This window comes from Streptomyces sp. NPDC051567 (genome assembly GCF_044454165.1).
In the GTDB taxonomy this organism is placed as follows: Bacteria; Actinomycetota; Actinomycetes; order Streptomycetales; family Streptomycetaceae; genus Streptomyces.
In genome coordinates, this window is record NZ_JBITDK010000018.1 from 1 (window position 1) to 55,975 (window position 55,975).

At 71.5% G+C, this 55,975-nt stretch carries 50 protein-coding genes and 5 pseudogenes (1 of these 55 cut by a window edge); 27 read left to right on the forward strand and 28 right to left on the reverse strand.

The window, feature by feature from the left end; genetic code table 11:
• Positions 1-184: 184 nt before the first annotated feature.
• From ACIA5F_RS20035 to ACIA5F_RS20045, 3 genes are all read right to left on the reverse strand, one after another.
• Complete coding sequence (locus tag ACIA5F_RS20035) at positions 185-976, reverse strand: transposase family protein (protein WP_399354752.1); 792 nt, start codon at positions 974-976, stop codon at positions 185-187.
• A gap of 115 nt (positions 977-1,091) precedes the next feature.
• Positions 1,092-1,547, reverse strand: a complete 456-nt coding sequence (locus ACIA5F_RS20040) for a hypothetical protein (protein WP_399354754.1) — start codon at positions 1,545-1,547, stop codon at positions 1,092-1,094.
• A gap of 80 nt (positions 1,548-1,627) precedes the next feature.
• Complete coding sequence (locus ACIA5F_RS20045; protein ID WP_399354756.1) at positions 1,628-2,164, reverse strand: GNAT family N-acetyltransferase; 537 nt, start codon at positions 2,162-2,164, stop codon at positions 1,628-1,630.
• 229 nt (positions 2,165-2,393) lie between these two features.
• Between ACIA5F_RS20045 and ACIA5F_RS20050 the strand changes: the two genes are divergently transcribed.
• Together ACIA5F_RS20050 and ACIA5F_RS20055 are read left to right on the forward strand one after the other, a co-directional pair.
• Complete coding sequence (locus ACIA5F_RS20050) at positions 2,394-2,825, forward strand: hypothetical protein (RefSeq protein WP_399354758.1); 432 nt, start codon at positions 2,394-2,396, stop codon at positions 2,823-2,825.
• A 193-nt stretch (positions 2,826-3,018) separates the two neighbouring features.
• Positions 3,019-3,417 (forward strand): hypothetical protein, encoded by a 399-nt coding sequence (locus ACIA5F_RS20055; RefSeq protein WP_399354760.1) that lies wholly within the window; start codon positions 3,019-3,021, stop codon positions 3,415-3,417.
• A gap of 464 nt (positions 3,418-3,881) precedes the next feature.
• Here ACIA5F_RS20055 and ACIA5F_RS20060 read toward each other — a convergent pair whose 3' ends face one another.
• From ACIA5F_RS20060 to ACIA5F_RS20070, 3 genes are all read right to left on the reverse strand, one after another.
• Positions 3,882-4,094 (reverse strand): hypothetical protein, encoded by a 213-nt coding sequence (locus tag ACIA5F_RS20060; protein ID WP_399354762.1) that lies wholly within the window; start codon positions 4,092-4,094, stop codon positions 3,882-3,884.
• Positions 4,095-4,161: 67 nt separating this feature from the next.
• On the reverse strand, positions 4,162-5,076 hold the full coding sequence (locus tag ACIA5F_RS20065; RefSeq protein ID WP_399354764.1) for an alpha/beta hydrolase: 915 nt from the start codon (positions 5,074-5,076) through the stop codon (positions 4,162-4,164).
• A 64-nt stretch (positions 5,077-5,140) separates the two neighbouring features.
• On the reverse strand, positions 5,141-5,680 hold the full coding sequence (locus tag ACIA5F_RS20070; protein WP_399354766.1) for a YbhB/YbcL family Raf kinase inhibitor-like protein: 540 nt from the start codon (positions 5,678-5,680) through the stop codon (positions 5,141-5,143).
• A gap of 457 nt (positions 5,681-6,137) precedes the next feature.
• Here ACIA5F_RS20070 and ACIA5F_RS20075 point away from each other — a divergent pair, with 457 nt between their 5' ends.
• Complete coding sequence (locus tag ACIA5F_RS20075) at positions 6,138-7,073, forward strand: alpha/beta hydrolase (protein WP_399354768.1); 936 nt, start codon at positions 6,138-6,140, stop codon at positions 7,071-7,073.
• A gap of 87 nt (positions 7,074-7,160) precedes the next feature.
• Here ACIA5F_RS20075 and ACIA5F_RS20080 read toward each other — a convergent pair whose 3' ends face one another.
• The 3 genes from ACIA5F_RS20080 to ACIA5F_RS20090 all read right to left on the reverse strand — a co-directional run bounded on the left by ACIA5F_RS20080 (position 7,161) and on the right by ACIA5F_RS20090 (position 9,666).
• Positions 7,161-7,391 carry a hypothetical protein gene (locus ACIA5F_RS20080; protein ID WP_399354770.1) on the reverse strand — a complete coding sequence of 77 codons (231 nt, stop codon included), beginning with the start codon at positions 7,389-7,391 and terminating at the stop codon, positions 7,161-7,163.
• A 313-nt stretch (positions 7,392-7,704) separates the two neighbouring features.
• Positions 7,705-8,565, reverse strand: coding sequence for a hypothetical protein (locus tag ACIA5F_RS20085; protein WP_399354771.1), 861 nt, complete (start codon positions 8,563-8,565; stop codon positions 7,705-7,707).
• A gap of 861 nt (positions 8,566-9,426) precedes the next feature.
• Positions 9,427-9,666, reverse strand: a complete 240-nt coding sequence (locus ACIA5F_RS20090; RefSeq protein ID WP_399354773.1) for a hypothetical protein — start codon at positions 9,664-9,666, stop codon at positions 9,427-9,429.
• Here ACIA5F_RS20090 and ACIA5F_RS20095 point away from each other — a divergent pair.
• A pseudogene (locus tag ACIA5F_RS20095) lies at positions 9,595-9,753 on the forward strand (hypothetical protein); the annotation flags it as partial. The gene ACIA5F_RS20090 and the pseudogene ACIA5F_RS20095 sit on opposite strands and share 72 nt — an antisense overlap.
• A pseudogene (locus tag ACIA5F_RS20100) lies at positions 9,732-9,965 on the forward strand (tetratricopeptide repeat protein); the annotation flags it as partial. The pseudogenes ACIA5F_RS20095 and ACIA5F_RS20100, both read left to right, overlap by 22 nt.
• A 297-nt stretch (positions 9,966-10,262) precedes the next feature.
• On the opposite strand, the gene ACIA5F_RS20105 reads toward ACIA5F_RS20100, so the two are convergent.
• Both ACIA5F_RS20105 and ACIA5F_RS20110 read right to left on the reverse strand, forming a co-directional pair.
• Complete coding sequence (locus tag ACIA5F_RS20105; RefSeq protein WP_399354775.1) at positions 10,263-10,703, reverse strand: hypothetical protein; 441 nt, start codon at positions 10,701-10,703, stop codon at positions 10,263-10,265.
• A gap of 460 nt (positions 10,704-11,163) precedes the next feature.
• Positions 11,164-11,574, reverse strand: a complete 411-nt coding sequence (locus ACIA5F_RS20110) for a YdeI family protein (RefSeq protein ID WP_399354777.1) — start codon at positions 11,572-11,574, stop codon at positions 11,164-11,166.
• Positions 11,575-11,597: 23 nt separating this feature from the next.
• On the opposite strand from ACIA5F_RS20110, the gene ACIA5F_RS20115 reads away from it, so the two are divergent.
• The gene (locus tag ACIA5F_RS20115; RefSeq protein ID WP_399354779.1) at positions 11,598-12,119 is read left to right on the forward strand and encodes a hypothetical protein; all 522 of its coding nucleotides are present in this window, start codon (positions 11,598-11,600) and stop codon (positions 12,117-12,119) included.
• Here ACIA5F_RS20115 and ACIA5F_RS20120 read toward each other — a convergent pair.
• Entirely contained in the window at positions 12,058-12,435 is a 378-nt protein-coding gene (locus tag ACIA5F_RS20120; protein ID WP_399354781.1) for a hypothetical protein, read from the reverse strand. The two genes, ACIA5F_RS20115 and ACIA5F_RS20120, sit on opposite strands and share 62 nt — an antisense overlap.
• 23 nt (positions 12,436-12,458) lie before the next feature.
• On the reverse strand, positions 12,459-13,049 hold the full coding sequence (locus ACIA5F_RS20125) for a hypothetical protein (protein WP_399354783.1): 591 nt from the start codon (positions 13,047-13,049) through the stop codon (positions 12,459-12,461).
• A 275-nt stretch (positions 13,050-13,324) separates the two neighbouring features.
• Here ACIA5F_RS20125 and ACIA5F_RS20130 point away from each other — a divergent pair, with 275 nt between their 5' ends.
• Both ACIA5F_RS20130 and ACIA5F_RS20135 read left to right on the forward strand, forming a co-directional pair.
• Entirely contained in the window at positions 13,325-13,891 is a 567-nt protein-coding gene (locus ACIA5F_RS20130; RefSeq protein WP_399354785.1) for a hypothetical protein, read from the forward strand.
• Between the two features lie 163 nt (positions 13,892-14,054).
• Positions 14,055-15,449 carry a hypothetical protein gene (locus ACIA5F_RS20135; protein ID WP_399354787.1) on the forward strand — a complete coding sequence of 465 codons (1,395 nt, stop codon included), beginning with the start codon at positions 14,055-14,057 and terminating at the stop codon, positions 15,447-15,449.
• A gap of 126 nt (positions 15,450-15,575) precedes the next feature.
• Here the strand turns inward: ACIA5F_RS20135 and ACIA5F_RS20140 are convergent, their stop codons facing one another.
• Positions 15,576-16,721 (reverse strand): hypothetical protein, encoded by a 1,146-nt coding sequence (locus tag ACIA5F_RS20140; RefSeq protein WP_399354789.1) that lies wholly within the window; start codon positions 16,719-16,721, stop codon positions 15,576-15,578.
• Positions 16,722-17,017: 296 nt separating this feature from the next.
• Here ACIA5F_RS20140 and ACIA5F_RS20145 point away from each other — a divergent pair, with 296 nt between their 5' ends.
• The 3 genes and pseudogenes from ACIA5F_RS20145 to ACIA5F_RS20155 all read left to right on the forward strand — a co-directional run.
• The gene (locus ACIA5F_RS20145; RefSeq protein ID WP_399354791.1) at positions 17,018-17,350 is read left to right on the forward strand and encodes a hypothetical protein; all 333 of its coding nucleotides are present in this window, start codon (positions 17,018-17,020) and stop codon (positions 17,348-17,350) included.
• A gap of 242 nt (positions 17,351-17,592) precedes the next feature.
• Positions 17,593-17,700, forward strand: a pseudogene (locus tag ACIA5F_RS20150) (hypothetical protein); the annotation flags it as partial.
• Between the two features lie 201 nt (positions 17,701-17,901).
• Positions 17,902-18,162, forward strand: a pseudogene (locus ACIA5F_RS20155) (transposase); the annotation flags it as partial.
• Positions 18,163-18,852: 690 nt separating this feature from the next.
• Here ACIA5F_RS20155 and ACIA5F_RS20160 read toward each other — a convergent pair.
• The gene (locus ACIA5F_RS20160) at positions 18,853-18,987 is read right to left on the reverse strand and encodes a hypothetical protein (RefSeq protein ID WP_399354793.1); all 135 of its coding nucleotides are present in this window, start codon (positions 18,985-18,987) and stop codon (positions 18,853-18,855) included.
• A 45-nt stretch (positions 18,988-19,032) separates the two neighbouring features.
• Between ACIA5F_RS20160 and ACIA5F_RS20165 the strand changes: the two genes are divergently transcribed.
• The 3 genes from ACIA5F_RS20165 (at position 19,033) to ACIA5F_RS20175 (ending at position 22,603) form a co-directional block, all read left to right on the forward strand.
• Complete coding sequence (locus tag ACIA5F_RS20165; RefSeq protein WP_399354795.1) at positions 19,033-19,920, forward strand: TIGR03619 family F420-dependent LLM class oxidoreductase; 888 nt, start codon at positions 19,033-19,035, stop codon at positions 19,918-19,920.
• 632 nt (positions 19,921-20,552) lie between these two features.
• Entirely contained in the window at positions 20,553-21,704 is a 1,152-nt protein-coding gene (locus ACIA5F_RS20170) for a Clp protease N-terminal domain-containing protein (protein ID WP_399354797.1), read from the forward strand.
• 263 nt (positions 21,705-21,967) lie between these two features.
• On the forward strand, positions 21,968-22,603 hold the full coding sequence (locus ACIA5F_RS20175; RefSeq protein ID WP_399354799.1) for a chorismate mutase: 636 nt from the start codon (positions 21,968-21,970) through the stop codon (positions 22,601-22,603).
• On the opposite strand, the gene ACIA5F_RS20180 is transcribed toward ACIA5F_RS20175, so the two are convergent.
• Positions 22,577-23,488, reverse strand: a complete 912-nt coding sequence (locus ACIA5F_RS20180) for an alpha/beta fold hydrolase (protein ID WP_399354801.1) — start codon at positions 23,486-23,488, stop codon at positions 22,577-22,579. The two genes, ACIA5F_RS20175 and ACIA5F_RS20180, sit on opposite strands and share 27 nt — an antisense overlap.
• Before the next feature lie 276 nt (positions 23,489-23,764).
• On the opposite strand from ACIA5F_RS20180, the gene ACIA5F_RS20185 reads away from it, so the two are divergent.
• Positions 23,765-24,796 carry a hypothetical protein gene (locus ACIA5F_RS20185; RefSeq protein ID WP_399354803.1) on the forward strand — a complete coding sequence of 344 codons (1,032 nt, stop codon included), beginning with the start codon at positions 23,765-23,767 and terminating at the stop codon, positions 24,794-24,796.
• Here the strand turns inward: ACIA5F_RS20185 and ACIA5F_RS20190 are convergent.
• The 3 genes from ACIA5F_RS20190 to ACIA5F_RS20200 form a co-directional block, all read right to left on the reverse strand.
• A complete protein-coding gene (locus ACIA5F_RS20190) occupies positions 24,785-24,988 on the reverse strand; it encodes a hypothetical protein (protein WP_399354804.1) in 204 nt (67 codons plus the stop codon). The two genes, ACIA5F_RS20185 and ACIA5F_RS20190, sit on opposite strands and share 12 nt — an antisense overlap.
• Positions 24,989-25,460: 472 nt before the next feature.
• The gene (locus ACIA5F_RS20195; protein ID WP_399354806.1) at positions 25,461-28,256 is read right to left on the reverse strand and encodes a M48 family metalloprotease; all 2,796 of its coding nucleotides are present in this window, start codon (positions 28,254-28,256) and stop codon (positions 25,461-25,463) included.
• Positions 28,253-28,711 carry a hypothetical protein gene (locus tag ACIA5F_RS20200; RefSeq protein ID WP_399354808.1) on the reverse strand — a complete coding sequence of 153 codons (459 nt, stop codon included), beginning with the start codon at positions 28,709-28,711 and terminating at the stop codon, positions 28,253-28,255. Before ACIA5F_RS20200 ends, ACIA5F_RS20195 begins: the two co-directional genes overlap by 4 nt.
• A 602-nt stretch (positions 28,712-29,313) precedes the next feature.
• Between ACIA5F_RS20200 and ACIA5F_RS20205 the strand changes: the two genes are divergently transcribed.
• The 9 genes and pseudogenes from ACIA5F_RS20205 to ACIA5F_RS20245 all read left to right on the forward strand — a co-directional run bounded on the left by ACIA5F_RS20205 (position 29,314) and on the right by ACIA5F_RS20245 (position 36,855).
• The gene (locus tag ACIA5F_RS20205; protein WP_399354810.1) at positions 29,314-29,586 is read left to right on the forward strand and encodes a hypothetical protein; all 273 of its coding nucleotides are present in this window, start codon (positions 29,314-29,316) and stop codon (positions 29,584-29,586) included.
• A gap of 24 nt (positions 29,587-29,610) precedes the next feature.
• Positions 29,611-29,955: pseudogene (locus tag ACIA5F_RS20210) on the forward strand (hypothetical protein); the annotation flags it as partial.
• Positions 29,956-30,225: 270 nt separating this feature from the next.
• On the forward strand, positions 30,226-31,398 hold the full coding sequence (locus ACIA5F_RS20215; protein WP_399354989.1) for an ABC transporter substrate-binding protein: 1,173 nt from the start codon (positions 30,226-30,228) through the stop codon (positions 31,396-31,398).
• Positions 31,399-31,532: 134 nt separating this feature from the next.
• Entirely contained in the window at positions 31,533-32,726 is a 1,194-nt protein-coding gene (locus ACIA5F_RS20220; protein ID WP_399354812.1) for a sensor histidine kinase, read from the forward strand.
• Positions 32,723-33,406 (forward strand): response regulator, encoded by a 684-nt coding sequence (locus ACIA5F_RS20225; RefSeq protein WP_399354814.1) that lies wholly within the window; start codon positions 32,723-32,725, stop codon positions 33,404-33,406. Before ACIA5F_RS20220 ends, ACIA5F_RS20225 begins: the two co-directional genes overlap by 4 nt.
• Positions 33,407-33,840: 434 nt before the next feature.
• The gene (locus ACIA5F_RS20230) at positions 33,841-34,287 is read left to right on the forward strand and encodes an SRPBCC family protein (RefSeq protein ID WP_399354815.1); all 447 of its coding nucleotides are present in this window, start codon (positions 33,841-33,843) and stop codon (positions 34,285-34,287) included.
• Positions 34,288-34,452: 165 nt separating this feature from the next.
• The gene (locus ACIA5F_RS20235) at positions 34,453-34,803 is read left to right on the forward strand and encodes a YciI family protein (RefSeq protein WP_399354817.1); all 351 of its coding nucleotides are present in this window, start codon (positions 34,453-34,455) and stop codon (positions 34,801-34,803) included.
• A 4-nt stretch (positions 34,804-34,807) separates the two neighbouring features.
• Positions 34,808-36,073, forward strand: coding sequence for an RNA polymerase sigma factor (locus tag ACIA5F_RS20240; RefSeq protein WP_399354819.1), 1,266 nt, complete (start codon positions 34,808-34,810; stop codon positions 36,071-36,073).
• A 521-nt stretch (positions 36,074-36,594) separates the two neighbouring features.
• Entirely contained in the window at positions 36,595-36,855 is a 261-nt protein-coding gene (locus tag ACIA5F_RS20245) for a hypothetical protein (protein WP_399354821.1), read from the forward strand.
• A 66-nt stretch (positions 36,856-36,921) separates the two neighbouring features.
• On the opposite strand, the gene fabG is transcribed toward ACIA5F_RS20245, so the two are convergent.
• Positions 36,922-37,713 (reverse strand): 3-oxoacyl-ACP reductase FabG, encoded by a 792-nt coding sequence (gene fabG, locus ACIA5F_RS20250; RefSeq protein ID WP_399354823.1) that lies wholly within the window; start codon positions 37,711-37,713, stop codon positions 36,922-36,924.
• 395 nt (positions 37,714-38,108) lie between these two features.
• Here fabG and ACIA5F_RS20255 point away from each other — a divergent pair, with 395 nt between their 5' ends.
• From ACIA5F_RS20255 to ACIA5F_RS20265, 3 genes are all read left to right on the forward strand, one after another.
• The gene (locus tag ACIA5F_RS20255; protein ID WP_399354825.1) at positions 38,109-38,561 is read left to right on the forward strand and encodes a GNAT family N-acetyltransferase; all 453 of its coding nucleotides are present in this window, start codon (positions 38,109-38,111) and stop codon (positions 38,559-38,561) included.
• A gap of 99 nt (positions 38,562-38,660) precedes the next feature.
• Positions 38,661-39,437: an SDR family NAD(P)-dependent oxidoreductase gene (locus ACIA5F_RS20260; RefSeq protein WP_399354827.1), complete on the forward strand. Its 777-nt coding sequence runs from the start codon at positions 38,661-38,663 to the stop codon at positions 39,435-39,437.
• Between the two features lie 112 nt (positions 39,438-39,549).
• A complete protein-coding gene (locus tag ACIA5F_RS20265) occupies positions 39,550-40,053 on the forward strand; it encodes an FBP domain-containing protein (RefSeq protein ID WP_399354829.1) in 504 nt (167 codons plus the stop codon).
• Here ACIA5F_RS20265 and ACIA5F_RS20270 read toward each other — a convergent pair.
• The 8 genes from ACIA5F_RS20270 to ACIA5F_RS20305 form a co-directional block, all read right to left on the reverse strand.
• Entirely contained in the window at positions 40,040-40,198 is a 159-nt protein-coding gene (locus tag ACIA5F_RS20270) for a hypothetical protein (RefSeq protein ID WP_399354831.1), read from the reverse strand. The two genes, ACIA5F_RS20265 and ACIA5F_RS20270, sit on opposite strands and share 14 nt — an antisense overlap.
• A 167-nt stretch (positions 40,199-40,365) precedes the next feature.
• Complete coding sequence (locus ACIA5F_RS20275; RefSeq protein WP_399354833.1) at positions 40,366-40,587, reverse strand: hypothetical protein; 222 nt, start codon at positions 40,585-40,587, stop codon at positions 40,366-40,368.
• Between the two features lie 170 nt (positions 40,588-40,757).
• Positions 40,758-41,246, reverse strand: a complete 489-nt coding sequence (locus ACIA5F_RS20280; RefSeq protein ID WP_399354835.1) for a peroxiredoxin — start codon at positions 41,244-41,246, stop codon at positions 40,758-40,760.
• Positions 41,247-41,306: 60 nt separating this feature from the next.
• A complete protein-coding gene (locus tag ACIA5F_RS20285) occupies positions 41,307-42,362 on the reverse strand; it encodes an MDR family NADP-dependent oxidoreductase (protein WP_399354837.1) in 1,056 nt (351 codons plus the stop codon).
• A gap of 17 nt (positions 42,363-42,379) precedes the next feature.
• Positions 42,380-44,029 (reverse strand): phytoene desaturase family protein, encoded by a 1,650-nt coding sequence (locus tag ACIA5F_RS20290; RefSeq protein WP_399354991.1) that lies wholly within the window; start codon positions 44,027-44,029, stop codon positions 42,380-42,382.
• Between the two features lie 44 nt (positions 44,030-44,073).
• Positions 44,074-45,789, reverse strand: a complete 1,716-nt coding sequence (locus tag ACIA5F_RS20295; RefSeq protein ID WP_399354839.1) for a phytoene desaturase family protein — start codon at positions 45,787-45,789, stop codon at positions 44,074-44,076.
• Positions 45,776-55,120, reverse strand: coding sequence for an amino acid adenylation domain-containing protein (locus ACIA5F_RS20300; protein ID WP_399354840.1), 9,345 nt, complete (start codon positions 55,118-55,120; stop codon positions 45,776-45,778). The genes ACIA5F_RS20295 and ACIA5F_RS20300 overlap by 14 nt, the downstream gene beginning before the upstream one ends.
• Positions 55,121-55,186: 66 nt before the next feature.
• Positions 55,187-55,975 carry the 3' portion of a sterol desaturase family protein gene (locus tag ACIA5F_RS20305; RefSeq protein WP_399354993.1) on the reverse strand. 21 nt of this gene lie beyond the right edge of the window, so only the last 789 of its 810 coding nucleotides appear in the window; its start codon lies off the right edge, out of view; it ends in the stop codon at positions 55,187-55,189.

A 55,975-nucleotide genomic window follows, 5' to 3' on the forward strand; every position in this document is an offset into this window, starting at 1 on the left:
TCGCGGCGGGCTGGCGCCGGCCCGGCCGCGCCGGGGGGGGGGGGGGCCCACCCCCCCCCCCCCCCCGCGGTGCCGTCCCGGTGAGCCTCCGCCAATCTGAAGTTGCAGGTCAAAGGGCTGGTGTGATCGGTCCTCGGGGTGCTCGTGCTGGTCGTGGGCGGGAGGCAGTGGGGAAGATCATCCGTCAGCGGTTGACTTTGAGGTTCGTCAGGACGAGGAGGGCGCGCAGGAGTTGGGTGGCGCGGGCGGGATCGGTACGGAGTTTGGTGAGGATCCGCCAGTTCTTGAGGTGGGCGAAGCCGTGCTCGACCGGTGCCTGTCCGACGGCGAGGACCCGATTGGCGGTCTTCTGGCCCGGGGTGAGCTTGTGGGTACGGCTGGCGTGGAAACCGGTGACGATCACTGGGTCGTGGACGTTGTTGTCCAGGCCGCGGAAGCCGAGGTCAGCCAGCGCTCCGAGGCCGGCGTTGCGCAGGCGGTCCATGATGTGGTCGTGGCGGGCGGCGGTGTTGTCGTGGGTGCGGCCGGGCCGGGCGGCGGATATCCAGATCAGGCGCCCGTTCTCATCGGTCAGGGCGAGGAAGTGCAGGCCGTGGCTGCGGTGCTTGCCGGAGTAGTTGCGCCGGTCGGCCTTGCCGGTGCGGCGCCGGGTGCGGATGAGGGTGCCGTCGATCAGGACCAGCTCCCCGCCCTGCTTGGCGACCTTCTTCAGGGCGCGGTCCAGGCGCGGCGCCTGGGCGGCGAGCAGTCCGATCAGCTCGTCACGCCAGCGGCGGACGGTGGACTCGGACACGCTGTTGCCGCCGGCCATGTCGGCCAGGCGCTGGTCGTGCCGCAGCACGGCCAGAACGATCACCGCGATCTTTCCCGGCGGCATGATCCGCCACCGGGACCGGATCTCCTTCAGATGGCGCCTGAGGAGGCTGGCGAGGTAGCTGACGGTGCGCGTGGACAGTGGCAGACGGCACTGGTACACAAGCGGACAGGTGTCCTCGGCGCGCTCTTTGGTGTTCGTCGCATAATTCCAACGGCCGCCGGGGGCACCGTGGTTACGCCCGTGCCGCACTTAGTCCGAGCGAGGGTGCCCCTGGTCACAGGCGTGTGGTGAACCGGCCGTCGGGGAGTTTTCGCAACCAGCCGCGATCAACGAGTCGGACCAGCTTCCCGCGCAGCGGCTCCAGTTTGGCCCGGATGCTGACGTCGATGCCCAGGGTGTCGCCGACCTGCCGGGCCTTGACCGGCCCGGCGGCCTGCCGCACGACGGCGAGGATGCGCTGATAGTCCGACGGGAGCATGGTCTCCTCCATGTCCGGCGCGCGGTGCGGGATCAGCATCACCGCCTGACCGCCCACCCGCCCTGGCGCCGGGGCAGCCAAGGCGCGCTCGTCGGCGAGCTCCTTGCTCACCCGCCCAAGAACCCGTTCGGCCACGGCGAGCTCGTCCCGCTCTGCCCGCACCTCCGCCAACTCCTTGGCCAGCCGTTCTTCGAGGTCATCCAGTTCCGTGCGCCGCGCGGTGATCCGTTCCAGCAGCTCGGGATCCAGCATGCAAAGGATCGTAGAAGGCCGCCCGGCCCTGGCGAGCAGGAACCGGCGAACCGCTGACTGGCCTATGGCCGAGCGCGAGCTCAATCGGACAGCGCGATCGGGGACCATATGCCGAACCACTGCTCGGCGCCATATGCCTCAAACCGCTCCGCCTCGATGAACCCCAGCTTTGCCGCGAGGCGCATCGAGGAGACGTTGGCGGTCTGGGTGGCGAGTACCACTCGTTCGCCGGGAAAGGTGCCAGCGAACCAGTCGAGTGCCGCTGTGCACGCTTCGGCGGCGTATCCACGTCCCCACACCTGCGGTAGGAACAGGTAGCCGAGCTCGGCCTTTCCGGCGGCCTGGGGAAGATGCCCTGTCTCTCTGTAGAGCGTGATCTGGCCGATCATCGCTCCATCGAGATCGACTATGAAACGGCCGGAGCGCCGACTGGGTGTCCCTGGCATCGCGCGCTCGATCTCGTCACGCGGTTGAGGGCCACCGAGGTAGGTGCTCACCTCTGGCGAGGCCAGCAGTTCGATGACCGCCTCACGGTCCCGGGCCCCGGGCTCACGGAGCACGAGCCTCTCGGTCCTGATCGGGGCAGGCGGCCAGGCGACGGGTCCGGGATCGGTCATGCCACCAGCTAATCAACAGGCTCGGTAGCGATCAAGACTCGCGCACCGATCAACCCACCGGCCCGGACTCCACTCCCATCAACGGTGCCGGCCGGGCCCTATAAGCCACGCCTGCCGGGAAGGAATGCTCCCCCCCCCATCTCGCGGACGCAGTCAGACGGACGATCTTCCCCGCAGACTTCCGCCCGCGACCAGCGCGAGTACCCCGAGCACCGATCACACCAGCCATTTGACCTGCTACTTCAAGTTGGCGGAGGCTCACTACCGTGAGAACAACGGCTTCCGCCTCCCGGGCGAGATGTCCCCCGCCAGTGCGAACGACGCGCAGAAGGAAGCCGATCGCATCGAGCCTGTCCTCAAGCGACCCTGGGAAGCCAGGACGTGGGATCCGAAGAGCGTGCGCACGGCGCTTCTCAAGCTCGGGTACGAGGAGGAACGGACCGGGCCGAAGTGCGAGCGGCTCGGCGGGACGCTCACCGTGCGGGAAAGGGACTCACGCTTTGAGACCGGCCGCTACGTCACGCCCGAGGGCGCCCTGATCGGCCTCCGCGTCCATGACGACGCGTGCGTCACCGCATTCGTGCAGAAGACCAACTACCAGGTGAAGACCAACGGCCTGTTCCCAGGGAACGGCTGCTTCGAACCGCGCTCCGGTCACTGACCGGCCATCAGGAGGACCCGTTGCCGAAGAACCCGTTCGACGTCGTCGGCCGCGACTCGTACAGCGCGACCGCGTCCGCCTTGAACTCCGGCGGGCAGTTCTTCATGACCACGAGATGTCCGTTCTCAGATCCTCAGGATCCAATGTCTCGTGCGTCCAACATCAGGGGTCAAGGCCCCCGAACTGGACACGCATGGAACGGGCCGCGTACACCGCGGCCGGGAGCTCCCCCTTCGAACCGCCCTCGCTCTTCCCTCCCTTGCTGCGACGGATCAGGGCGACCGCCGGCCCCGGCCCGGTCAACGGCACCGCTGCCTGGCACTCGGTCGGCGGCTCCTTCCGGCTGGAGACCACCGACGGTCCGCAGTGCCCCGAACTCATCCGGCTCCTCGGAGACGGGCCCACCGGACTGGGCTGGGAAGTCGATCACAAGACGTGCACGTGCTTGTGCGACCACCCCCACTCCGGCATGGGCTGCAACATCGACTTCCGTGAACCGACCATGGGTCAGTTCGTGTACTACTCCAATGCCAGGTGGGGCCGCACCCTCACTGGCCGTCGCGAAACCGCCGCGAAACCGCCGCGGAGCTGAATCGCCTGGCCTTCGCCTGACACCGCCGTGCCGGGCCCGGCAGCCAGCCTCGGCCCGACTCCGTGTCAGAGCTGCTGCCGCACATTGGCCGCCCGGCGACGTGCAGCGCACCCCAGGCCCGGCCTTGCAGGTAGGGCAGGCGACGTCCGTGGCGTGCCACACAGAGCGTGACCGCGGACGCGGGGGCGGCTCGGTCCGGGGTTTCCGTTCGTTTATGATCAGACGGATCCGTTCATCATGGGGAAGCTGACGCCGGGGCCCGTTGCCGATGCCGTCATCGTTGAGGCAGCCCCCCCGCCTGTCCTCGGCCGACGTCAGGGTTTACACACGCTGCCGGTGGCTGACGGACATCTGTGGCACCTACGGCGATCTCGGCTGGCTGATCGGGGAGATTCCTATGCCGGACGCGGAGACCCGCGAGTCGGTCCGGCGCCTGGTCGAACTCGCGCCGCACGGAAACCGCTTCATCTCGTGTACCACGAGGGGACCCTCGCGCCGAGCGAGCGGTAGTCGCGGGCGACGGTGAGGGTGGCCTTCGTCTCGGGGTGTTCCCTGCCCCGGGCGCTGATCTGCTCCTGGAACAGCCGGTGCACCCGGGAGGCCTCGGGGGCGTCGATCTGGGGCTGGATCTCCTGAATGTGGCTGGAGACGCGGGCGTAGCCGAGGCAGATCACCATCGGCAGGGTGGGCGCCGCGACTTTCTGCGTCGTCGGCCGGGGGTGGCACCTGGTCGGGGCCTGTGGTTCAGGAGAAGTGGCTGTTGAACCAGTCCAGCATTTGGTCGGGTTCCTGGGCGAAGTAGTTGTAGCCGTCGAAGCGGCGGGTGGTGCCCTCGATCCAGAAGAGTTTCTTGTCGCTGGCGCCGATGTTGTCGTAGATGCCCTGGACGTCGGAGGGGCGGGTGGTGGAGTCGTGGTGGACCTGGACCACGAAGGTGGGTGTCCGGACGTCCTTGGCGTAGGCCAGTGGGGAGAGTTCGTCGAGGTCGAAGCTGGTGAGCTTCTTGATCTCCTGTTCGAACATCGCGATGCCGTCGGGGATGTTGTTGGCCTCGACGGCGACTTCGCCGAAGGGCCGCAGGGAGACGGGCTGGAGCGCGATCATGGCGCGGACGCCCTCGAACTCCTCGGGGTGCCTGGACATCGCGACGATGGTGGAGTTCGCTCCCAGGCAGCGGCTGAGGAACCCGATGTGCGTGTTGTCGATGTTCATCCGGGAACGGGCGTAGTGCAGGGAGCCGAGGACGTCCCGGTATTCGAGGAGGCCGATGCCGACGATGCCTCCGTTGGCGGCGTCGCTGCGTCCGTGGTTGCGCAGGTCGTAGGCGAGGACGTTGTACCCGGCGTCGTGGAGGTTCTTGTAGTCGGGCAGGAAGTTGCACTCGAAGTCGGCGAAGAAGCTGAACTCCTTCAGGTGCCCCGGGTAGCCGTAGCGGTTGCAGGGCATGGGGTGGTTGGCGATGACCAGTCTGTCGGAGTCGGCCGGGATGAACCAGCCCTCCAGGGTGGTGCCGTCCTGTGAGGGGAAGTGGACGTCCTCGTAGGCCAGGCCGTACTCGTCGGGGCGGCGCATGATGGGCGTACGGATCGAGAACGCGAGGGTACGGGCGAGGGTGGAGACGAACGCCTCGGGCGTGGGCGTAGGCGTGGTGGTGGTCATGGTCTCAGCTCCAGGGCGAGGGTGTCGGTGGTGGTGCGGACACCGTGCAGCCGGCCTCCGGGGTTCAGGCGGGTGTTTCCGACGTAGGGGTGAGGGTGGCGCGGGCCAGGGTGTGAGCGAAGAGCTGGAAGCCCAGCCAGGCCGGGGTGGCGCTGTCGTCGAGGTCGAGTCGGGGGACGTCGAGGGCGTGGACGACGAAGAAGTAGCGGTGCGGGCCGTGGCCGGGCGGCGGCGCCGCCCCCAGGAACCCCCGCCGGCCCGCGTCGTTCGCCAGCGTCCTCGCCCCGTCCGGCAGCCCGGCGCCGCCCTCCTCCCCGGCACCGGCGGGAAGCCCGCTGGCACCGGCGGGGATGCCGTGGACCGCCCAGTGCCAGAACCCGCTCGCGGTCGGAGCATCAGCGTCGTAGCAGGTCACCGCGTAACTCTCCGTCGCCGGAGGCTGCCCGTCCCAGGCCAGGTGCGGGGAACGGTCCTGCCCCGGCCCGCCGAAGATCCCGCTGTGCTGCGCGACACCCAGGGCCTGGCCGTCGGCGATGTCGTCACTGCGCAGCCGGAAGGCCGGCACCGGGGGCAGAAAACTGTAGGGGTCGGGTGACTGGGGCATCGCTCGTTCTCCAAAATGTCAGGGGCACGGGGGACAGTGGCTCGCCGATGTCACGCGGGGCGCCCACGTTCAGGATGCGCTCCGTCCGCACGATCCGCAGGTCAGGATCGCCAGGGGAACGCCGGCCGTGGCCCCCTGCCGGTGTGTGGGAAGAACAGGAGTCTTCGGTCCGGGCGGGTACACCCGCCGTCGGCCAGTCTGACCGACTCGGCGCCAGGTGTGCGGGGGCAGGTTTCTTCCCCCGCACCCGGGTGAGGGGGAAGAAACCTGCCCTGGTACCGGTGCGAGGAGCATGCGAGCGTGGACGACGCGGGATGAAGCCGGCTGCGCCTTGCCGGAACTCTTCCGCCGGCTGGGGCGGAGTCCGGTGAGCTGGACAGCACCACAAGGCCCTGCCTGCTCAGAGCCTCCGCGACGACTATTCACCCTATGTAACGGCCTAGTGCCGAGGAGAACCATGAAGACTGTGACTTTCAAGAACAAGGACCTGGATGTCGCCGCCGACATCTACCTCCCCGACGGCTTCGACCCGACGCGGAAGTACCCGGCGATCGTCAGCGCCCACCCGATCGGCAGCTGCAAGGAACAGACCTCCGGCAACGTCTACGGCACCAAGCTCGCCGAAGCCGGTTACGTCGTCCTCGCCTTCGACGCCACCCACCAGGGCGCCAGTGGCGGCGAACCCCGCTGGATCGAGGACCCCGGCCTGCGCGTGGAGGACTTCCGCTGCGCCGCCGACTACCTCGTCACCCTCGACTACGTCGACGAGGACCGCATCGGCGTCCTCGGCATCTGCGGCGGAGGCGGCTACGCCGTGAACGCCGCGATGACCGAGCGCCGCTTCAAGGCCGTCGGCACGGTCACCGGAGTCAACTTCGGCCGCTTGATGCGCGAAGGCGCCCTCAGCTCCGACACCGGCTCCGACGCGGCCATCGTGGCCCTGGACGCCGTCGCGAAGCAGCGCACGGCCGAGGCCCGGGGCGCCGAGCCGCGCGTGGACGTCGCTCTGCCGGACTCGCCGGAGAAGGCCGCCGAACTCGGCATCACCGCTCTCGATGTCCTGGAGGCCACCGAGTACTACCGCACCGGTCGCGGACAGCAGCCGAACGGTGTGAACAAGTCCCTGTTCTCCCACATGGGACCGGCCCTCGGCTGGGACGCCTTCCACCTGGCGGAGAGGCTCCTCACCCAGCCGCTCCAGATCGTCGTCGGCGGCATCCCGGGCGAATTCGGTGCCTACCGGGACGGCTTCGATCTCCTCAACCGGGCCCGCTCGGAACACAAGGACATCCTCGTCGTGCCCGGCCAGTCCCACTACGACCTGTACTGGAAGCCCGAAGCCACCGAACAGGCCCTCAACACGCTGATCCCCTTCTACAACAAGCACCTCTGACAGCCGGCCCCACACGGGGTCCACCCCTTCCTGGCCGCCTCCGGGCCTCCCGGGTCTGGCTTTGTAGGTGAGTAGTGTGCATATGACCTACGTAGCCATCAGCTCCGCGACGTCGGCACCGCGGCTGCGGACAGCAATCAGGGCGCGCTGGGACAGACCGTAGTCGAGCGCGGCCCCGCAGGCCGGGTGAGTGTCTCGCATGCGAGACGGATCGGTGCCGGCGGTGACCGCGGCCTGGACGACACCCAGGGCGCGGGCGACGTCGAGCAGCTGGTACGCCCGCGCGCGGCTGATGCCGGTAACGAGCATCAGGGCCACAACACCCCGGCCGCGCACGGCTCCCACCGGGCCCCCGGACCCTGGTCTGCTGGGCAGGGGTTGACGACGCTCGGTGGTCCGGTGAACGCGGGCGTGTCACCCGAGGGGGCTCAGCAGAGTGTGCCGAGACGGACGAAGGGCTCCGCCGGGGCGGCGCAGGCGGGCGCGGTCATGGTGGCGGAAGCGGGGAGCCCGGCCTTGGTCTGCCGTGTCTGTTCCTCCGGCCAGGTGTTGGTGCGGTAGGGGCCTGGCCCGTACGGCGAACCGTACGGGCCAGGCAGATCGACTGGGCGGGTGGCTCCCGGTGGGCGGGTCAGAAGCCGCAGTACTTGTTGCTGCCGCCGTCCTTCAGCAGGTCGTCGCGTATCCACCCGGTGGTCTTGTCCACGGTGACGTTGGTGACGAAGGTCCAGGACTTGCCGTCGTTCCCCCATGTGTAGCAGTGGTAGTCCAGCGTGTGGCTCGGATAAGCCATGCCGTTGCTGGCACAGCCGGTGCTGGAGCCCGTGCGCTGGTTGGCGCTGGTCTTGACGGTCTTCTCCCAGGCGCGGCCGTCCCGGTCCGGTCCCCACTTCCCGCAGGGCGCGCTGGCGAACAGCGCGGACGCCAGGTCGACGGCGACGACGGCCAGCCGTGGGCCGTCCGACCGGCGGAAGGAGCCCGTGTCGGTGGAGAGCCGGACGAGGAAGTCCGCCAGCAGTGCGCCGATCCCCTCCCGCGCGGAGAGCCGGTATCCGCTCAGTTGGGAGACCGCGTCCGCGGGCAGGGGCAACAGAGCCCTGGGAACGTCGAACCCGATGCCCTCATGGGGGCCGCCCGCTCTCACGTCCACGGTCCGCGAGCTGTCGATGACGCAGAAACTGAACGGGTCGTACACGGCTTCACGGTCGTCCCTGGTGACGTTCAGCGTCCCCAGCGTGGGCAGGGAGACGTTGACACGCTCGGGGTCCGACTGCCTGACCAGCTTCGGCGTCCGCAGGAATCGCACCGGCTGGAACCGGCACGGCCACACCGTCACCCCGCCGAACTCCAGCAGCCGCTGCGACACCCGGAAATCATCCCGGTACTCACTGTCCAACTCCACCGGCGAGGATGCCCGCTGTACCAGCTCACGCCAGCACTCGAACCGGTCCGCCGCGGGCACGTCCTCACTTCTGAAAACAGTCTCGATCACGCGTTCCTCCGGTGCAGAAGACCCACAACACCCGCCGCGCCCGTCGGGCGTGGCGGCACAGGACGGCCGCGGCCCCCAGTACCTCGGACATGAAGCCGCGCGGCCCCGGCCCCAGCTTTCTGAGTGAAGGCCCACCTGGAGCATGCGAGCGCGGACACTCAACTCCCTTGACGCGCTGGTACCCAAGACGTGTGGCAGCGATACCTGTCGGGGAGGTACGCCACAGCGGACCACGGCGGGCCGAGAGGAACGTCGGCCCAGGTGACCGGATATCGCTGAACGGATCGTCACGGCCTGGGACTGGTACGCGGGTGACCGTGCAACCGGCCGCGGCCAGAGCGCGGCCGACACCCTCGAACGCGCCGACGACCGGAGCCGGGCGGTCGACACGGTCATTTCTGTACGGCGGGTATCGTGCCGCCGGCACGCTCCGGGCACGTGCTGTCGTCATGGTCCCGGATGTCGAAGCGCGGGACCGGGTCGGACCGCCCGTCCGAGGGGGCCCAGCACTTGGGGGTATGCCGAGCCGGGCGCGGGGCACGCTACCCCGAGCCCGACCGGTTCGACCTCGGCCGGACGGACAAGGCCCACCTCTCGCTCGGCCACGGGCTCCACTACTGCCTCGGTGCGCCGCTGGCCCGCACACAGATCTCCGTCGCCTCGGCACGCTCCTGCGCCGCGTGCCCTCGCTCCGGCTCGCGTGCCCGGTGGAGGAGGTCCCGTGGACCACGACCTTCAGGTTCCATGCCGTCCGGGAGCTGCCGGTCGCGGTATGAGCGGATGCCGCGGATGCGTACGTGTACCTGGGCGCTGAGCGCCGTCGTCGGCCGCTTCGGTGTCCAGGGGGCGAAGAGCGTCCCCTCAGTCGAGGACCGCGGTGGCTTCGGCCTCGACCAGGCAGCCGGGTGCGGCCAGTGCCGCGACGCCCAGCAGTGTGCCCGGCGCGACCGGGGTGATCCCCAGCTTCGCCGCTGTCCGGGAAGCCCCTTCCAGGAACAGGGGCGTCTTGTCGCCGACTGATGGTCCGCCATGGGCGACCACGACGCCGCCAGCTTCCGCGCGAAGATCGGAAGGCTGGCCGACGAGCTCCCCGAGGGACACCCGGTCGAGTGTGCTTCGGGCGTGCGTGCGCGAACGACTCGACCGGCGAGGGCGGGGCCCGCCGTGCCGCTCTACCGGAAGGCGTTGGAGGGTGGGCTGACCGGCGAGCGCAGGCGGCGGGCGGTGATCCGGGTGCGAGCACGCTGCGTACGCTCGGGCATGCCGAGACGAGCGTCGAACTGCTCACCGCGGAGCGGGACAACGGCTCCGACCACCTTGACGACGCGGTCACCGCCTTCCTGGCCCTGGCACTGATCGACGTCGGCCGCGAGCGGGAAGCGGCGTGCCGGTCGCGGTAGCGGAGACCACACATGTCCTGCCCTCGGCCGGACAACGCCGCCCCGGACCCATCAGAGATCCAGAACCTCTCATCACTGACGAATTGAAGGTGTCGTTCTCCGGGAAGGGCTTGCCCATGAGGGCTGACCTGGGGGAAGGGGCAGTCGCCGGTTTGGGAGGTTCACACTTCCCCCGGTCGCACCTGCGGTCCCCCGCTGAAAGCAACTGTCCAGGCAACGGTTCAGCCGCCCTCCGGTGGTACGACCCTTCCCGCGACGGCGCGGGAAGCGCTGCGGCGGGTGTGTGGGTGATTGCGGTCAGCGGCGGGTGGTGGCCAGGATGACGAGGAACTGGCCGCCGCCCGCCTCGATGCCGGCGGTCACCGGCAGTCCCGGTACCAGCCGGGAGAACCGGTCCACCAGCCAGTCCGCCGCCTCCTGGGCGTCCTTCCTGGTCGGACAACGCCCCACGATCTCGCGGCCCCCCTTGCGCTCCAGCCTGTCGGCAACGGCGACCAGCGGCGCGGGCTCGACCACGTACAGACGCTCCGGCCAGGCGATGACCACCTTGACCGCCCCCTTACGGGTATTGCACCCACGGTGCGCGAGCCGCTCGGTGACCCTGGCCTTCCGGTCGGCGGTCCGGCTGTCCACGCTGGGCCCCCGCGGGTCGTTCACCGACTCGTCGGGGTCGACCGGTTCGTCGCACACCCAGCAGCGCCAGCCATCACGCTCAGCCACATCATCAAGAAGACTCATCCAAACAAACTAGCCTGCCCGGCCGCCACCCGCGCACCAGGGCCCCCGCAACGTCTCAACACCGGCCAACAGCGCTGCGACACCTCGCCGACCAGCGCAGCGTGCAAGGACACAGGCGTGGCGCGGGCCGGGCGGGCTCCCACGGTGGCCGTGGTGCGGGCGATCGCCGTGGTGCAGTTCCAGTTCTGCGCGCTGCGGCAGCCGTGGGCAAGCCCCCGTTCGAGGGTGGCTTGCCCACCTGGCCTCAGGAGGCTTGCCCGGGGCGGAACCGGGAGAGCCAGGTCCCGAGCGACGGCACGAACACCGTCGTGCCCGTCGGCGGCCTCCAGGGCCTCGCCCTGCCCGGCCTCATCCCCCACCCACGCCCGCATCGCGGTCGGTTTCCCGTCGGGCGTCCCCGTCGCCGGCCTCGGCGCCGCCGACAGAACCGCCTGAGCGGCCCGAGCCTCTGACACCGTGCCTACCCGCCGGCGGACAACGCCCGCACCGCGCGTTCCACCGTGGCTTCGCGCCCTTCGGGGGTCCGGGCTTGGAGCAGGGGCAGAAGGACCAGGTACTTCGCGGTCCTGTCGAGCGCCGCGAAAGCCTTCGCGGCCCGGGTGTCCGCCGCCAGCGCGGCCACCAGTTCGCCGGGCACCGCGGCCGTCGACTGCGGCGCGTATGCGGCGGCCCACCGTCCGTCCGCCTGTGCCTTGCGTACCTCGGCCAAGCCCGGCTCACGCATCCGGCCCGCGGCCGCCAGCACGGCGACCTTGGCGACATTGACCTGCGACCACACGCTCCTGGGGCGCCGCGGCACATACTTCTGCAGGTAGTACGAAGCGTCGAGCGCCCGGCGCTGACCCGATATCCAGCCCCAGCACAGCCCCACGTCGACCCACCCGGCCTCCGACGATGACGGCGGCACCACGGTCGGCGGGCAGTGTGGCCGGTGGGCTGTTCTACGGTGCGCGCTCCTACGGAGGGACCACCTACCACCGGTGCCTGAGGCTGCTGGTCGTACTGGCGGTCCTGCTGGCCACCCTGCCGACGGCGGGGCTCGTCCTCCGCGCCGGGCTGCCCGCCGTCTGGGCGCTGGTGCTCCTGGGCGTCCTGCTCGTGCTCAGCGGTCTGCCGATCGCCCCGGCCGGGGGCTCGGACCGGGCGAAGCTGCTCAGGGGCTGCGTCCCGCGGCGCCAGATCGCCTACGTCAAGGCCGGCCGGGCGGAACACGTGCAAGGGCTGGAGCAGCTCGCCCGGCACCTCGGGGCCGTCCTGGTGCGGACGGGCCGGGAGGCGCCGACCGTCCCTGAGCCAGCGGGACGGGCCCACGGTCGGAGTGGCCCGGCAGGGACAGGTGACGGTGGGTCGGTGCTCAGGGCTTCGACGGCAGCGGGATCGTCAGGTCGTAGCCGCTCTCGTCGGCGCCGGACATGAAGACCAGCCGGACCGTCAGCGACCGTGAGCCGGCCGCGGCGGCCGGCTGGGCGGAGAGACTTCCCTCGGTCCGGCTGCCGTCCGGGCTGATCCCCCGGGCACCGCCGAAGTCGGTGTACCGGTTACCGAGGTCGTCCACCGCCTCCAGCCACATGTACACCGGCTGGGCGAGCGGGGTCCGGTCGTCCGGCAGCGGCGGCGTGATCGAGTAGCGGACGGTGAACGACTCCTGCGACTGTTCCAGCGTGCGGACCTCGAATTCATGACGGCCGCCCAGGACGGCGATCCGCTGCCCGGGATTCCCGTGCCTGCTCATCCGGTTCCTCTCCCTGGTGGGTGTCAGCCGCTGCCGGGGGCCGGGACCTGGCAGGTGAGGTAACGGTCGGCGGCGGTGTCGGGCCTGGAACCCTTCAGGTACCAGTAGAAGGTGAGCTTGTTCCCGGTCTGAATGGTGCCACTGCCACCACCGATGAACTGGTAGCTCTTGAGGCTTCCGTGGAAGTTGTACCAGTTGGGCTCGGTGTGCGGGCCGTACGGCGGATTGATCGCCCGGTTGTTGACGTAGGCGTAGGGCATGGTGACGGTGACCGTCGGCCCGAGCGCGGTCTTGGCGGCGTTGGAGAGTTTGAAGCTCCATGCCAGCGTGCCGCCCGAGGCGCGCTGGAACTGGACGGTGGAAACCGCGTGTGTCCAGGTGCCGGTACACAGGGTGTCGCCCGGTGTCCGGAGGTGGATCTCCGCGGCCCGGGCGGCGGCGGCAGCCGCAGTGTCCGGATCGGTGTCCTGCCCGGCGGTGACGGTGTGGAACCCCCCGCCGTTCGCCTCGTACGGCACCGGCACCGGCGCCGCACCGGCCGGGGCTGTGCCCGCCGCTGTCAGGGCACCGGCGGTGGCCGTGCTCACGAGCAGGGCGGCGAGCTTGGAAATCATACGAGTGTTCACTGAACTCCCTTTGAAGTGAAGGCAGTTACTGGATCTTCACTCTGGCATTCGGCAGTCAGACGCCACAAGGGGATCAGATATCAGAAACACGTATGAAACGCGTCCGGCGCGCGTTCCTCGTGAGGGCCACCCGTGGGAGTTGTCCCGCCGATGGCCCAAGATCCACGCGGTCGGATGGCGGGGACGTCCGGGGTGCCGGAGCCTGTCGCCGGTGGCCGGGGTTCCTGGCCGGCCACCGAGCCCTCTGACAGAAGGAGTCCCCCTTGCGTGTCCTGTACGCGCGACTGCTGCCGGTCCTGGCCGTGTTCGCGGCCGTGGCGGGCCTGGTCGCCCTGGGTTCCGGACAGCCCTCCTCCGCCGCCTCCTCCGCCGCCTCCTCCGTGTCGTACGGCGCCCGGGTCCACGCGGCGACCGCCACCCCTCCCGTACCGACCCCCCAGGCGCCGGCGCCCGGGAAGCCGTCGCCTCCCCCCGTGCCCTCGAAGAACCCCGTGCCCGTGCCGCCCCCGAGCGCGGACCCCTGCCAGTCGGTCAACGGCATCCCGGCGAGCGGCGCCTGTTCCGGCGTGGCACAGAACCAGGCGGCCAACGACAAGTGCCAGGTGGAGAGCTTCCACAACTGCGCCCGGCCGATCACCGGCCAGGCGCAGGAGACCTGGCAGCAGAACCAGGACGCCCACGCCCAGGCGCGGCAGGAGTTCCACGCCGTCCAGCGGGACCAGTCCGCCGCGAGCGGCACAGCGGAGCTGTGCCGCTCCTCCGCCGGGATGCGGGACCGGCTGTCCGACTCGAACGTGATCGTTCCCCCCTCCCAGTGGTGGGCCTGCTGACCGGTCCGCCGGGCCCGGCACCCCGTACCGCCGGGCCCTCCCCCACCACAGCCCCCACAGCCCCCACAGTTCCGGTGCCGCACAGCCCCAGTGCCGCACAGCTCCCCAGTACTCCACAGCCCCAGTGCTCCCGTGCTCCCGTGCTCCAGACAAGGAGATGTCCGTGTCACGACGCCTCGCGCGCCGCTGCATGACCGTCCTGCTCGGTGGCTCCCTCGTGCTCGCCGCCCCGCCCGTCCCGGCCGCCGCGGCCGAGGCGGTCGCCGCGCCCATCGAGAACCCCGACGTCGCCGTGCCCGAGGTGACGACCGCGACACCCGCGACGAAGGCTCCCGACCGGTGGACGGGGGTGCAGGTCCAGCACTTCCCCAAGGCACTCGCGGGCCACCCCGACGGGCTCCAGGCCGTCTCCCTGAACTCTGCGGGACCGGGCACCCTGACGACCCGGCTGTGGCGGGTCCAGAAGGGCTCGAAGGTCACCGTGACCTGGGACGACAGCGCCAGCACCCATGCCAGCTGCAAGCAGGACGAGGTCGGCGACGGGCAGCGCTACGAGGTGGTCGCGCCCGGGCCGTCGACCAGCTCTCCCGTGCCCGCGCAGTTCACCACCAAAGGCACCGACAAGGGCAGGGCGGCCTGGCAGTCGGGCCGTTCGTACTCCTTCACGGCCGAGGAGAACAACCCGAAGATCACCTTCGCCTCGAAGCAGCCCGACAAGGCGTCCAAGTGCGGTCCGCTGGTGACCCGCTTCCGTGCCCAGCAGGAGCCCGCGCCCGTACCGTACAAGGACAAGAAGCCCCAGCTGCCGATGCCCGAGGCGTACAAGAACCATGAGGTGGTCCCGCCCAAGGACGTCGTGACGGCGTGCAACTCCGCCGACGCCTGCCGCTTCGAGAAGGACGAACGCTACTCCTTCCAGTACTACGACCGGCCGCGCATGGTGGGCCAGGCGTACATCAACTGCACCCGCAACGCCGTCACCGACGAACGTCCGGTGGAGTGGCAGGAGTACCCCTACGACAACCTCACCCAGTACTTCGTGGCGGTGGAGAAGAAGCCGCTCAATCCGCGGCAGCCGCTCGACGAGAGCCTCAAGGAGGTCGCCGTGCAGATCGGCGGCGGTTTCACCCGGGCCGACGGCAACCCGCTGGAGATGGCCACCACCAACCCCCTGCTGTGGAACCGCAAGGAACAGCGCACACTCACCGTCACCGTCCAGCCCGGCGAGGTCAGCTGGGTCGAGGTGCAGCCGGCCCGGGAGCGGATCACCGGCACCCTGGTGAAGACCCCGGATCTGCGGCTCGACGTCACCGCGGACGCTCCGTCGGGTGCCTTCGGTGACCGCTTCTACCAGCGGACGGGGCCGCTCAGCCAGGTCGAGCTGGCCCGCTGCGCCGACTCCCGCTACAACGCGCGGACCCCGGACGAGACGATCGGTGCTCCGACCCTGCGCGCCGGAACCCCGGTGACCGGGCTGCTCCCGGTGGCCGCGCGCGCCTCGGAGGCCGGGACCCGGGTCCGGCCGGTCACCCCGGTCGAGGAGCCCCCGACCCGCTGAGAAGTCCCCGACCCGCTGACGGGGTCGTGCGCCACGGGCGGTGAAGGGCGGCCGGACCAGGTCCGGCCGCCCTTCGTCCCGTCCGCCGCCGCCGCGGCGGCGGCGGCGGCGGCGGCGGCGGACGGCTCAGCCGACGCGCCGCCAGGTCTTGCGGTCCGGCTCCAGGACGTAGCGGCCGGTGGGCGTGCCCGTCCGGGGCGCGGGGGCGGCCCGGGGGAGACTGCGGCGCTCCTCGTCGGGCTGGGCGGCCTCGGCCCCCTTGGGCCGCAGGGTCTGGCACTTGTCGGGGTTGGTGAAGGTCTGCGCCACCACGGTGCTGGAGTTCACCGTGGAGGGGCCGTCCACGGCCACGTTCCTGACCAGCTTGTCCGTGCCGTCCACCACGAGGTCCCCGACGACGCGGGTCATCGCGTTCAGCGCGCCGAACTGCAGCTCGTCATTGGCCTTGATGGTGAACGTCACCTCGGTCGTCTCGGTGTTGGTCATGCTCCAGGTGTGGTTCCAGGTGCCCTTGAACGCCGCGGTGAAGGCACCTTTCAGCGCGAGATGGATGTTGCTCTTGGCGGCCACGGTGGTACTGCCCGTCTCCGTCATCTGGTCGGTGTTGGTGACCTGGTGTTCGGCGGTGACGCTGGCCTTGGCCGTGCCCTCGACCTTGGTCTCCTGGTTGGGGCCCGTGTCCTTGGGCGCGGTGTGGTTCGTCGTGCCGATCGTGGCGGTGGCTTCCTTGGTCTCGCTGGCCTTGTCGCTCTCCTCGTGCGTCTGCTGCGCCGTGACCGTGGCCGTGCCCGAACCGCTGACCTCGTTGTCGGTCGCCACCTCGCCCTCGATGGTGCCGCTGCCGGAGATCTCCCCACCGATGTTGTCGGTGCTGCTGGACTCCAGCGTCACCGTCCGCTTGACGGTCATCGGTTCATTGGTGCAGTTGATGGCGCCGTTGGCCACGGAGTGCACGGCGCTGGTGTACTCGCGGGAGCGCTTCGGGTCGAGCCGGAACGAGCAGCTGGGGCTCCCGGACCGGCCGCACAGCCGCGTCACCTCCGCCACCGATCCGAGCGCCCGTTTCCCGTCGAACGCCTGAGCCCTGGGCAGGGGACCGGGAGGGCTGCCGCCGTCCCGCACGGTGGCCCCCGCGGGCGGCACGACGGCCAGGGTGAGGGCGGACAGCGCGGGAAGGACCAGCGCCGTACGCCGGACCAGTGCCGTACGGCGGACCGGCTGCCGCCGGGCGGGTCGGGTCGGGGTGGGGTGGAGCGGTGCGGGGTGGACCATGGAAGTCTCCTTGTCGTCGCCCGGACCGGGGCGGCTGTCCTGACGGCACATCACACCGGTCGCGGACAGCTGTCACCGCGGGCCTCGTGCCCGTGGCGGTGTCCCCATCGTCAGTGGCCCTCGTGGGCGTTGCGACCGCTGCTCCCGTCGACTACGCCGATCGGGCCGCGTCGTACGGCACACGGGTGACGGGGCGGGCACGGTGGACGTCGTTCCCCGGATGCCGGGCGGGCCCGTGCCACGCTGGGCCGATCGGTGACGCCCGGCGTCACGCCTTCGGCACAAGGAGACCGGACATGGCCAAGACGAAGACCCGACTGCGGGTCAGGAACACGAACGGACACGTCAAGAACGCGACGGCCAAGATCGTCGCCACTCTTTTCAGCGTTCCCGATAACGAGCCGATCGAAGGCGAGGACATCGAGTTCTACACGGGCGACGGTGACGACTCCCTCGGTACGGCACGGACCAACGACCGTGGTGAGGCGGAGCTCAACGCCGGCAACAACTACCTCCAGCCGCTGAAGTGGGGCCGGGCCCTGGAGGGTGGCCTCAGCGCCGAGTACTTCGGCAGCGCCGAGTTCCAGTCCCACCCCCGGGTGAAGGCGACGTTGACACCGGGCGCCTGAGCGGCTCCCGATGTCAACGGGCCGGGCCGGCCCCGGCCCGGCCCGCGAGGCGCGCCGCCGACCGGGCCGGGTGGTGTTGACAGTCCCGGGGATCGGCGCCACGGTGAGGGTCCTTCCGCGACCCGAGACCAGAGGTCTCCCCTTGGCCGGTTCGTCAGCACCTCGTCCGGACACCGACCTCGTCGAACGCGTACGCGAGCTCCATCCGCTCGCACGCCGCGCACGCGGAGCAGCAACGGCGAGTGACGGGCGAGGTCGTCGAGGCCCTCACGGGCACCGGAATCCTTCGCATGAACGTCCCTCGCCACTACGGGGATTACCAGACCTCGTTACGGACCCAGGTCGACGCGCTGAGCGAGGTCTCCGCCGCGTGCGGGTCGGCCGGGTACATGGCGATGATCCAGGACTCTCCCTTCGCGACCGGCTGCCAGGACGCCGACTGGCATCTGCTGACCGCGCTGACCGACACCGGGGAAGACCCGCCGGAGATGCTGTGGCTGGCGGTCCCCATGACCGATCTCAAGGTGCTGGACGACTGGAACGTCTCCGGGCTGGCCGGGAGCGGCAGCAACACCGTCGTCGCCCAGCTGGAACCGATTCTTTCGGCCTGGAGGGCAGGGCGGAGGGAAAAGGGCCTGGACATCGGCCGACCGCCCGAGCACGACCTGCGCCGGATCATGGACGCGGTCCTCCATGCCGACCGAACCCGGAATCCCCTGGCGGTACCTGCCGCACCACTTCGCGCCGTGGGAGACGGTGTACGGGTACTTCGCGGCCTGGCCGAGGACGGAGTGTGCGAGCAGCTCAACGGCACGGTAGCGAATACAGGTGGTCGTTGGACCAACCGGTCAAGGGAAGTGCACCGTGAAGCCCCGGGCGTCACCGCCCGGGGCCTCGTACTGCCGGTGCCCGTACAGCGGGTGTGGTGGTGGGGGTGCTATGCGTTCCCGGAGACCGCCGTAGGAGGGGCTCGGGGTACTTGGCCGGCTTCCCGGGCGGTCCGTCCGTCACAGGGCGGTGACGATGGGAAGGATGGTGGGGATGATGGAGTCAAAAAAGCGGATCAGGTCGTCAACCCAGTTGCTGGTGGTCATGGGGGTACTGCCCTTCTTCAGAGGGATGGCCACGGTCCGGGACTGCGGCGACAGGTGTGCGTGCGATGTACCGGGTGGGGCTGTGCCGCCCCGGCCCTCGGCACGGGTGTGGCCATGAAGTGACCGGCGGCCACGCCATGGGGCCGTACTCCCGGTCACCCAGGAACGACAGGAAGACCTCGGCCGGGGCCCGGCCGTGGTGAACCCGGCCTACCGCATCACGCTCCGCCGTTGCCGAGGAGTAAAGCCAGGAGTTGCTGCGCGATCGCGATGATGTCGTCGACGGTGCCCTGACCGCTCATGGGAGTCAGCCCCTTCTCTGCTGCGGGAATACGGACACAGCACACTCTCCACACCCCCACACGAACGCAGGGCCGACCCCGCCCCAAAATCACCCACACGAGTGAATCAGACGCTGTACTCCTCGGCCGCGATCTGAGCGGGGCCGAGGTCGGCGGCTCGTTGTGCCGTGGTCAGGGCGACGGGGACCCGGTTGATCCTGTTACGGGCGGCGCACGCCTCTTCGCGGCGCGGGTCGCGCACGTCTGGGAGATGCTGACCGGCACGGGCTACGGGCAGGATGAACCCATGCGTATGGGAATCGCGTTGCCTCAGTACGGAAGTCATGCCCGGGCGGCCTCGATCGCCGGGTTCGCCAAGGATGCCGAGTCGGCCGGGTTCGACTCGCTCTGGGTCGGGGACCGCGCCCTGACACCGGTCACTCCGAGTGACGTCTATCCGGGGTACACACCGGAGAATCCGTACCCGCCGGAGTTCAAGACCTTCCTCGACCCCCTGCTGGTGCTGACGATCGCGGCGTCGGCCACCACACGGGTGCGGCTCGGCACCAGTACCCTCAACGCCCCCTGGTACCCGCCCCTGTTGCTGGCGCGCTCGCTGACGTCGCTCGATCTGGCCAGCGGGGGCCGGCTGGACGCCGGGCTCGGTATCGGGTGGATGCGGGACGAGTACTCGGCCGTCAACGCCGACTTCTCGCGGCGCGGCGCACGGCTGGAGGAGATACTCGACATCCTGCATGCCGTGTGGACTGATGAGGTCTTCGGCCATGAGGGGGCGCACTGGACCATCCCCCGCTCCTATGTCGGTCTCCGGCCGGCCCAGGAGGCGGGGCCGCCGGTCTACCTGGGTGGTTTCTCCCGGGCCGCGATGGACCGGATCGGCCGCCGCGCGGACGGCTGGGTCGGGATCGTGATGCCGCCCGAGGCGCTCGCGGGGCTGTGGGACCTGGCCCGCCGCGCGGCCGAGGAGGCGGGCCGTGATCCGGACGCGCTGCGGCGCGAGATCCGCTACAACCCCGGGCCGGGGTCGTCGGTCGACGACATCGCGGCAGTGCTGACCGGGCTACGGGAGTCCGGGGCCGACGGCTGTTTCATCGACCTTCAGCAGTGTGTGCGCGAGCCGGAGCAGGCGTTGGAGTTGGGTACGGCGGTGCTGGGCCGGGTCCGGGCGGGCTGAGACCCGTGCGCCGCCCGACCAGCGGGCGCGGGTGCGGTGCGGGACGGCCGGGGAGTTGAGCCGGATCGGGCCCAGGGTCTCACCGGCCGCCAGACGGTGGGCACGATGCCCCTTGTCCCGAACCCTCGGCCACTCCTCGGGTCGGTGCGCGCGACCGGGCGGTGGTCCCGAGCCGGTGTACGGCGGACCGGTGACCGGAGGCTGACGGGAGGCCTCCGCCGGTCCGCAACCGGACTCCAGGACCGCCCGGGCACCGGCCGGCGGAGGCGGCTTCCAGGCGGCCGGCCGGGGGCGCTGGGCCGTGCGCTCCCGGGCCGGTCCCGGACGGGCGGTGACCGGTGCCGCCTTTGCCGCGCGCAGGAACTCACAGGAACTCATGAGCCACCTCGCGGCGGTCGACGTACGCAAAGGGCCCGCGCTCTTTCGGACCGCGTGGCCGCGCCGGATCATCAACTTTCGTTGACGGCGTGCGACTTTCGGACCGGCCTGCGGGCCCGTACCGGGTGACGGTTGCGGCCCCGGAGCATCCTGTTATCGGGGCAGACCCGCATGGAACGGTCTGGAATTCGGAGCGCAGAGCATCGACGTCCGGCCGATGTGGACGCCTGCCCCAGCCCGTCACCATGGAACACATGAGCAGCGACAACGGAGACAGCGCGAAGAACGCGGGTGGCGGCGCCGGGACCGTGTTCGTGGAGCCGGACTGGACCACCGTGGGAATCCTCGGTTCCGCACGGGGGGCGCGGGAGGAGCCCGGGGACCCCATCGGGACCGAGCATCTGCTGGGTGGCATCACCCACAGCAAGGGGGACGCGGCGCAGGCGCTCGCCCTCGCGGGGGTGACCAAGGCCGCGCTGCTGGCGGTGTTGCGCGACCGGCAGAGGCCCGGCGGTGCCTGGCACACCGCCGAAGCCGCCGGTGCGGCGGGCGCCGAGCCCACGGAGTGCGCCGAGTACGTCGGATCGAAGGCCGTGCTGGGGGAGCACGGCGACAGCGGGGTCCGGTTCACGGGGGCCGCCGCCCGTGCGCTCACGGCCGCGGCGGGGCTGGTCAGGGCAGGGGGAAAGCCGGCGGCCAAGCAGCGGATCACGGCCGAACACCTGCTCCGGGCGCTGCTCGCGGAGGAGAACCGGGCCGGCGAGGCAGTGCGGATCTGCGGTACGGCCCCGGCGGCGGTCCTGGCGCTGCTCGACGGCGGTGAGCCCGTCATGGACGATGGGCTCGATCCCTGTCTCCACCCCACCCGGGACGCGCTCCTCGGCCTCCGCTCCTACCGGTCGCTCGGCTTCCTCCGGCGGTGGATCATCGCCGCTTCGGGGGTCAACTGGGCCGCCGATCCACTGGCCTGGATCAGGATGGAGCTCCAGGAGCAGCTCATGAGGCTCGGCGACCGCGAGGCGGGAACCGAGCACATCCTGCTGGCGGTGCTCGCCACCCATGAAGTCGCCGCCCGTTACCCGCACATGGCGGACGAGGAAACACCCCGGCCCTCCTACCGGTACGCGGGTGGGGAACGGCTTCAGGAACTCGGCATCGGATACGCGGCGGCCCGCAACGCCCTCGCGGGCAACCCCGATCTGGGCTCAGATCCCCGGCCGGCCGGGAAATATCTTCAGGATGTGCTGACCGGCAGTGGAACCGGACCCCTGGTGGAATCCCTCTTGGTGGGCGAGACGCGAGCACAGCGCCTGGTCGAAGCACTGGTCGCGTCCACCGGGAGTCGGCCCCCGTCCGGGCCTGCTCCCCGACCGGAACTCCGGCCCGAACGCCGACCGACGGACTGACCAGCCGTCCGGCGGGCGGGTACCCGGTCGCCCGAGGGACGTCCCAGCGTCGTGACGTCTCCCCGAGCACCGGAACCGGAGCCGGGTGTACGGGCCGGGAGTTACCCCTCCGGGTCCCGGACCCGGCGTCCGAGAGCTTTCCCGTACCGACGTCGTTCGACCTTCGCGTACGTACCGCACCGACGCGGCCCCGCCGGGCGCGCGGTCGTGGTGCCGTGTCGCGTTGTACCGATGTACCGATGTACCGGCAGTAGAGGAGTCCCATGTCCCACCGCACCTCAGCACGCTCAGCGCGCCGTGCCACAGCCGCCGTTGTCGTCGCCGCCGCGCTCTTCACGGCGGCGGCACCGGCCGCGGCGACCACCGTCGCCCCGCCACCGCCCGGTGTCAGCCACACGGGCGGCGCCTACGCCCAGATCAGGCCGTTGACCGCGCTCTCCGCCGAACGCCTGGCCACGGCAGATCTGGTCGCCGCCGCCAAGTGGGGGACGAGCAGCCCCATCGACGACCCCGCGCGGGAGCAGATCGTCCTCGACACCGTCCGGCAGCAGGCGCTGGAGGCGGGGGCCGACCCGCAGGCGACGGTACGGATCTTCCGCGACCAGATCGAGGCGAACAAGCTGGTCCAGCACGGGCTGTACAGCCTGTGGACGGCCGACCCGTCCAAGGCGCCGGTCCAGCGGCCCGATCTGGCCGAGGTCCGCAAGGAGATCAACCGCATCAACACCGCGCTGGTGCGGGAGATCGCCGGCTCGGAGAGCGCCCGTTCGGCCGCCCACTGCCGCGGGGTCCTGGCGCTCTCCGCCTTCCAGGTGCGCCAGGAGAAGCGGCTCGACCGGCTGCACACCAAGGCGCTGATCCGCGCGGTGCCGTCAGTCTGCTCGGACCGCGACGACTGACCGGCCGGTCCGGCCGCTCCCGACCGGGCAGGAGCGCCTGTCGGGTTCCGGGGTGAGGAACGCGTCGACGGTTCGGACGAAGAGGGCGGAGTCGTCGAGCCATGGGAAATGGCCGGCCCCCGGTTGGACCACGATCTTCGCGTTCGGGAGCGTGCCGGCGATGGCGGCCACGTGCGGACGCGGGCCGCCGTCCAGTTCGCCGGCCAGGATCAGCGCCGGTGTATTCAGGTCGCCGATGGCGGCGCGGGTGGCGGCGGGGGCGAAGGCGCCGGGCGAGGCATAGATCCCGGCGGCCGGCTCGTTGCTCTGCTCGGCGTCCGCTACGGCGTGTTCCTGCGCGGTTGCGTCCCGCCCGTAGAAGAAGGGTGACGCGGCATGCCGGTCGGCGTCGGTCGCGGTGCCGGACCGGACGGCTTCACGGGCGTCGCGGGCGGGCCCGAACCACGGTTCGGCCGCGCGCAGTGCGGCGGCTTCGTCCCCGTGCTCCTCGGTGAATTCGATACCCAGGGCGCGGGCGCGGGGGGGGGTGATCAGTACCAGGGTTCGTACGCGGTCGGGGTGCCGGGCCGCGTGGAGGAGGGCGAGGTCGCCACCCGCCGAGTGGGCGAGGACGTCGACGCGGTCCAGGCCGAGGTGGCGGCGCAGGGCCTCGACGTCGCCGATCTGCCGGTCGCAGCGGTAGGTGGCCGGGTCGGCGGCGGTACCGGAGTCTCCGGTACCGCGCAGGTCGAGCATGACGAGCGTGCGCCGGCTCGACAGCCCTCCGAGGTCACCCAGGTAGGCGCAGGCGCGCATGGGCCCACCCGGCAGGCAGAGCAGTGGCTCTCCCCGTCCCGTCACGTGGAAGGCCAGCTCGGTTCCGTCGTCGGCTGAGAAGGCGGGCATGGTGTGATCCTCACGACCGGGAGACGGCCGCAGCAAGCGGTGTACGCCGCTGCCCCTGACTCCGGCCGCCTCCACCGGCACGGAGTCCGCTTCCGTTTTCCTTCACCGGAGCCTGGAAGGCGGCCGCTTGCCCAGTCACAGTCCCGGCAGATCGGCAGGCCGTCCTCCTCCCTCACAGCGTGAGGGATGCGCTGCGGCCGGAAGGGCCCCGATACTGGTAGGGGTGCAGACCCTGACAGGGGACATCAATGGGTGTACAGCTCCCGGGAGGTCGCTGTGGCAACGGACGGGTTCTTCCTGCCGCTGTTCGAGATGCCGCTGCCGTACTGCGGGGCGTCGTCGGCCGAGACGGACATCGAACGGGACCTGTGGGACTGGGCGGACGGCCATGGACTGATCACCACGGACGCGATGCGACGGCACCTGGCCCGTACCCGCCCCAGCCGGACCACCGCGCTGTACTACCCGCAGGCACATGCCAGGGAGCTCCTCCCGGTCAACCGGTACATGACTCTGGCGTTCGTCGTGGACGACCTGCTCGACGACGCGGCCGACGGACAGGACATGGCAGCCGTCACTCGGTTGTGCGACGAGCTGACCGGGGTCGCCCTGGGAACCCGTGATCCCGCCAGCGGTCCGGGCCGGGCTCTGCACGACGCGCTGGGGGACCTGTCGGCGGGGCGGTCCCAGGAGTGGCAGACCCTGATCAGGGAGGTGAGCGTCCGGTGGCTGCGCACGTATCCGGTGGAGGCCGAGGCCGACCGGGACGGCAGGGTGATGGAGTTCGCCGAATATGTTGCGCATCGCCGGTGGAGTGTGGACGAGATCTTCTACCTGCACATGGCGGAGTTCGTGAACGGCCTGGACCTGCCCGCTGAAGTGCGCCGGCTTCCCGCGCTGGTCCAGGCGCGGCACCGGGCCAGCGAGTGGGTCGGACTGTTCAACGACATCTGCTCCTTCGCCAAGGAAGAGGGTGTGGGATACCGGCACAACGCCGTCGAGATCACCCGGGCCCGGCTGGGCTGCTCCGTACAGACGGCGGTGGACCGGGTCAACGCGGTACTGACCGGGCTCATGTACCAGTTCCAGGCCGCGTGCGCGGCAGCCCCCGCACAGGTCAAAACAGTGGCCGGAGATCAGGGTGAGGTCGAGGCCGCCCTGCTCGTCCTCGACGGATACCGGTACATCGTGCGGGGCAACTTCGACTACCACCGCCACAGCGACCGCTACAACGCCGTGGCCGACTACCTTCCGGGAGCACAGCACGGGACACACCGGCCGGACTGGGCCGGACCTTCACCGCCGTAGAGCGTCTCGGAGACCCGGGAAGAGCGGGGTCCGGTTCTCGGCGAGGGCCAGGGTCGGGGAGCTGACGGCGGAGAGGTGCGCCATCTTCCGGTCGAGGACCGGGAAGACGACTTCGTCGAAGTACCGCAGGACATCCACGTCCGCGGACCACTCGGCCGGTCCCGCCTGCCAGGCCGTGACGCTGTCCGTCATCGGCCCGACCCACAAGCGAGGCCACCGCGCCACCGTGGGAGTGTCCGAGGAGATCCACCGGCCCGGCGCCCGCCTCGCGCCGGACCCAGGCCGCCAGGTCGGCGGCGCACGACTCCAGCCCGCCCCCCCCGTACGGGGGGGCGGGCTGGACCCGGCCCCCCTGGGGTGCGCGATCGCCACCGTGCGGCTGTCCGCGAGGCCGTCCAGCGGTGCGAGGTACACCGGGGTCCGTGCCGGGCCCTCCCGGATGGCACACGAGCAGGGGGCCACTGCCCCGCCAGGTCGTGGCGAGCGCCATGGCGGCAGTCGGTGCGGGAGCCATCAGCCCTCCTTCGGGACGAGCAGCCGGGCGCAGACCACGGCCGCCGGGGCCGGGCGGGCCGGGCGGGGCCGCCCCTCGCCGGGATCGCCGCCCACCACGGCAGCAACCTCCCGCACACCGAGGACGAGGACGGCGACTGGACGTCCGGCGTCAGCGGGTGGGCTGCTCGCCCACCCTGACCAGGTCCGGCCAGTACTGCCGGGCCTGGTCGATCCGGTTCAGCAGCGCGGTGAGGACGTCCGCACTGGCCCGGTAACCGTCGGTCAGACCGGACAGCACCTCCTCGGCCTGCCCGGGCCGGGCTTCTGGGGCGTCCACCAGCTCGGCACAGTCGCGCGCGCCCTTCCTGGTCAGGTCGAGCGCCCGGCTCCACTGCGCGTCGAGTCCGGCGTCCGGAATGCGTACGTGCCCCAGGGCCGTACCGGCCACCCGGTCGAGCTGTGCGCAGACCACGCGCAGGCGGACGCCGTCGATGGTGACCTTGCCGTCGGGCCCGGCGGTCTCCGCCGCGTCCCGCAGGCCCTGGAAGAAGCGCTCGAAGTCCTGGTAGGCGGCGCCCAGCTGCTGAACGTCCGCCTTCCCGCTGAGGCTGAACCAGGCGACGAACTGGAAGGTCCGGACCCGCTCGGTGCCGGCCGGCGGCGGTGGCGGTCGCTGGCCCGCCACCGGCCCGGCGAGGCCGGAGGGGCGCCCCCGGGCGAGTGCGGCGGCGGGGCCGAAGACGGCTGTGGTGAGCACCAGCAGGATGACGCCGACCGCAGCCGTACGGGCCCGGCCAGGGCGTTGCCCGACCGTGGCAGACCGCTCGGACCGCCGGCCGGGCAGGGCGCGCCGCACCGCGCGCCCCATCAGGGCAGCCAGGGCGGCCAGGCAGCCTGCGGGTACCACCAGCTGGGCCAGCAACTGCGAGAACGGCCAGCTGCCCGCCGGTACCCAGTGGCAGCTGTTGCCCAGTACCCGGAGCGGTCCGAGGCAGCCGTCGATCGAGCCGAGCGCGAACTGCCCGGCCAGTGCGACCGCGTGGGCCACCGCCGCCGCGATCAGGGCCCGGAGCAGCCAGAACCGGCCGGACCGCCCCGCGACCACGGCGGCGGTCACCGCGACGACGGCCCACAAGGCCCCGGCCACCCACCACAGGTACAGCAGGCTGAACCAGCCGCCCCGCTCGCCCTGAACCGGGCGGATGCCGTGCAGTCCGGCCCGGACGGCGGCCACCGCCGCCAACCCGAGCAGCCCGCCGAGCAGCCCCGCGCACAGGGCCGCGCCCAGCCCGTCGACTCCCCGGAGCCGGTGGGCGAGCGGATAGAGCCAGAGCGCCGTGAACGCCGCGACCGACAGCGGGTTCGTCCCCTCGACCGCCACCTGGAGGAACAGGATGCCCAGGGAGAGCGCCGGGCCGTGCTCCTCCCACGGCCCGGGCGAGGTCAGCACGATCTGCTCGCGCAGCCCGCCGGCCCCGAGCACGTCCCCGGCGGTGAGCAGGAAGCCGGTCCGCAGCCACCAGCCGATCGCGGCCACGCCCGGCAGCGCTCCGACCGCCACCCCGATGCCCGCCGCGAGCAGTCCGCCGGTTCGCAGCCGGGCGCACTGCGCCAGCCAGATCACGTACAGCAGTGCGCCGAGCACCAGCATGAGCAGGACCTCGGGGTGTGCGGGGAGGAAGTGCGAGCCGCTGGTGGTCCCGGCCATCAGGTCGCCGGTGACCAGGCCCAGGCCCAGCAGCAGGCCGGACCGGACGGTACCGGGCGTCGACCGGCCTTGCCGGGCGGCCCAGCCGACGGCCCGCCAGACGGTCAGCGCGACGGCGACGGCCCCGGGCAGCGCCACCGCGAGGAGAGCTGTGGTGTTGCCGGTGAACGCGCTCAGAGTGCGGGCGGCGGTCAGGGTGACAGCTCCGGCCAGGAAGAACTGGACCGGGCCGAGGGTGTGCAGTGCGGCCTCGTCCTGGAGCGAACGCCGCCGCTCGGCCCAGGTCGGGTGGGTCCGCCAGAGTGCGGTGAGCGCCGAGGCCCGGCGGCCGGGGGCGTCCCGGGCGCTCTGCCAGACGCCGGGGTCGGCGCCGCCGGCCAGTGCGTCGGCGTCGGCGTGCAGCTCACGGTGGCGCAGCAGGTCGGCCCGGGCCAGTACCACCAGCAGGACCAGGAACAGCGGGGCGGCCATCGCACGGATCACGGACGGCCGGGCCGCCGGCCAGAACACCTGGTCGGCGCCGGTGAACATCCCGAAGAACTGGGCCGCGCCCAGGGTCAGCCCGAAGGTCAGCACGGTGGGCACCACCACCAGGGGCAGGAAGGCCCGCCACAGCGCGGTGACGGCGTACGCGAGGTCCACGTCCCGGTTTCGGAGATGGGCCAGCTCGTGCAGCAGCACGGCCCGGAATGCCGCCGGGTCGGTCGGCCTGGTCGCCAGCAGGCCGGCATGCAGGCAGACGGTGTAATGCCCGGTCCGGCCGAAGACCACGGCTCCCGCGCCGAGTGCGGCCGGGTCGACCAGGAAGCGTGGCGCACGACGCACTCCGGCGGTCCGGGTCAGCTCGGCCAGCTCCTCGGCCAGTCGGGCGTCACAGCCGGCCTCCTGCAGGGTCATCAGCCGACGACGCCGGCGGCGCCAGCCGGGCAGCGCGAAGTAGAGCAGTACGGCGACGGCCAGGACCACGGCGGTGCCGACCAGCCCCCGGCCGTACGAGAGGGAGGCATCGGAAGTCAGGCACTCGGCCGCGCCCCGCTGCCGGTCCGTCCCGACCAGCAGCGAGGCCAGGAAGTCGCCGTCGGGGTCGTAGCCCGCCGCGAACAGGCAGAGGGTGGACGGGATGGCGGTCGGGGTCAGCCGGGTGACCACGTTCAGTGCGCTGATGCTCGCCACCAGCATGACGACCAGCAGCAGGACGAAGCGCACGGTCGTCCCGGCGGGCAGCGCCCGGGCATCCAGCGGTGCGCGGGCTGTCAACCGACCGCTCCCTCGGGCGGGTTGTCCTCGGGGGCGGGGTCCAGAGCCAGCCGGGCGACCACGCCGTCCGCCAGGGCATCGGCAGCGGACCGGTCCAGGCCGGCCCCGGCAGCTCCTTCGAGGACCCGGCGGTGCACGACCGCGAGCTGCTCGCGGCTCAGCTTGGGCATGCCGGCGGACAGGGGTGGGGTACGGCGCACCAGTCGGCCCAGGCGTGCGGCCAGGCCGACCGCGGCGGCGCCGATCAGCCCGCGAAAGGCCTCGTCCACCGCGAGCCAGACCACAGGAGTGACCACCGCGACCGCCTCCGACAACCCGAAGCCGAGCGGGTCCTCGCCGCGCCTGCGCCGGAGCAGACGCACCACCTCGTCCTCGTCCAGCCTGGCCAGCCACTCGACCAGCTGCCGTTCCTGTGGCGCGTACTGCGTCACCACGTCCAGCACAACGGCGGACACCGTCGCCCCCATGCCACTCGCCCCCAGCTGTCGACGAAGGGTCAACTCCACGTCCAGCCAATGTAGTTCAGTGAGTCCTGATGGGCGATCCGATCTCAGGCACTCTGCTTGCACTCGGCCTGACGGGCGGCCGGCGGGCTCCGCGGCCCGTCCGAGGGCTTCGCGGACCAGGACCTCGTCGTACCGCTGCCCCGCCCCGCCCCGGGCCTGCTCGGCTCCCGGGCTTCTCCCAGCCGTCCACGAGATCCGTCAGCGCCCGGCGCCGCTCGTCCTCGCGGGCGACCTGCCTGTTGAGAACGGAGCGGTCGATGTACGGGTCGGCGGCGGCTGGATATCGATCAGTCGTCCGGGTGAATGAGGAGTTCAGCGGGGGTCAGGTGGGCAGATCGCCGCGGGTTGTCGGATGACAGCCCGAGGGACTTGAGCGCAGGAGTGGGCGCCATGGCCTGTTCCAGACCGGCAGGAGCCCTCCCAGCCCCGCGTCGATCGCACCCACCGGGCTGTGGCCTCGTACCGCGGCGAGCGGGTATCCACCACGCCGGCCACGGTCCCGCCCCCGGCCACCGACCGGCAGCGGTACGGACACGGCCCCGGGTACGGGGGTGGGCCTCGACCTGATCCTGCTGGCCGCGGTCGAGCGCGCGCCGGTGGACACCGAGGTGGCCGTCATGGTCGCCGAGGCGTTCGCCGCGCTGGGCCGGGCCACCGGCGCCCCGGCCCGTACGGATACGGATGACGGCGTCGAGGCCGCCGCCCTGTCCATGGCGCTCACCGCGGCGGTCCTGGGGCTCCGTGTACGGGCCAGGGCCGGCGCTGCGGCGGGCACTGCCGACCAGGCCGGCGCCGCCCTCGCCCACCGCCTCGACCAGCACTGAACCCCCTACCGTCAAGGAGCCGACATGGCAAAGGTCAGCATCGACGACAACACCCTGGTCGTGGAGATCGAGGGACTCGACAAGCTCTGGGCCCTCAAGAGCCGACCGGCCATACCGCCGGCCAACATCCGCGGAGCGACCTCCGACCCGGGGATCGTCAGGGAACCGAAGGGCATCCGTGCTCCTGGCACCCACCTCCCCGGCGTCATCACCGCGGGCACCTTCCTCATCGACGGCGAGCGGGTCTTCCGGGACGTCCACGACCCGGCCAAAGCCGTCGTCATCGAACTGGCCGACGAACGGTACGCCCGCCTTGCCGTCCAGGTCACCGACCCGCGCGCGACCGTGTCACTCATCGAGCACGCCATACCACCGGCCCGACTCCCACCCCACCCGCTTCGCCCCGCGCACTCGCAGCCACAGGCGGCAACCGTGCGGGTGCGGACCGGCTCGGGTTTCCGCGGGCGGTGCTGGGCGCCGTTCAACCGAAGAGTTGAACCAGGTGCGTGCTTCCGGGCGATGTGTGGACGCGCACCCCGGCCGGAGACTCGTCCTGTCCGCCGTCGGCCCGGCTCACACCTGGGGCCGCGGCGGGCGGGACCGAAGCTCAGCACGCGGAGAAAGGGACCCACCCCACTCATGTTCAGCGACATCAGCAGGCGCAGCGTTCTCGCGGTCGGCGCCGGAGCGACCCTGGCCGCGGCGACCGGGGCCACCGCTGCGAGCGCCGCGGAGGCCGCGCGCGCCAGCAAGGGAGGCGGCGGTTCGGCTTCTGCCGTTCCTGCCGCGTTCGGCCGCGAGGAGACCCGTTCGCTCGACCAGCTGTACGAGGCCGCCCTCGCCGAGGGCGGAAAGCTCGTCGTCTACGCGGGCGGTGATGTCGAAGAGCAGCTGGCCGGCGTCAGAGCGGGGTTCACCAGCAGGTTCCCCGGCATCGACCTCACCGTCGTCGTGGACTACAGCAAGTTCCACGACGTCCGCATCGACAACCAGCTCGCCACGGGCACTCTGATCCCGGATGTCGTCCAGCTCCAGACCCTGCAGGACTTCACCCGCTGGGCCCGGAAGGGCGAACTGCTGCGCTACAAGCCTGCCGGGTTCACCGCCGTTCATCCGAAGTTCAAGGCCCCGGAGGGCTCCTGGACGGCGGTCATGGTTGTCGCCTTCAGCTTCGTGTACGGCCTGGAGGCGGTCGGCAGCGGTGTGCCCCGTACACCGCTGGACTTCGTCGACCCTCGCTGGAAGGGCGCCATCGCCTCCTCCTACCCGCATGACGACGATGCGGTGCTCTACCTGTTCTCGCTCTACGCGCAGAAGTACGGCTGGGGGTGGGTCGAGAAGTTTGCCCAGCAGCAGCCGGAGTTCGCCCGCGGCTCCCACACGGCGGACGTCGCGGTGGGCGCCGGCCGGAAGAGCATCGGCGTCGGTACGGCGGGCAACCTGCTCGCCGACGGCGGGGCGTCGAGGTGGGCCCTTCCCACCAGGGGTCACCCGTTCATGGCGTGGGCCCAGCGTGCCGCGATCCTGAAACAGGGTGCCCACCCCGCCGCCGCCAAGCTGTACCTGAACTGGATGCTGTCCCCCGAACTCCAGCAAGCGTCGTACAGCGGCTGGTCGGTCCGCAGGGATGTCCGCCTGAAGGGCGGCCTCAGGCCGATCTGGGAGTACGAGGACGCCAACCTGGACGGGTTCCCAGCGTTCATGGAGGACCGCGCCAAGGTCGAACAGCTCAAGCAGACCTTCGCGCTGTACTTCGGCGAGGTCGAAGGCGCCCCCTCCCCCGGGCGCCTCGGCCTGCATCCGGGCCGCTGAACCGAGCACCCCCCCCCGGCGGTTGAACCGGGTGTCCCCCGGCGGCTCTCTGCCGGTTTACGCCGGTCACACACCGGGCCGGGTTAGGGTCTTGCTACCGGGTCGTGACCGTCGTCCAACAGGGAGCCGCTGCCGTGCCCCCCTCTCGTTCGGCCCTGAGCAGGCTGTCCTTGTCGGCGCGGCATCTTCCGCACCTGGTTTTCCTGATCGTCGTCGTCGGCACCCTCGCACGGCTCTTCACCCTGCACACCTGGCTGTGCTGGACCGTCGCCCCGCCCATCGTGGTCCTGGCGCTGGCGTACGTGGGCGGGCTGGTGCGATGGAACCGGCTCGGCACACGGGGCAGACCCGCCTGGCTGGGAGTGCTCCTGCTGCTGTGGGGGTGGATCTGCTGGGTCCTTCCGCCCGGCCTCGCCACCGGGTACGTCTGGCTGGCCGTCCCCCTGGCCGTCGTCGCACAGCGGATGCCCGGGCGCCGGATGCCTCTTGCGGTGCTCTGCGTCACGACCACGCTGCTCGTGGCAACGCTCACCCGGATCGGCGGCGGGTTCGATCTCGAACTCGTCGCACCGCCGATCGCCGCCGTCTGCGCGACCGTGGCCCTGCACCGCACACAGGAACGGCTGATGCGTGAACTGACCGCCACCAGAGGCGAGTTGGCGGTACAGCAACGCGCGGCCGGGCGCCTCTCCGAGCGGGCCCGTCTCGCACGGGACCTGCACGACACCCTGGCCCAGGAGATCGCGGGGAGCCGTATGCTGCTCCAGGCCGCCGAACGGGACTGGGAACGCAGGCCGGATGCGGCAAGGCGACAGGTGCGGGCCGTTGTCGACGCGCTCGGTACGCACCTCGCGGAGACCCGTGGCATCATCCACGATCTCACCCCACCCGGTCTGGAACGTGATGGGTTGGAGACGGCACTGCACGAGCTGTGCGCCCGTACAGACGCGGCTCCAGGAGCTCCCGCGGTGTCCATCTCCACACAGGGTGAGCCCCGCCCCGTCCCCGACGACCGGGCTGTCGCCCTCCTGCGGGTGACCCGGGGGCTGCTGGCGAACGCGTGCGAGCACGCGCGCGCCACACAGGTGCGGGTCACCCTCCATCACGCGGACGGGGCGGTGGCGGTCGAAGTGTGCGACGACGGAACGGGATTCGACCCGGCGGCCGCACTCCCCGAAAGGAAAGGGCGGGGATTCGGGCTGGCCGCCGCGCGGCACCGGCTGGCCGAGCTGGAAGGCACACTCATCGTCGACGGAGTGCCTGGACGCGGGACCCGGGCCAGAGCCACCGTACCGGTGCGGGCGCATGTCCCTGCGGGCTCGGCATGAACGATGCTTCCGCGGTCGCAGTCTCGGTCTCGGTGCGGATACTGATCGTGGACGACCACGCCGTGGTTCGAGCCGGCCTGCGGGCTTTGCTGGAAGGTGAGCCCGGTCTCGACGTGATCGGCGAGACCGGCGAAGGTGAACAGGCCGTACTGCTGGCCGGCAGGCACAAACCCGACGTGGTCCTGATGGACCTGCGCCTGACGGACGCCGGCACGGGTTCCGGCGCCGAGGTGGGCGGCATCGCCGCGACACGGCGGATCACCAGCACTGTTCCCGGTGTCAACGTCGTCGTCCTGACCAGCTACGGCAGCAGAGGAGATGTCGTCCGTGCCATGGAGGCCGGCGCTCGCGGCTACGTCCTCAAGGCGGGTCCGCCCGAAGAGCTCTTCCGCGCGGTACGCGCCGCTGCGGCCGGAGGGATGGGCCTGGCTCCTGAGGTCACTGCTCAGTTGGTCGGAGGAGCGATCGGCGCCGGCCCGGCACTGAGTGGGCGTGAGGTCGAAGTCGTCGGGCTTCTCGCACGGGGACACAGCAACCGGGCCATCGCGGCGGCCCTGCACCTCTCCGAGGCCACGGTCAAGACGCACCTCGTCCGCATCTACCGCAAGCTCGGCACCGAGAACAGGGCCAGTACGGTGTCCGAGGCCGTCCGGCGCGGACTCCTTGAGATCGGTGGATGAGGCCTCTGACGGTCCGGCCTCGATCCGGGCACGAGTCCGGCCACCGGAGTAGCGCTCTTGCTCTCGCAGGACACGGCCGTGTCCGGGTCGCTGGCGGGCAGGGTGAGGCGCCAGCCGCCGTAGTCGTATAGGTGCAGTGGTCCCCGGAGCAGGTTCAGTCCGGCGCTGGCTCCCACGTCGACGATCCTGACGGACGGGACGGTACGCACCGTCGCCTCATCGAGGGCCTGGAGGCCGCCGTGGGCGAGCGCGGGGGCCAGTTCGTTCCAGCCCCCTGAGACGCAACGGTGTCGCGACGAACCGGTACCCGCACCACCCATCCGAGACTCTTCCCGGAAATCTGCGAGGCGGTGTCGAAACGGGGACCGCTTCGACGTCGACGGAGTGCGCGAGGTGGCGATCGGCTCCCGCGCAGGACGTCACAGGAGGCCCTTATGAGCACCACTACCCGCCCCGGGATGCCTACCGCGGCGCTGGTGAATCGCCGGGTCGTCGTCGCTGCCACGCCATCAGTGATCTTCACGCTGCTCACCGCACCGGGCGAACACGCCGGCTTGGACGGCACCGGTGAGGTGCGGGGCGTCGTCGAGGGGCCGCAGCGGCTGGAACTCGGCTCGGTGTTCCGGATACGGATGAAGGGCTACACGACCACGAACACCGTCGTGGAGTTCGAGCATGACGCCCTGATCGCGTGGCGGCACCGCGGGCGGCACGTGTGGCGGTGGCAGCTGCGGGCGGTGCCCGGCGGTACCGAGGTCACGGAGACGTTCGACTACACGGCCAAGCGGGTGCGGCCGCTGGTACGGCTGATCGGCGTCCCGAAGCGGGCCGGTACCGCCCTGGACAAGACGCTCACCGCACTACAGGCGCGGTTCGCCTGAGCGGCCGAGTCGTCCCGAAGGCCCGGCTGTCCGGCTGTCCGGCTGTCCGGAGGCCGCGTTCCCGGCCGACGTCAAAAAATACATGTCCTACGCTGTCGAAACCTCGCCGTCGTACGCGTCGAACAGGTGAGAGGCGGCACGGCCGCCGCAAGGAAAGGGAATGCCATGCGCTACATCCTGATGTCGCACGTCGACAGTTCTGCCCTGGCCGAGATGGCACCGGAGGAGTTCCAGGCCACGATGGGACGTTTCGTGTCCTTCACCCAGGCGCTGGCCGAATCCGGGGTGCTGCGTGGTGCGGAGCAGTTGCAGCCCGCCGACACGGCGACGACGGTGCGGAACCGGCAGGGGGAGGCCCTGCTCACCGACGGGCCGTACGCCGAGTTGTCGGAGTCCTTCGGCGGCTTCTGGATCGTGGAGTCGACCGACCTGGACACCGTGCTGAAGTACGCGGCGGACTGCCCGGCCGCTGATTTCGGCTCGGTCGAAGTCCGTTCCCTGGCCGAGCTGGGCTGAACGGATGTCCGACCCGGTCGAGGTCGCCGTCGAACAGGTCTACCGGGCGGAGTGGCCCACGCTGGTGGCCGGTCTGGCCCGGTGGACCGGTGACCTCGACCGGGCCGAGGACGCCGCCGCCGAGGCGGTCGCCAAGGCCTTCGAAACCTGGCCCCGCGACGGGATTCCCACCCGGCCGGGCGCCTGGCTGCAGACCACCGCCCGCCGCAGGATTCTCGACCGGCTGCGCCGTGACCGCGTCGCGGTGGAAAAGCTCGCCGCCCTGGCCCACGAGCTGCGCGACGAACCGGCAGCCGACAGCGTCAGCGACCCCGACGACCCGTTCGGCGCCGTGCGCTGGTCCGACACCGCCGCCGAGGACCTGCTCCGGCTGGTGTTCACCTGCTGTCACCCGGCCCTGGCCGCCGCCGCCCAGGTTCCCCTCGCGCTGCGCCTCCTGTGCGGGCTGACCGCCACCGAAACGGCCCGGCTGCTGCTCACCACCGAATCGACCGTCGCCCAACGCCTGGTCCGGGCCAAACGCAAGATCCGCGACGCCGGGATCGCACTGGACATCCCGCCCCGCGCCGCCTGGCCGGACCGCCTGGACGCCGTACTGACCGTCATCGGCCTGGTGTTCACCGAAGGACACACGGCCGCCGAAGGCCCCGTGCTGCTCCGTGCCGCCCTGTGCGACGAGGCGCTGCGCCTGGCCGCCCTGCTGCGCAGGCTGCTGCCCGACGAACCCGAAGTCCTCGGACTGTCGGCACTGCTGCTGCTCACCGACGCCCGGCGTGATGCCCGCACCGACGGCGACGACCTGGTCCTGCTCGCCGATCAGGACCGCCGCCGCTGGCGGTGGGACGACATCGGCCATGGGCTCCACCTCGCCACCAGGGCCCTGCGCCGAAGCGGTGACCGCCCCGGCCGGTGGGTCCTGCAGGCCGGTATCGCCGCCCTCCAGGTCCAGCCCGTGCCGGACCGGGAAGCCATCGTCACCCTCTACGACCGACTCGCCGAACAGACACCGTCCTCGGCCGTCCTGGCCAATCGAGCCGCCGCGATCGCCCTCGCCCGCGGGCCCGCCGCCGGCCTCGCCGCCCTCGACGGCGTTCAAGCCGCCCCCGGCGATCACCGTCTGCTCGCACTCCGCGCCGAGCTCACCGCCGGACTCGGCCGGCACCCCGAAGCACAGCAACTGATGCACCACGCGATCCGAGCCGCCCGCAACGACATCGAACGCCGCCACCTGCAACGACAACTCAACGCCTGGACCCAACCCAACACCTGAGTCCAGCACCGCTTCCCGGTCCGCGGACGGACGGCGGGGCAGACGTTCCGCGGCGCCGGGGGCGACATCGGCACCCGCGGAAACAACGGTTGCCGATGCCGTCGGCACGTTCCCCAGCAGCGTCCCCGGCCAGGGCTGCACCGGCGTACGGGCCGGGCCGGAGACGTCGGCGGCAACTCCGGGAACGTGAACGGCGCCCCGCCCGACTTCGACGGCTGCCCCGGCACCTCCGGCACCACGGCGACAAGAGCTGTGTCACCCTCGCCCACTGACCCACCCACCCGCCCGTCCGTGCTCGTACGGAGCCACCCTGGTGGTGATCACCGGGACCGGCTCCGGGCACCGGCCGTAGCGGAAGGGCGCACGCTCGACGGCGGGTGAGATCCTGAGTGGATGTACGAGACATCCGCCGCTCTGGCGAGCGCTCGATAGCCGCTCACCACGTCCGGGGAGACCGGTTGGCTGCGGGAGCCGGCCGCCGATGACGGGCCCACCGGGTTCATGCCACCGGCGCTGCCTCCATGTACGAGCACGGACTCGGGCCGACCGGCATGTCGTACAAGGACAAGGCCACGCTGACCCTGACCGAAGTCGACGGCGTGTACGTGCTCAAGGCCACCGAGGGCACCGTACTGCCCGCGGCCCTGGCCGTCGTCGACGAGACGGGTCGGCAGATCGGCTCCTACGCCGTTCCGGCACCGGACGTCCGGGGCGCGACGACCCGCGACAGCTTCACCGGCTTCGTCTCGATCGACGACATGCCGATCGTCCTCACCCTCTGACCGGAGCCCGCCCGGCCCCGGCCCCGTATCAACGAGGCGGGGTGAACGGGGCCGGGCGGGCTCCGGTCACGGGCGGGGCGGGGCGAGGGCGCCCAGGGACTCCGGCAGGGTCTGGCCGCCGTCCACGGTGAGGGTCTGGCCGGTGATGAACGCGGCCTCGTCGGAGGCGAGGAAGAGGACCGCGTGCGCGATGTCCGAGGTCTCGCCCAGGCGGCCCAGCGGGATCGAGGCCGTCATGCCGCGCAGGTAGTCCTCGCCCAGCCCCACAAGGCCCTCGGTGTGCACGTTGCCGGGCAGGACGGCGTTGACGGTGATGCCGTACGGCGCCAGCTCCAGGGCGGCGCCGCGCAGGAAACCCACCTGACCCGCCTTGCTCGCCCCGTAGTGGGACCAGCCCGCGTAGCCCGTGGTGGGACCGGTGATCGAGGAGGTGAGGACGATCCGCCCGCGACCGGCACGCTCCATCGCCGGCAGGCAGGCGCGGACGGCGAGGATGCTGCCCCGGAGGTTGACGTCCAGCACCTCGTCCACATCGGCGGCGGTCATCTCGCGCACGGATTTCTCCGGGAAGATCCCGGCGTTGGCGCAGAGTACGTCGATGCCCCCGTGCAGGCGTACGGCCTCGGCGGCCACCCTCTCGATCGCCTCCGGCGTCCGCAGGTCCACGCCCACCCCCGCGACCTTGCCGCCGGTGGTGCGGGCGAGGTCTCCCGCGACCTCGCGAGCGGCCTCCTCGTCCCGTCCGGTGAGCAGCACGGCGGCGCCCTGCCGGGCGAAGAGTTCGGCGATCCCGTGTCCGATGCCGCGCGTCCCCCCGGTCACGACGACGGACCGGCCCTCCCAGCGTGTGAACGTCATACGTCGTGCTCCTCGGTCGCACGCACCGACCGCTCGGCCGGTGCAGGGATGCACGCTAGCGGAAGCGCAGAGCGCGGGTCCGCGTTCGGTGCGCGGGCGGCCGGTTCCCGACGATCAATGGCGCGCGGACGGGCTGAACCGCAGGTGACGGGCGCGCCGAAGCGTCCGACACCGCCGTTGAGGTCGGCCTGGTGGTCCGGGCCTTGATCAGACCGCGTGGACGTCGACGGTCCGGCCGTCGGGGTCCGTCAGCAGGTGTCGGCCGGGGGCAAGCGGGGGCGGTGTACCGGCTGTGCTCGCGTACGGGCAGGAAGCGGGGCGGCGGCGGGCGGCGGGGTGGGCTCGTCGGAGGAGGGCGGGGGGGCGCACGGAAGTGTCTGCATACCATGCACCGCATGACCGATATCGACATCCGGCCCGCTGTCGTGGACGACATCCCCGCCATCGTGGCCATGCTGGCCGACGACGCCCTGGGGGCCGCTCGGGAGTCTCCCGACGACCTGGGCCCGTACCTCGTCGCGTACGAGCGGTTGCAGAGCGACCCCCACCAGTTCCTCATGGTCGCCATGCGTGGCGACATGCTGGTCGGCACGCTCCAGCTGAGCGTCATTGCCGGTCTGTCCCGCCGCGGCAGCACCCGTTCGGTCATCGAGGGCGTGCGCGTGCACGGTTCGGAGCGCGGCCGGGGGCTCGGGCAGCAGCTGATCGAGTGGGCGATCGAGGAGTCCCGCCGCCAGGGCTGCCAGCTGGTGCAGCTGACCTCCGACGCGGCCCGCCCGGACGCCCACCGCTTCTACGAGCGGCTCGGCTTCGTCGGATCGCACGTCGGCTTCAAGTACCAGCTCTGATCCGATGCCGGGATCGCGAGCCCGGCGAGGGAGATCAGCCAACTCCCCGCACACGCCCGGCCGGGCGGGCGGGATCAACCGGTGCTACTGTCGCACTGCATGACGGAGAGTAACACGGGTGTACTTGTCGGTAAGTCGGCATTCATCACGGGCGCCAGTACCGGGATAGGTGCCGCAGCCGCCCGCGTCTTCTGCCGCGAGGGTGCGCGCGTCACCCTGGTGGCCCGCCGCGAGCGTGAACTCGCCGAGCTGACGGCGGAGTTGACGGCAGCCGGCCACCAGGCCCAGTACGTGGTCGCCGATGTCACCCGCTCCCAGGACGCGGCCCGTGCGGTGGACGTCGCCGTCGAGGCGTACGGGAGGCTGGACGCGGCCTTCAACAACGCGGGCCTCGCCTCCTTCCCGGGCCCCATGCACCTCATGGACGACGAGGTGTACGACAGCGTCATGGACGTCAACGTGCGCGGGGTGTGGAACTGCATGCGGCCCGAGCTGGTCGCGATGCTGGAGTCCGGCGGCGGCTCGATCGTCAACAACAGCAGTACGGCCGGGCTCGTCGCCACCGCGGCAGGCTCCCCCTACATCGCGGCCAAGCACGCGGTGATCGGTCTGACCAAGGCCGCGGCGAAGGAGTACGCGGCCCACGGGATTCGCGTCAACGCGCTCGCCACCGGCGCCACCCGCAGCGACATGGTCGCGGGCTGGCTGGCCGAGGACCACCCGGCCCGGGAGGACGCGATGGCGGGGAAGGCCATGCTCAAGCGCCTGGCGGAGGCCAGGGAGATCGCGGAGGCCGCCGTCTGGCTGTGCGCCGACCGGGCCTCGTACATCACCGGTACGACCCTGGCCGTCGACGGCGGCCGGCTCGCCAACTGACACCCCGCCCCGGACCGGCGCCGGGCGTGGGACGTGGGGCCGTACGTACGGTCGCACCGTCACGGCGATATCGGGGTGCGGTCCGACCGGGGTGCGCATAGAGTCGGCGCCCGTGGAACCGCTCAGTGAGAAACAGATCCGTTCGTCCTTCGTGAACTGCACCAAGGGTGAGGCGGCGCGGCTGCGGCTGCCGCTCGGCTTCGCCGAGCTGCCCTGGGGGGAGCTCGATTTCCTGGGGTGGGTCGACCCGGGCGCGCCGCTGCGGGCACATCTCGTGCTGCCCGGGGCGCGGGGCCCCCTGGGAATCTCCCTGCGGGTGCCCTCCGTGGGCCGTACCAGCGTGCTGAAATCCAGTCTGTGCCAGCTCTGTCTGACGGGTCACGCGTCCTCCGGGGTCACCCTGCTCGCCGCCCCCTTGGCGGGCGCCGCGGGCCGCCAGGGCAACACGGTCGGCATCTACGTCTGCGCGGACCTCGCCTGCCCCCTGTACGTGCGGGGCAGACGGCAGGCGAAGCTCCGTACCGGGCAGTACGAGGAGTCCCTGACCCTGGACGAGCGCCTCGCGCGCATGACGGGCAACCTGGACGCCTTCGTGGCCAGGGTCACCTCACGGTGAGCGACGCCGGTCCCGGCGGGCCGGGGCAGCCGGTGGCACGGCGGTCGAGGGTGAGTGACCGCTCGTAGTGGGTGACGGCGAGGCGGGGCGGGGCCGGCCGGTTCCTGACGAACAGCGCCCCCTCGTGACCGGTCTTCCCGGTCACGAGGGGGCGCTCCCGTGCGGCACTGCGTCGCACGGCTCACGCACGCCGACCGTGCTGCCCGTGCCCGTGGCCGTGGGGCCATGGAGGGCGCGGATCACGGCGGGCCGGTCCGGGTGCCCGGTGCGGGCGGCGCCACGTACGGGCCCCGGGCGGCGGCTGCGGGAGGGTTACTTCGTGACGTCCCACTCGGCGTACGTGGCGTCCGAGCAGGTTCCGATGAAGAGGGGACCGATGTGGTCGGGAACACCGGCGGCGATGCTACAGGTCCCCACCTGGCCGAATTCCCCCTGGGAGTGTCCGTCCCCACCGTAGGCCAGCGCGGCACTCGCGCCGCTCAGGACGATGGTGGTGGCAAGGGCACCGGTGGTGATCGCGGCACGCAGACGCATGTACATGCTCCTTCGAGAAACGGAAATGATCTCTGCCAGGTGCAGCATGCTCCTCCGGAGGAGCCGATGAAACCCCGTATATGCCAAATGAGCGGATAGTTCACACCATTGGGGGAGCCGGTCCTCACCAGTCGCTCCCCCGGCCTGCGTTCACCGGCGTTCGCCGGCGTTCACCGCGTGCCGCGCAGCAACTCCAGTTGTTCCACGAGGGTGTCGGTGGAGCGGAAGGTCAGGCCCACCAGCGCGACGTGCCTCCAGCGGACGACGCCTTCGCCGTCCAGTACGAACACCGACCGGCGCAGCCCGAGTCCGGGCGCCGTGATGCCGTAGGCCGCGGCCACGGTCTCCCCGCTGTCGACGAGCAGCGGGAAGGAGATGCCGTGCTTGCGGGCGAACCGTTCGTGGCTGTCGAGGTCCTGCCCGCTGATGCCCCAGACCTCGGCCCCCAGCCCTTTGAACCGGTCCAGGCCGGAGGTGTACGCGCACAGTTGGCGGGTGCAGACCAGGGTGTCGTCGCCGGGGTAGAAGACGAGGACGAGGGGGCTGCCCCCGGCGTCCGCCGTCCGGTAGATGCGGCGGTCGGCCACGTCCCCGTCCAGCAGCACTCCGGGAAGGGCGAACTCCGGTGCGGCGGAGCCGACTTCCGGTGCCTTGGTCATCCTGTTGCTCCTTCGTGGGCCGGGCCCGGGTCCGGTCCGGACCCGGGTGGACCGGTGGGATCAGAGCTCGACCAGGACCTTGCCCCGGTTGGCCGAGCCTTCGGTGTAGAGACTCTGGTACGCGGCCGGGATGTTCTCGAAGCCTCGGTGGACCGTCTGACGGTAGGTCACCTCGCCCCGGCGGACCATGCCTCCCAGCTCGGTGTGGAGCGCCTCCCAGTTCTCCTCAGTGAACCACTCCAGCGAGAAGATGCCGCGGATGGTGGCGCGCGGGAACATGATGTACGGCAGCAGGCGCGGCCCCGTGTGCTCCTTGCCGATCTGGGTCGCCCACTGCCAGCAGACCGCCACCTGGCTGCCCACGTTGAGCATCGGGAACACAACGTCCGTGACGGTGCCGCCGAGGCAGTCGAAGTAGCGGTCGATCCCGGACGGGGCCGCTTTCGCCAGGAGGTCCCGCAGGTCGTCGGCGTCGTCGCCGTGGCGGTAGAGGACGACCGTGTCGAAACCCGTGTCCCGCAGGTGGGAGTCCTTCTCCGGGGAGCTGGTGGTGCCGACCACATGGGCCCCCGCGCGTTTGGCGAGCTGGCCGACGAGGGAACCCACCGCGCCCGCCGCGCCGCTGACCACCACCGTGTCACAGGGCTGCACCGTCATGAACTTGGTCAGTGTGCCCCAGGCGGTCATGCCCGGCCCGCCCAGGACGCCGAGGGCGGTGGACAGCGGCAGCACGTCGTCGTAGTGGCCCGGGGAGAGCCGGCGGTAGGCGGGGAAGACCATGGGGAAGGTCCCTGTCTGCCACAGCGAGGGCGCGCCGTTGCCGACGAGGTGGGTGCGCCAGCCGCCGAACCCCTGGACCAGGTCGCCCACGGCGAAGGCGGCCTCCGGTCCGGCCTCCAGGACCTCCATGACCGAGTCGGCGCCCATGTGGCCGCCGAGGGGGGTGTCGAGGGCGATGCCCTGAAGGTAGGGGTCCACCGAGACGTAACGCGTCCTGAACAGCATCTCGTCGTCCTTGAGGACGACGTCCACCTCGTCGTCCACGCGCTGGTAGATGCGGGAGGCGTCGGGGGTGCCTTCGAGGTGTTCCCGTACCACCCATTTCGAGATCTTCATGGGCGTTCCTGACTCCTTCACGGGGACGATGCCACGGGGACGGGGACGACGACCTGGGTCGGCGGCGGGGCGCTCTCGTCGATGTGCGCGGTGAACTTCTTGCCGTCGTCCCGGCAGACGAAGTGCATGACGTGTCTTCCGGCCGCCGCGGCGCGGATCAGGCCGCCGGTCGTGGCCCAGACGCCGGAGAGGTAGAAGTCGCGCAGGCCGGGCAGGACGGGACCGTCGCGTTTGATCAGCTTCTCCATGTTCTCGCCGCCCGCCACGAACGGCTGCCAGCCGAGCACGGTGCCGTCGTAGTTGCCGGTGTAGCGGACCTGGGTGAGCGGGGTGGACACGTCCCGTACCGAGACCGCGTCCCTGAGCCCCGGGTAGCGCTCGTCCAGCAGGTCGACGAGGGTGTCGCGGACCCGGCGTTTGGCCCGCTGGTACTCGCGTCCGCGGCCGACCGGCAGGGTGTGCAGCTCCTCGCCCCGGCGCGGCCGGCTGGACTGTTCCGGGCCGGTGCTCAGGGCGCGCCAGGGGGCGATGTCGCTGAAGTAGCTCACGTAGACGACCGTGGAGCCGGGCGGTGACAGTTCGGGGTAGTGGGCGCTGCGGAACTGGACGTTGACGCTGGGGTGGCGGATGCCGATCAGCTCGGCGGCCCGTTCCTCGTCCAGCAGGTGCGTGGTGCAGGGCGCGCCCGCCGCGAAGGGGCGGCGCAGGCCGAGGAAGACCGTGACGTAGCCGGGAAAGACCATTCCGGGTTCGTCGATGGTCTCGGTGTAGAGCTCGCGGTAGCTCTCGTCCAGGTAGCGGCCCTTGAGCAGTTTCATCACGGTGGTGTGCCCGTCGCAGGCGGACACCACGATGTCGGCGCGTACTTCCCGGCCGTCGCTGAGGCGTACGCCGACGGCGCGGTCGTTCTCGACCAGTACCTCCTGCGCCTTGGCGTTGTAGCGGATCTCCCCGCCGAGGCGCAGGTAGCGCTGTTCGATCGAGCGGGCCAGGCCGAGGGAGCCGCCCTCGGGGACCCCGGCCGAGAGGTTCGCGTGCGAGGCCAGCTGGAAGTAGAACGGCAGCACCGGGAAGGCCGCGTGCTTCTCGTAGAGGATGTAGTTGAACGCCTCGCGCAGCAGCGGGTGGCGGAACTTCGCGGAGTAGTCGGTCATCAGCGTGGCGAGCGAGCGGCGGATGGTGTTGAAGTACGGGACGAATCCCGCCAGCATCCGCCAGCGCTCGCGCGCCGGCATCAGGGCGACCGGGGTGAGGAAGGGGTAGCGCGTCAGGCACCGGCGGAACGCGCGCAGGCCGGAGCAGAACTGCCGGATCAGGCGGGCGTCCTGCGGGGAGATGCCGGTCAGGTGGGCTTCGAGCCGGTCGGGGTCGGAGTAGAAGCGCACCTCCCGGCCGTCGCGGTCACGGACGATGTTGAACACGTCGAAGTGACGTACCTGTTTGCCCTGGAGCGCGCCGAGTTCCAGCCAGATCTGGTGCATCTCGTTGCCGGGGCCGCAGCCGAGCAGCCAGCTGATGCAGCAGTCGAAGGTGAAGTCGCCGCGGTCCCAGGAGGTGCAGCAGCCTCCGGGGAACTCGTGCATCTCCACGATCGTCGTCCGGTAGCCGTTCATCTGCGCGTAGCAGCCCGTCGAGAGGCCGCCGAGGCCGCCGCCGATGATGACCATCGTTTGCCTGGCCTGCCCGGTTTCCCTGGTCTTTGCGGCACTGGTCATGCGGGTGTCCTCCCCGGGGCGGGTGTCGCCGGTTTCCGGTCCGCCCGTGCGGAGCGGCGGTCGAGCTGTGGAAGGGTGCCCAGCTTGCCGCTGTGCCAGGGCTCCTCGCCGGCGCTCTCCCAGGCGCGGAACGGCATGCCCAGTTCCTCGCAGAGGTACTGGACGGCGAACCGGCCGGTGGACGCGGCCCTGATCAGGCCCCCGAGGCCCGCCCAGTGTCCGGCCATCGAGAAGCCGCTCAGGCCGGGCAGCCGCATCCGGTCCTTGTTGACGAACTCGGCCGCCACGTCGTCCGCCTCCGAGAACGCCTTCCAGGCGAGGATGGAGCCGCGGCTGTTGCCGGTGTAGCGCTCGGTGGTGGTCGGTGAGGCGACCTCCACCAGGTCGATGCGCGCGCCGATGCCCGGATAGCGCTGTTCCAGGAAGTCCCGGACGAACCGGGCCGCCTGCTGTTTGCGTGCCCGGTACGCACGGCGGTCGCGGTCGCGCAGGGCGCGCCAGTAGTCGTAGTCGCTGAAGTAGGTGCAGTGCAGGACGGACTTGCCCGGGGGCGCGAACCCGTCCGAGTAGCGTGAGCGCAACTGCACCACCAGGCTGTTCTGGAGGGCGCCGGGCAGTTCGGCGCCCTGTTCGGCGGAGAGCAGGTACGTCGTGCTGTGCGGGTCCGTGCCACCGCTCTCGCCGTCCACCGCGACGAAGACCGAGACCACGGCCGGGAAGAGGGCGCCGGGCCGGTCCAGGATCTCCTGGTAGAGCCGGTCGATCCGGGGGCCGGTGTACCGGCCTCCGAGGAGGCGGTGGACGGTGGTGGGGCCGTCGCAGGCGGCCACGACGTGGTCGGCGTAGTGCCGCTCCCCGCGCCGCAGCTCCACCCCGACGGCGCGGCCGTCCTCGACCAGAATCCGTTCGACCCGGGAGCGGTAGCCGATGACGCCGCCCAGCGAGGTGTACCGGTTCTCGATCGACCGGGAGAGGCCGAGCGATCCGCCCTGGGGGAAGCCCGCGTTGAGGTTGTGCGCGGCGGCCATGTTGAACAGGTAGGGCAGCAGCGGGAAGCCCTCGGGGTCCTGGAAGAAGATGTTGCGGAACGCCCGGCGCAGCAGGGGGTCCTGGAAGCGGTCGGCGAAGGTCTGCATGGGGGTGGCCGCCGTCCGCCACAGCAGCCGGAACGCCGGGAGGACGGTCCGCAGCATCTCGGCCCGCTCCCGTACGGTCTTCAGCGGCGGGGGCGTCAGGAAGGGGTGCAGGTCGAGGGCGGTGAACCGCCTCAGGTCGCGGCAGAAGGAGCGGATCTGGCGCGCGTCGGCCGGGGAGAGTTCCAGCAGGTGGTGTTCCAGCCGGTCCGGGTCGTTGTAGAAGGTGACGGACCGGCCGTCCACGTCCACGACCCGGTTGAACAGGTCGAAGTTGGCGATCGTCTTCCCGTCGAGCGCGCCGAGCTCGCGCCAGATCCGGTGGGCGTTGTTCCCCTCGGCCGTGCCGATCAGCCATTCGATGCAGTAGTCGAAGAGGTAGCCCTCGCGCGACCAGGCGGTGCAGCAGCCGCCCGGCAGTACGTGCTTCTCGAAGACGCGGGTCTCCATGCCGCTCATCTGGGCGTAGCAGCCTGTGGCCATGCCCGCGACGCCGGCGCCGATGACGATGACCCTGGGCCTGGCGCCCGGCGCGCGGTCGCGGGCGCTCCAGTCGGGTCCGTTCTCACGCCCGCTCACGTGTACCGCCTCCGGACAGGACGCCGCGCGAGAGGTCCGCGTTGAGCCTGGCGTACTCCTGGTCGAGCATCTCGGCGTGGGTGCCGAAGCCGTGCAGCAGGATCGTCCGGGTGGTGGAGCTGCCGTGCCAGGTGCCGGGCTCGCCCTGCTCGTAGCGGGCCTTCTTGTCCCGGTCCGAGATCACGGTCACCGGGGCGCTGACCGTGCCGAGGTTGGGGGTACGGCTGCAGAACCCGAGGTACTCCCGGGCCTGTTCGAGCGTCTCGCGGGCCACGATGTCGGAGCCGGTGTGCCGGTGCAGGTGTTCCCGGAGTTCGCGTTCGAAGCCGTCGACGTGTTCGTCGGTGAGCGCGTACGCCTCGGAGATCCGGTACGAGTCCATGATGACCACCCCGGAGACCTCGTGTGCCCGGCGTTCGAGTTCCTTGGCCACCTCGAAGGCGAGGTTCCCGCCGAGGGAGTAGCCCAGGAGCAGGCACGGGCCGTCGCCGGGGAGGGACTCGACCAGGTCGGCGTAGCGGGCCACCTTGTCCTCCCCGGTCAGGTAGTTGAAGGCGATCAGCCGGTACTCGGGCAGGTGGGCGGCGAGCTGGCGGTAGACCAGTCCGTGGCCGCCCGCCGGGGGGAAGCAGAAGACGGTCCGGCCGTCGGCCGCCGCCGCGTCGAAGCTGAGGTAGGGCCGGGCGTCGGCGGTCCGGCCGGTGACGGTCTCCTCGACCGCGCGGGCCATCGCGCGCAGGGTGGTGGCCCGGAACAGCAGGCTGACCGGGACGCTGACACCGAACTCGGTCCGCAGGTGGTGGATCAGTTCGATCAGTTTGACGGAGCTGCCGCCCACCGCGAAGAAGTCGTCCTGCAGGCCGGGGCGTTCCAGGCCGGTCAGGGACTGCCAGTACGCGGCCGTCCGCTTCTCGTAGAGCGTCACCGGGGGTTCGTACGCGACCGCGCCCGCGTCGGGGCGGGGAGCGGGCAGCGCCGCGGTGTCCACCTTGCCGTTGGGGGTCAGGGGCAGTGCGGTCAGGTCGGTGAAGTACGCCGGGATCATGAAGGACGGCAGGGACTCGCCGAGGTGCCTGCGCAGTGCGCGCGGGTCGAGCACGGCTCCGGCGGCCGGGACGCAGTAGGCGCACAGCACGCCTTCCGGGCCGTGGTCCCGGCGGACCGTCACGCAGACCTGGTCGATGTCGGGGCGGCGGGCCAGCTGGGACTCGATCTCGCCCGTCTCGATGCGGTGGCCGCGGATCTTGACCTGGCTGTCGGCGCGGCCGAGCAGGTGCACCACGCCGTCGGCGTCCCACCGCGCCAGGTCCCCGGTGCGGTAGAGGCGCAGCGGCTCGCCGTCGAGCACGCGGGTGGTGAAGCGCTCCGCCGTCTGGACGGGGTCGCCGAGGTAGCGGGTCGCGACGCCCGCGCCGCCGATCCAGATCTCGCCCCGTACGCCGGGGGGCACCGGTTCGCCGTTCTCGTCCAGGATGTACACGGTGCTGTTGGGGAACGGGCGGCCGATGGGGACCATCCGGCCGGGTTCGAGCCCGTCCACGGAGCCTTCGAAGTAGGTGCTGTCGATGGTGGCCTCGGTGAGGCCGTAGGAGTTGACCAGCCGGGTCCGCGGCCCGCAGAGGCCGCGCAGTCGCTGGTACTCCTCGACCTTCCAGGTGTCGGAGCCGACGATCAGCAGGCGCAGGAAGTCCAGGCGGACGCCGCCCTGCTCGCAGTGGTTCATCAGGCCGCGGACGACGGCCGGGACGAACTCGCCGCAGTCGACCCGTTCGGTCAGCATGGTGCGGTACAGGGCCGCCGTGTCGAACAGGAGGTCCCGGTCGGCGAGGACCAGGGTGCCGCCGGAGCAGAGCGCGCGGACCAGGTCGCCGGTGAAGACGTCGAAGGAGACGCCGGCCATCTGGAGGTGGACCCGGGCGTCGTGGCCGAGGCGGTACTCCTGGTGCCAGGCGGCGTACACGGAGGCGAGGCTGCCGTGGCTGACCTGGACGGCCTTGGGGTGCCCGGCGGAGCCGGAGGTGTAGATGACGTAGGCCGGGGCGTCCGGGCCGACGACGCTCTGCGGGTCAGCGTCTTCGGCGGCGTCGGCGTCGGTGTCGGCGTCGGCGTCGGTGGTCTCGTCCCGGTACAGGGCGTCCAGGGTGAGGACGGTGGGGGCGAGGCCGGCCAGTTCCGGCCGGTCGTGGTCGGTGACGAGGAGGACGGCGCCCGCGTGGCCGGCCATGTAGGCGAGGCGGTCGGCCGGGTGGCCGGGGTCCAGCGGCACGTAGCTGGCGCCGGCCCGGAGGACCGCCAGGATCGTGGTGATCAGTTCCGGTGACTTCTCCAGGCAGAGCGCGACGGCCGAGCCGGCGCCGACCCCCAGCCTGCGCAGCCGCCGGGCGGCCCGGCGGGAGTCGCGGTCGAGTGCGCCGTAGGTCGTCCGCCGGGTGGCGCCCGTGCGCGAGGGGGCCGCGACGGCGACCGCCTCGGGGTGTTCGGCGGCGATCCGGCCGATCAGCTCGTGGACGGGCGGCCCGGCGGGGGTCCGGCGGTCCGCCCCGCTCCACTCGCCGAGAATCCGGCGGCGCTCACCGGCGCCGAGGAGCTCCAGCGCGGTGGCGGGTTCCGTGGCGGGCGCGCGGGTCAGCTCGTCCAGCAGGGTGAGGTAGTGCGAGGTCATCCGGCGGACGGTGTCCGGGAGGAAGAGGTCGGTGTTGTACTTGAACACGCAGTGGAAGAGGCCGTCCGCACGGTCCTCGTAGGCGGACAGCGTGAGGTCGAACTGCCCTTCCTCCTCGGGGAGTTCGATGTACTCCAGCTGGTAGCCGTACTGCTCGGTGGCCACCTTGTGGGTGAGCAGGATGAACATGGCCTGGAAGACGGCCGAGCGGCTGGGGTCGTGCTGGAGGCCGAGCCGTTCGACCAGCAGGACGAACGGGTACTCCTGGTTGTCGAGCCCGCCCAGCACCGTGTCGCGCACCCGGCCGAGGAGTCCGGCGACCGAGGGGCGGTCCGCCAGGCCGACGTGGAGGGGCAGCGGGTTGACGAAGTAGCCGTAGGTGGAGGCGAACTCCTCCTGGGTCCGGCCGGTGACCGGGCTGCCGACGACGATGTCGTCCTGTCCGGAGTAGCGGTGCAGCAGCAGGTAGTAGGCGCTCAGCAGCACGGTGAACAGGGTGACGTTGTGCTCGCGGGCCAGTGCGTGGACGCGGGCGCCCAGCTCGGCGTCGAGCAGGAAGAACTCGGACGCGCCGTTGTGCGTCTGCACGGGCGGGCGCGGCTTGTCGGTGGGCAGGCTGAGGACCGGTACCTCGGCCGGCAGGTGTTCCTGCCAGTAGTCGAGCATCCGGCGCGCGTCGGGGCCGGCCAGGAACCCGTTCTGCCAGTTGAGGAAGTCGAGGTAGCGGGCGGGGACGGGCGGGAGTTCGACGGGGTGTCCCTGGCGCGCGCCCTCGTAGAGCGTGAACAGCTCCTCGATGAAGGTGAAGGTGGAGATCGCGTCCGAGACGATGTGGTGGACCGCCTTCATGATCACCCAGCGGTCCGGGCCGCGCCGGAACAGGTGGAGGCGGACCAGGGGGTCCCGTTCCAGGTCGTACGGCCTGCGGTACTCGTGGACGATCATCCGGTGGACAGTCTCCCACTCCTGCCCCTCGACCTCGTGGAGCCGGGTCTCGGCGCGGACCCGGCCGTCGATCCGCTGTACCGGCCGGCCGTCCTCCAGGACGAAGTTGGCGCGTAGCGAGGGGTGCCGTTCGACCAGGGTGCGGAAGGCGGTGAACAGCAGTTCCGGGTCGAGTGCGGTGCGGACCTCCACCGCGCCGCCGATGTTGTAGGCGAAGGCGTCCGGGTTGAGCTGCTTGAGGAACCACAGCGCTTTCTGGTTGTGCGTCAGCGGGTAGCGGTCCTCGTCGGTGTGCAGCTCGCCGCGGGGGCCCTCCTCCTCCTCGGCCCGGTCCAGGAGCGTGCTCAGGCCGTCGTACAGCTGCGCGACCAGCCCGTGGACCGGGGTGTTGCTCAGCAGGGCCACCACGGGCAGGGCGACACCGAGTTCGGTGTGGACCCGGGCCCGCAGCTCCATCGCCAGGAGGGAGTCGAGCCCCAGGGCGCCGAGGCTCTCCGCCGGGTCGACCCGGTCGGCCGGGACCCGCAGGACACCGGCGGCCAGTGCGGTGAAGTGGCCGGTCAGCCCCTGCCGGCGGGTCTCCTCGTCGGCCTCGGCGAAGGTCTGGAGGAACCCGCCCTCCCGGTCGGCCGGGCGGTCCTCGCAGGCCGCGGCCAGTTCGGCGACGAGGGGCGGCGGGGCGGGGTACCAGGCCAGGAAGACCGGCCAGTCGGTGATCGTGGCGACCAGGAGCTGGGCCCGGTCCTGTCCGAGCACCCGTTCCAGGACGGCCATGCCCGCCTCGGGCGAGAGCGAGCTCATGCCCCGGGCGTTGCGGTAGTGGTCGATGAGGCCGAGCTCTTCGATCATGCCGGTGGCCCAGGGGCCCCAGTCCAGGCTGAGGGCGGGCAGTCCCCGGGCCCGGCGGTGGTGGGCCAGCGCGTCCAGGAAGGCGTTGCCCGCGGCGTAGTTGGTCTGTCCGGCGGTGGTGAGGAGGGAGGCGATGGAGGCGAACAGGACGAAGTGGTCGAGCGGTTCGTCCCGCAGGTGGCGGTGGAGCAGCCAGGCGCCGATCACCTTGGGGTCGTACCCGGCGTCGAAGGTCTCGCGGTCCATCTCGGGGACGGTCGCGTCCCTGACCTGGCCGGCGAGGTGGAAGACGCCGGTGATCGGCGGGAGCTGGCGCTGCCGGTACCGGGCCAGCCAGTCCGTCAGGGCCACCTCGTCGGTGATGTCCAGGGCGGCCGGGATCGGCTGGGCGCCGAGTGCCTCCAGTTCCTTGACGAAGGCCACCCGCCGTCCGGCCGGGCTCTGCGGGTCGGTGGTCCCCCACTGCTCCCGTTCGGGCACCGGGGCCCGGCCGACCAGGATCAGCCGGCGCGCGCCGCGCTTGACCAGGGTGCGGCAGAGCAGCCGGCCGAGCGCGCCGAACGCGCCGGTCACCAGGTAGCTGCCGTCGGGCCGCAGCCGGGGCGGCAGGGGGCGGCTGAGGCCGGTGGGCGGGCGGAGCCGGCTGGTGAGGCGACGGCCGCCGCGCAGGGCGATCTCCTCCTCGCCGGTGTCGGGGAGTTCGCGCAGCAGGGCCTCGGCCTCGGCCCGGCGGGCGGTCCGGTCCGTGCCGTCGGCCGCCTCCAGGTCGATCAGCTTGCCCCGGTGGGCGGTCAGTTCCTGCTGCCACAGGACCCGTCCGACGCCCCAGGCGGGCGCGCCCAGCGGTTCGACGTGCTCGCCGTCGGCCACCGCCTGGGTGGAGCGGGTGACGATGTGGAGCCGGGCGCCGGGGCAGGCCGGGGGCAGTACCTGGGCGAGGGTGACCAGGGAGTAGGCGCCGACGCTGTTGTGGTGGCCGATCCCGTCCCGGTCGGTCGCGTCGAGCGGGGGCAGGTCCAGGTTCCACAGGTGCAGGACCGCGTCGAAGGGGGCGTCGTGGTCGGCGAGGAGGCGGCGGAGGTCGGCGGCGGAGCCGGGGCGGACCGTCGAGCTCCGGTCCCCGCGGCGGTACTCCTCGCCCGGACGGACCAGGTGGCAGGTCCCGCCGCGCGAGTCCACCAGCGCCGCGAGTTCGTCGGCGACGCCGCCGGTGTCGGCGAGGACCAGCAGGCGGTCCGGCGGGGCGGCTCCGGAGGGTTCCAGCGGCCGGTCGATCCAGACCGGTTCGGCCAGCCAGCCGTCGATCGTGGCGGTACCGACCGAGGCCGACGCCTGTTCGACGTCGACGGCGCGGAAGCCGGTGATCCGGCCGAGCGGTGTGCCGTCGTCGGTGTACAGGGCGATGTCGCCGGTCAGCGCCTCGTCGTCGCGGTGCGAGACCGTGGCGTGCGCCCAGAGGACCCGGTCGCCGGCCGGGGCGAGAGACACCTCCTCGATCGAGAGCGGCAGGCGGACGCCGCCGGTCCCCCGGTCCGTCAGGAGCTGGGGCGTCAGCAGGGTCTGGAAGCAGGCGTCGAGCAGCACCGGGTGGACGTGGCTGCCGGCCGCGTCCTCGGCGGACAGCGCGGCGGGGGCGATCTTGGCCAGGGCCTCGCCGGGGCCGATCCACACCTCCTCGATGCCCTGGAACTCCGGGCCGTAGTCGTACCCCAGCTCCGCCAGGGCCCGGTAGCAGCCGGTCCGGTCGAGGTGGCGCCCGCTGCGGGCGCGGACCGCCCCGGTGTCCAGAGGTGGGCCGCAAGGACGGCGCCGGCCGGTGTGCGCGGTGCCGGTCGCGTGGACGGTGGGGGTGTCCCCGGTGGTGGCGACGGTGAACCCGGCGGTCGCCGGGTCGAAGGAGAGCTGGACCCTGCTGGGCTCGGTCCCGGAGAGGAAGAGCGCCTTGTGCAGTTCGATGCCGGCCAGGGTCGCCTCGCTCCCGCCGGTCAGCGAGCGGACCGCCTGCACGGCCATCTCCAGGTAGCCCGCCGCCGGGAAGACCACGTTGTCCTGGATGCGGTGGTCGGCGAGGTAGGGCAGCCGCTCGGTGTCGAGGAGGGCCTCCCAGACGGGCCGGGCGGTCGCCATCCGGCGGCCGAGGAGGGGGTGGTCGAGCCGGCCGAGGCGGATCTGTTCCACCGCGGCGGGCTCCACCCAGTACCGGTCCCGCCGGAACGGGTAGCGCGGCAGCGGTACCGGTCGGCCCTCGGGCTGGAGCACCTCCCAGGCCAGGTCGGCCCCGAGGCTGTGGAGGGCGGCCAGTGAGCGGGTGAACTGCTGCGGCTCGTCCTCCTGGCGGCGGATCGAGGCGAACGCCCGGCCTTCGGCTCCCCTGCTGCTCAGGCATTCGCCGATCGCGTGGCCGAGCACGGGGTGCGGGCCGATCTCCAGGAACAGCTGGTGGCCGTCGTCGATCAGCCGGTCGACCGCCGCCCGGAACCGGACCGGGTGGCGGACGTTCTGCCACCAGTAGGCGGCGTCCAGTTCGGTGCCGCGTGCGACGCCCTCCCGCGCCGTCGTGTACAGCGGTACCCGGGCGGGTTCGGCCTTGAGGTCCGCGAGCGCGGTGAGGAGTTCGTCGCGGATCGGGTCCATCCGGACGCTGTGGTAGGGCACCTCGACGGTCAGGAGCTTGGCGAAGACCTGTTCCCGTTCCAGTTCGGCGGCGAGCAGCAGCAGGGTGTCCCGGTCGCCCGAGAGTGTGGTGGTGGCGGGGCTGTTGGCGGCGGCCACCGACACCTTGTCGCGGTGGGGGCGGATCAGGCGGGTCGCCTCGGCCTCCGAGAGGCCGACCGCGAGCATGGCGCCGGTACCGGCCAGCCGCTGCTGGAGCCGGCTGCGGTGCAGCACGATCCGTACCGCGTCCTGGAGGCTGTAGACCCCGGCCTCGTGGAAGGCCGCGACCTCGCCCGTGCTGTGGCCGACGATCGCGTCGGGGCGGACGCCTCGGCTGCGCCAGAGCGCGGCCAGGCCGGTCTGCACGGCGAAGTTGGCGGGCTGCGCGAGCCAGGTCCGCGCCATCCGCGAGGCGGACTCGGCTGCGGAGAGTTCGGCGACGAGGGACCAGCCGGCCTGTCGCCGGATCTCGCGGTCGCACTGCTCGACCGCCTCGCGGTAGACGGGTTCGCTCTCGAAGAGTCCGCGTCCCATGCCCCACCACTGCGGCCCCATGCCGGTGAAGACCCAGGTGAGCCGCCGTTGTCCGCGCTCGCGCCACCGGCCCTCCAGGACCCGGGGGTGCGGTTCGCCCCGCTCGAACGCGGCGAGGGCCTCGTCGAGCGACTGCGGCGAGCCCGGGGAGTAGACCACCGAGAGGCGGTGTTCGTGGTGCTGGCGCCGGTGGGCCAGTGTGTGGCCGAGGTCGGCGAGCGGGACGGGCGCGCCGTGGGTTCCGGCGAGTTCCCGCCTGATGCCCGCGGCGAGTTCGGGCAGCGCGGCGGGGTCGCGGGCGCTCAGCGGCAGGATCGTGCAGGCCGGTGTGCGGGCGGGCGGTACGGTCCGGGCGGGCGCCTCGCGTACGGGGGCCTCCTCCAGCAGGACGTGCGCGTTGGTGCCGCCGAAGCCGAACGAGTTGACCCCGGCCCGTGCCGGGCCCTCGTGCTCGGGCCAGTCCACGGTCCGGGTGGGGATCTCGTACGGGAGCGCGGTGGCGTCGATGCCGGGGTTGAGCCGTTCCAGGTTGATGTGTGCGGGGATGCGGCGGTGTTCGAGGGCGAGCGCGGTCTTGATCAGCCCGGCGATGCCCGCGGCGGACTCGGTGTGCCCGATGTTCGACTTGACGGAGCCGACGTAGCAGGGGGCGCCGGGTGCGCGGCCGATGGACAGCACCCGTCCCAGCGCGGCGGCCTCGATCGGGTCGCCGACCGGGGTCGAGGTGCCGTGCGCCTCCACGTACTGGAGGCTGCCGGGGGTGATGCCCGCTTCGGCGCAGACCCGTTCGATCAGGGTGGCCTGGGCGTCCGGGCTGGGCACGGTGATGCCGTTGGTCCGGCCGTCCTGGTTGACTCCGGAGCCGGTCACCACCGCGTGGACCGGGTCGCCGTCGCGCAGTGCGTCCGACAGCCGCTTGAGCACCACGACGCCGACGCCCTCGGCGCGGACGTAGCCGTCGGCCGAGGCGTCGAAGGCCCGGGAGCGGCCCGTGGCGGAGAGGAAGCCGCCCTTGGTCTCGGCGATGGTGTACTGCGGCGCCATGTGCAGCAGCGTGCCCCCGGCCAGGGCGAGGTCGCTCTCGCCGCGCAGCAGGCTCTGGCGGGCCAGGTGGACGGCGACCAGGGAGGAGCTGCAGGCGGTGTCGAGGGAGATGCTGGGGCCGCGGAAGTCGAAGCAGTGCGAGATGCGGTTCGAGACCATCGTCATCATGGTGCCGGTGGCGGTGTGCGCGGCCAGCGACTCGAACCCGAGGTCGGCGAACTGGAGGATCTTGTAGTCCAGGGTGAAGGCGCCGATGAAGACACCGACCTCGCGTCCCGCGAGCTCGGCGGGGTTCTGTCCGCCGTCCTCCAGGGCCTCCCAGGCCACTTCCAGCAGTTTGCGCTGTTGCGGGTCCATGTGGCCCGCCTCGCGCGGGCTGATCCCGAAGAAGGCCGGGTCGAACTCGTCGAAACCGTCGATGTATCCGCCCCGGCCGCCGACCATCCGGCCGGGTGTGGCCTTGTCGCGGCTGCCGAGCGTCGCGAAGTCGTAGCGGTCGGCGGGGGTGGGTGTGAGGCAGTCCCGGCCGTCGACCAGGTTCCGCCAGAACGTCCGGTGGTCGCTGGCGTTGCCGGGCAGGCGGCAGCCGATTCCGATGATCGCGATCCGGTCGGCGAAGGCCGTGTTGGGGGAATCCGTCATGGTCCAATCCGTGTGTCGTGGCGCCCTGGGGCGAGTCAGGGGGGTGCGTGCGCGACGCCGGGCAGGTCAGGCGGGTGGTCCGCCGGCCTTCGCGGTGGGGCGCCAGGGGTGGAGCAGGCTGGCGACGACGGCGCCGGTCCCCGGGAAGGCGGCCGGGTCCTGCAGGCCGACCGTCTCCGGGACCCGGCCGGGACGCCAGGTGAAGCTGCCGAACACGTGGTCCCAGAGCGGCAGGTCCGAGCTGAAGTGACCGGCCTCGGAGAGGTCGGTGCTGTGGTGCAGCCGGTGCTGCTCGGGGCTGACGACGAGGTGGTTGAGCCGGCCGATGCGGACGTCGATGTTCGCGTGGACGAAATATCCCTGGACGAGGACGAACATCCCGACGGCGAAGACCGACTCCCGGGAGAATCCGACGAACGCCAGGGAGAACTGGACGGCGGCCTGGGCGAGGAGTACGTCGAGGACGTGGTTGACGCCGTTGTTGGCGACGTTCACCTTTTCCGGCACGTGGTGCACGCCGTGCAGCCGCCACAGCCAGCGGTTGTGGTGGGACCACCGGTGCACCAGGTATCCGGCCAGGGAGCCGGTGAGCAGGGCCAGCGGGATCTCGGCCCAGAGCGGGAGCGCCGGCCGGGGCGGCGAGAGGGTGGAGACGACGGACGAGACGAGCACCTGGGCCAGCGCGCCCCCCGCCATGGTCAGCAGGAAGTGGGCCGAGTACCAGCCCAGTTCGCGGGGGCTGGGGTGCCAGTCGGGCCGGTGGGGGATCAGCCGTTCCAGTACCGCGAGGTAGGACATGGTCCCGATGAGGAACAACGGGCTGACCCGCCCGGGGTCGTAGGAATGGCGCAGTGT

Coding starts and splice junctions, on each gene's coding strand:
- ACIA5F_RS20180 (WP_399354801.1), bottom strand. CDS start 23,488: ATGCCCGCCTTCTCAGCCGACGACGGAACCGAGCTGGCCTTCCACGTG.
- ACIA5F_RS20260 (WP_399354827.1), top strand. CDS start 38,661: ATGACGGAGAGTAACACGGGTGTACTTGTCGGTAAGTCGGCATTCATC.
- ACIA5F_RS20275 (WP_399354833.1), bottom strand. CDS start 40,587: ATGCGTCTGCGTGCCGCGATCACCACCGGTGCCCTTGCCACCACCATC.
- ACIA5F_RS20235 (WP_399354817.1), top strand. CDS start 34,453: ATGCGCTACATCCTGATGTCGCACGTCGACAGTTCTGCCCTGGCCGAG.
- ACIA5F_RS20165 (WP_399354795.1), top strand. CDS start 19,033: ATGCGTATGGGAATCGCGTTGCCTCAGTACGGAAGTCATGCCCGGGCG.
- ACIA5F_RS20145 (WP_399354791.1), top strand. CDS start 17,018: ATGGCCAAGACGAAGACCCGACTGCGGGTCAGGAACACGAACGGACAC.
- ACIA5F_RS20060 (WP_399354762.1), bottom strand. CDS start 4,094: ATGGTGATCTGCCTCGGCTACGCCCGCGTCTCCAGCCACATTCAGGAG.
- ACIA5F_RS20280 (WP_399354835.1), bottom strand. CDS start 41,246: ATGACCAAGGCACCGGAAGTCGGCTCCGCCGCACCGGAGTTCGCCCTT.
- ACIA5F_RS20175 (WP_399354799.1), top strand. CDS start 21,968: ATGTCCCACCGCACCTCAGCACGCTCAGCGCGCCGTGCCACAGCCGCC.
- ACIA5F_RS20285 (WP_399354837.1), bottom strand. CDS start 42,362: ATGAAGATCTCGAAATGGGTGGTACGGGAACACCTCGAAGGCACCCCC.
- ACIA5F_RS20245 (WP_399354821.1), top strand. CDS start 36,595: ATGTACGAGCACGGACTCGGGCCGACCGGCATGTCGTACAAGGACAAG.
- ACIA5F_RS20215 (WP_399354989.1), top strand. CDS start 30,226: ATGTTCAGCGACATCAGCAGGCGCAGCGTTCTCGCGGTCGGCGCCGGA.
- ACIA5F_RS20190 (WP_399354804.1), bottom strand. CDS start 24,988: ATGACGGACAGCGTCACGGCCTGGCAGGCGGGACCGGCCGAGTGGTCC.
- ACIA5F_RS20255 (WP_399354825.1), top strand. CDS start 38,109: ATGACCGATATCGACATCCGGCCCGCTGTCGTGGACGACATCCCCGCC.
- ACIA5F_RS20115 (WP_399354779.1), top strand. CDS start 11,598: ATGACGGCGGCACCACGGTCGGCGGGCAGTGTGGCCGGTGGGCTGTTC.
- fabG (WP_399354823.1), bottom strand. CDS start 37,713: ATGACGTTCACACGCTGGGAGGGCCGGTCCGTCGTCGTGACCGGGGGG.
- ACIA5F_RS20225 (WP_399354814.1), top strand. CDS start 32,723: ATGAACGATGCTTCCGCGGTCGCAGTCTCGGTCTCGGTGCGGATACTG.
- ACIA5F_RS20120 (WP_399354781.1), bottom strand. CDS start 12,435: ATGAGCAGGCACGGGAATCCCGGGCAGCGGATCGCCGTCCTGGGCGGC.
- ACIA5F_RS20170 (WP_399354797.1), top strand. CDS start 20,553: ATGAGCAGCGACAACGGAGACAGCGCGAAGAACGCGGGTGGCGGCGCC.
- ACIA5F_RS20290 (WP_399354991.1), bottom strand. CDS start 44,029: ATGGTCATCATCGGCGGCGGCCTCGGCGGCCTCTCGACGGGCTGCTAC.
- ACIA5F_RS20075 (WP_399354768.1), top strand. CDS start 6,138: ATGAAGACTGTGACTTTCAAGAACAAGGACCTGGATGTCGCCGCCGAC.
- ACIA5F_RS20065 (WP_399354764.1), bottom strand. CDS start 5,076: ATGACCACCACCACGCCTACGCCCACGCCCGAGGCGTTCGTCTCCACC.
- ACIA5F_RS20125 (WP_399354783.1), bottom strand. CDS start 13,049: ATGATTTCCAAGCTCGCCGCCCTGCTCGTGAGCACGGCCACCGCCGGT.
- ACIA5F_RS20105 (WP_399354775.1), bottom strand. CDS start 10,703: ATGAGTCTTCTTGATGATGTGGCTGAGCGTGATGGCTGGCGCTGCTGG.
- ACIA5F_RS20055 (WP_399354760.1), top strand. CDS start 3,019: ATGGAACGGGCCGCGTACACCGCGGCCGGGAGCTCCCCCTTCGAACCG.
- ACIA5F_RS20140 (WP_399354789.1), bottom strand. CDS start 16,721: ATGGTCCACCCCGCACCGCTCCACCCCACCCCGACCCGACCCGCCCGG.
- ACIA5F_RS20300 (WP_399354840.1), bottom strand. CDS start 55,120: ATGACGGATTCCCCCAACACGGCCTTCGCCGACCGGATCGCGATCATC.
- ACIA5F_RS20240 (WP_399354819.1), top strand. CDS start 34,808: ATGTCCGACCCGGTCGAGGTCGCCGTCGAACAGGTCTACCGGGCGGAG.
- ACIA5F_RS20040 (WP_399354754.1), bottom strand. CDS start 1,547: ATGCTGGATCCCGAGCTGCTGGAACGGATCACCGCGCGGCGCACGGAA.
- ACIA5F_RS20045 (WP_399354756.1), bottom strand. CDS start 2,164: ATGACCGATCCCGGACCCGTCGCCTGGCCGCCTGCCCCGATCAGGACC.
- ACIA5F_RS20230 (WP_399354815.1), top strand. CDS start 33,841: ATGAGCACCACTACCCGCCCCGGGATGCCTACCGCGGCGCTGGTGAAT.
- ACIA5F_RS20070 (WP_399354766.1), bottom strand. CDS start 5,680: ATGCCCCAGTCACCCGACCCCTACAGTTTTCTGCCCCCGGTGCCGGCC.